54 protein-coding genes (1 of these 54 running past the window's edge) are annotated in these 56,618 nt (G+C 62.0%); 23 read left to right on the top strand and 31 right to left on the bottom strand.

Going from position 1 to position 56,618, the window contains the following annotated elements; translation table 11 throughout:
• The 4 genes in view from DM807_RS03935 to DM807_RS03920 are tightly spaced (at most 9 nt apart) and all read left to right on the top strand, a layout consistent with a single transcriptional unit that may run on beyond the window.
• On the top strand, positions 1-227 hold the 3' end of the coding sequence (locus tag DM807_RS03935; protein WP_012269913.1) for a hypothetical protein. It extends 355 nt beyond the left edge of the window; 227 of the gene's 582 nt are visible here — the last part of the coding sequence; the start codon falls outside the window, past its left edge; the stop codon is at positions 225-227.
• A gap of 9 nt (positions 228-236) precedes the next feature.
• Complete coding sequence (locus DM807_RS03930) at positions 237-1,316, top strand: COX15/CtaA family protein (protein ID WP_012269914.1); 1,080 nt, start codon at positions 237-239, stop codon at positions 1,314-1,316.
• Positions 1,301-2,194 (top strand): heme o synthase, encoded by an 894-nt coding sequence (gene cyoE / locus DM807_RS03925; RefSeq protein WP_012269915.1) that lies wholly within the window; start codon positions 1,301-1,303, stop codon positions 2,192-2,194. Before DM807_RS03930 ends, cyoE begins: the two co-directional genes overlap by 16 nt.
• Entirely contained in the window at positions 2,191-2,823 is a 633-nt protein-coding gene (locus DM807_RS03920) for an SCO family protein (protein WP_012269916.1), read from the top strand. Before cyoE ends, DM807_RS03920 begins: the two co-directional genes overlap by 4 nt.
• Before the next feature lie 123 nt (positions 2,824-2,946).
• On the opposite strand, the gene DM807_RS03915 is transcribed toward DM807_RS03920, so the two are convergent.
• The 3 genes from DM807_RS03915 to DM807_RS03905 form a co-directional block, all read right to left on the bottom strand.
• Positions 2,947-3,717: a MetQ/NlpA family ABC transporter substrate-binding protein gene (locus DM807_RS03915; RefSeq protein ID WP_012269917.1), complete on the bottom strand. Its 771-nt coding sequence runs from the start codon at positions 3,715-3,717 to the stop codon at positions 2,947-2,949.
• A 64-nt stretch (positions 3,718-3,781) separates the two neighbouring features.
• Positions 3,782-4,453 carry a methionine ABC transporter permease gene (locus DM807_RS03910; protein ID WP_012269918.1) on the bottom strand — a complete coding sequence of 224 codons (672 nt, stop codon included), beginning with the start codon at positions 4,451-4,453 and terminating at the stop codon, positions 3,782-3,784.
• Positions 4,453-5,460, bottom strand: coding sequence for a methionine ABC transporter ATP-binding protein (locus DM807_RS03905; protein ID WP_012269919.1), 1,008 nt, complete (start codon positions 5,458-5,460; stop codon positions 4,453-4,455). Before DM807_RS03905 ends, DM807_RS03910 begins: the two co-directional genes overlap by 1 nt.
• Before the next feature lie 227 nt (positions 5,461-5,687).
• On the opposite strand from DM807_RS03905, the gene katE reads away from it, so the two are divergent.
• Complete coding sequence (gene katE, locus DM807_RS03900; RefSeq protein WP_179027067.1) at positions 5,688-7,823, top strand: catalase HPII; 2,136 nt, start codon at positions 5,688-5,690, stop codon at positions 7,821-7,823.
• Between the two features lie 96 nt (positions 7,824-7,919).
• Here the strand turns inward: katE and DM807_RS03895 are convergent, their stop codons facing one another.
• From DM807_RS03895 to zur, 4 genes are all read right to left on the bottom strand, one after another.
• The gene (locus DM807_RS03895; protein ID WP_060494669.1) at positions 7,920-8,627 is read right to left on the bottom strand and encodes a PA5502 family lipoprotein; all 708 of its coding nucleotides are present in this window, start codon (positions 8,625-8,627) and stop codon (positions 7,920-7,922) included.
• Between the two features lie 127 nt (positions 8,628-8,754).
• Positions 8,755-9,537 (bottom strand): zinc ABC transporter permease subunit ZnuB, encoded by a 783-nt coding sequence (znuB, locus tag DM807_RS03890; protein WP_012269922.1) that lies wholly within the window; start codon positions 9,535-9,537, stop codon positions 8,755-8,757.
• Positions 9,530-10,303, bottom strand: a complete 774-nt coding sequence (gene znuC, locus DM807_RS03885) for a zinc ABC transporter ATP-binding protein ZnuC (protein ID WP_012269923.1) — start codon at positions 10,301-10,303, stop codon at positions 9,530-9,532. Before znuC ends, znuB begins: the two co-directional genes overlap by 8 nt.
• The gene (gene zur, locus DM807_RS03880; RefSeq protein ID WP_012269924.1) at positions 10,300-10,785 is read right to left on the bottom strand and encodes a zinc uptake transcriptional repressor Zur; all 486 of its coding nucleotides are present in this window, start codon (positions 10,783-10,785) and stop codon (positions 10,300-10,302) included. Before zur ends, znuC begins: the two co-directional genes overlap by 4 nt.
• An 18-nt stretch (positions 10,786-10,803) precedes the next feature.
• On the opposite strand from zur, the gene DM807_RS03875 reads away from it, so the two are divergent.
• Positions 10,804-11,760, top strand: a complete 957-nt coding sequence (locus DM807_RS03875) for a zinc ABC transporter substrate-binding protein (RefSeq protein ID WP_060514958.1) — start codon at positions 10,804-10,806, stop codon at positions 11,758-11,760.
• Between the two features lie 50 nt (positions 11,761-11,810).
• Here DM807_RS03875 and DM807_RS03870 read toward each other — a convergent pair whose 3' ends face one another.
• Together DM807_RS03870 and DM807_RS03865 are read right to left on the bottom strand one after the other, a co-directional pair.
• Positions 11,811-12,761 carry a homoserine kinase gene (locus tag DM807_RS03870; protein WP_012269926.1) on the bottom strand — a complete coding sequence of 317 codons (951 nt, stop codon included), beginning with the start codon at positions 12,759-12,761 and terminating at the stop codon, positions 11,811-11,813.
• 69 nt (positions 12,762-12,830) lie between these two features.
• Positions 12,831-13,118, bottom strand: coding sequence for a DUF2782 domain-containing protein (locus DM807_RS03865; RefSeq protein WP_010951520.1), 288 nt, complete (start codon positions 13,116-13,118; stop codon positions 12,831-12,833).
• 75 nt (positions 13,119-13,193) lie between these two features.
• On the opposite strand from DM807_RS03865, the gene polA reads away from it, so the two are divergent.
• The gene (gene polA, locus DM807_RS03860) at positions 13,194-15,941 is read left to right on the top strand and encodes a DNA polymerase I (protein WP_179027066.1); all 2,748 of its coding nucleotides are present in this window, start codon (positions 13,194-13,196) and stop codon (positions 15,939-15,941) included.
• A gap of 334 nt (positions 15,942-16,275) precedes the next feature.
• Here polA and yihA read toward each other — a convergent pair whose 3' ends face one another.
• Positions 16,276-16,908, bottom strand: a complete 633-nt coding sequence (gene yihA / locus DM807_RS03855) for a ribosome biogenesis GTP-binding protein YihA/YsxC (RefSeq protein ID WP_012269928.1) — start codon at positions 16,906-16,908, stop codon at positions 16,276-16,278.
• Between the two features lie 201 nt (positions 16,909-17,109).
• On the opposite strand from yihA, the gene DM807_RS03850 reads away from it, so the two are divergent.
• From DM807_RS03850 to DM807_RS03820, 7 genes are all read left to right on the top strand, one after another.
• Complete coding sequence (locus DM807_RS03850) at positions 17,110-17,412, top strand: c-type cytochrome (protein ID WP_012269929.1); 303 nt, start codon at positions 17,110-17,112, stop codon at positions 17,410-17,412.
• 31 nt (positions 17,413-17,443) lie between these two features.
• Positions 17,444-18,061 carry a c-type cytochrome gene (locus tag DM807_RS03845; RefSeq protein WP_012269930.1) on the top strand — a complete coding sequence of 206 codons (618 nt, stop codon included), beginning with the start codon at positions 17,444-17,446 and terminating at the stop codon, positions 18,059-18,061.
• Positions 18,062-18,211: 150 nt separating this feature from the next.
• Positions 18,212-18,844, top strand: a complete 633-nt coding sequence (dsbA, locus tag DM807_RS03840) for a thiol:disulfide interchange protein DsbA (protein WP_012269931.1) — start codon at positions 18,212-18,214, stop codon at positions 18,842-18,844.
• A gap of 12 nt (positions 18,845-18,856) precedes the next feature.
• On the top strand, positions 18,857-19,711 hold the full coding sequence (locus DM807_RS03835; RefSeq protein WP_012269932.1) for an endonuclease/exonuclease/phosphatase family protein: 855 nt from the start codon (positions 18,857-18,859) through the stop codon (positions 19,709-19,711).
• Positions 19,712-19,738: 27 nt separating this feature from the next.
• The gene (locus DM807_RS03830) at positions 19,739-21,667 is read left to right on the top strand and encodes a GGDEF domain-containing protein (RefSeq protein WP_012269933.1); all 1,929 of its coding nucleotides are present in this window, start codon (positions 19,739-19,741) and stop codon (positions 21,665-21,667) included.
• Between the two features lie 78 nt (positions 21,668-21,745).
• Positions 21,746-22,534, top strand: a complete 789-nt coding sequence (locus tag DM807_RS03825; protein ID WP_012269934.1) for an N-acetylmuramoyl-L-alanine amidase — start codon at positions 21,746-21,748, stop codon at positions 22,532-22,534.
• 87 nt (positions 22,535-22,621) lie between these two features.
• Positions 22,622-24,220 (top strand): EAL domain-containing protein, encoded by a 1,599-nt coding sequence (locus tag DM807_RS03820; RefSeq protein ID WP_012269935.1) that lies wholly within the window; start codon positions 22,622-22,624, stop codon positions 24,218-24,220.
• Positions 24,221-24,234: 14 nt separating this feature from the next.
• On the opposite strand, the gene DM807_RS03815 is transcribed toward DM807_RS03820, so the two are convergent.
• Together DM807_RS03815 and algB are read right to left on the bottom strand one after the other, a co-directional pair.
• Positions 24,235-26,001 (bottom strand): KinB sensor domain-containing domain, encoded by a 1,767-nt coding sequence (locus tag DM807_RS03815; protein WP_012269936.1) that lies wholly within the window; start codon positions 25,999-26,001, stop codon positions 24,235-24,237.
• A gap of 11 nt (positions 26,002-26,012) precedes the next feature.
• On the bottom strand, positions 26,013-27,359 hold the full coding sequence (gene algB / locus DM807_RS03810; RefSeq protein ID WP_012269937.1) for a sigma-54-dependent response regulator transcription factor AlgB: 1,347 nt from the start codon (positions 27,357-27,359) through the stop codon (positions 26,013-26,015).
• A gap of 209 nt (positions 27,360-27,568) precedes the next feature.
• Here algB and DM807_RS03805 point away from each other — a divergent pair, with 209 nt between their 5' ends.
• From DM807_RS03805 to DM807_RS03780, 6 genes are all read left to right on the top strand, one after another.
• A complete protein-coding gene (locus DM807_RS03805; RefSeq protein ID WP_060514961.1) occupies positions 27,569-28,390 on the top strand; it encodes a BON domain-containing protein in 822 nt (273 codons plus the stop codon).
• A 174-nt stretch (positions 28,391-28,564) separates the two neighbouring features.
• On the top strand, positions 28,565-28,855 hold the full coding sequence (locus DM807_RS03800; RefSeq protein WP_012269939.1) for a hypothetical protein: 291 nt from the start codon (positions 28,565-28,567) through the stop codon (positions 28,853-28,855).
• Positions 28,856-28,898: 43 nt separating this feature from the next.
• A complete protein-coding gene (locus DM807_RS03795; protein WP_003252966.1) occupies positions 28,899-29,060 on the top strand; it encodes a DUF1328 domain-containing protein in 162 nt (53 codons plus the stop codon).
• 2 nt (positions 29,061-29,062) lie between these two features.
• Complete coding sequence (locus DM807_RS03790; protein WP_012269940.1) at positions 29,063-29,533, top strand: inhibitor of vertebrate lysozyme family protein; 471 nt, start codon at positions 29,063-29,065, stop codon at positions 29,531-29,533.
• Positions 29,534-30,277: 744 nt separating this feature from the next.
• Positions 30,278-31,606, top strand: a complete 1,329-nt coding sequence (gene gltP / locus DM807_RS03785; RefSeq protein ID WP_012269941.1) for a glutamate/aspartate:proton symporter GltP — start codon at positions 30,278-30,280, stop codon at positions 31,604-31,606.
• 143 nt (positions 31,607-31,749) lie between these two features.
• Positions 31,750-32,979: a nucleoside recognition domain-containing protein gene (locus DM807_RS03780; protein ID WP_012269942.1), complete on the top strand. Its 1,230-nt coding sequence runs from the start codon at positions 31,750-31,752 to the stop codon at positions 32,977-32,979.
• On the opposite strand, the gene DM807_RS03775 is transcribed toward DM807_RS03780, so the two are convergent.
• The 9 genes from DM807_RS03775 to DM807_RS03735 form a co-directional block, all read right to left on the bottom strand.
• Positions 32,961-33,596, bottom strand: coding sequence for an ABC-type transport auxiliary lipoprotein family protein (locus tag DM807_RS03775; RefSeq protein ID WP_060514963.1), 636 nt, complete (start codon positions 33,594-33,596; stop codon positions 32,961-32,963). The genes DM807_RS03780 and DM807_RS03775 overlap by 19 nt on opposite strands.
• The gene (locus DM807_RS03770; protein ID WP_060494431.1) at positions 33,593-34,531 is read right to left on the bottom strand and encodes an MlaD family protein; all 939 of its coding nucleotides are present in this window, start codon (positions 34,529-34,531) and stop codon (positions 33,593-33,595) included. The genes DM807_RS03775 and DM807_RS03770 overlap by 4 nt, the downstream gene beginning before the upstream one ends.
• Positions 34,532-34,534: 3 nt before the next feature.
• On the bottom strand, positions 34,535-35,326 hold the full coding sequence (locus DM807_RS03765; protein ID WP_012269945.1) for an ABC transporter ATP-binding protein: 792 nt from the start codon (positions 35,324-35,326) through the stop codon (positions 34,535-34,537).
• The gene (locus DM807_RS03760) at positions 35,323-36,456 is read right to left on the bottom strand and encodes an ABC transporter permease (protein ID WP_012269946.1); all 1,134 of its coding nucleotides are present in this window, start codon (positions 36,454-36,456) and stop codon (positions 35,323-35,325) included. Before DM807_RS03760 ends, DM807_RS03765 begins: the two co-directional genes overlap by 4 nt.
• A gap of 114 nt (positions 36,457-36,570) precedes the next feature.
• A complete protein-coding gene (locus DM807_RS03755; protein WP_179027065.1) occupies positions 36,571-37,593 on the bottom strand; it encodes a DUF5924 family protein in 1,023 nt (340 codons plus the stop codon).
• Between the two features lie 94 nt (positions 37,594-37,687).
• Positions 37,688-39,094, bottom strand: a complete 1,407-nt coding sequence (locus DM807_RS03750) for a M16 family metallopeptidase (protein WP_012269948.1) — start codon at positions 39,092-39,094, stop codon at positions 37,688-37,690.
• A gap of 30 nt (positions 39,095-39,124) precedes the next feature.
• Positions 39,125-40,783, bottom strand: a complete 1,659-nt coding sequence (locus DM807_RS03745) for a Na/Pi cotransporter family protein (protein ID WP_012269949.1) — start codon at positions 40,781-40,783, stop codon at positions 39,125-39,127.
• A 197-nt stretch (positions 40,784-40,980) separates the two neighbouring features.
• The gene (locus DM807_RS03740; protein ID WP_012269950.1) at positions 40,981-41,751 is read right to left on the bottom strand and encodes a TerC family protein; all 771 of its coding nucleotides are present in this window, start codon (positions 41,749-41,751) and stop codon (positions 40,981-40,983) included.
• Between the two features lie 69 nt (positions 41,752-41,820).
• Positions 41,821-43,128: a CitMHS family transporter gene (locus DM807_RS03735; protein ID WP_012269951.1), complete on the bottom strand. Its 1,308-nt coding sequence runs from the start codon at positions 43,126-43,128 to the stop codon at positions 41,821-41,823.
• A gap of 266 nt (positions 43,129-43,394) precedes the next feature.
• On the opposite strand from DM807_RS03735, the gene DM807_RS03730 reads away from it, so the two are divergent.
• On the top strand, positions 43,395-43,796 hold the full coding sequence (locus tag DM807_RS03730; protein WP_012269952.1) for a GFA family protein: 402 nt from the start codon (positions 43,395-43,397) through the stop codon (positions 43,794-43,796).
• Between the two features lie 124 nt (positions 43,797-43,920).
• Here the strand turns inward: DM807_RS03730 and DM807_RS03725 are convergent, their stop codons facing one another.
• From DM807_RS03725 to DM807_RS03680, 10 genes are all read right to left on the bottom strand, one after another.
• The gene (locus DM807_RS03725) at positions 43,921-45,876 is read right to left on the bottom strand and encodes a DUF7844 domain-containing protein (protein ID WP_179027064.1); all 1,956 of its coding nucleotides are present in this window, start codon (positions 45,874-45,876) and stop codon (positions 43,921-43,923) included.
• A complete protein-coding gene (locus DM807_RS03720) occupies positions 45,873-46,193 on the bottom strand; it encodes a DUF2388 domain-containing protein (RefSeq protein ID WP_179027063.1) in 321 nt (106 codons plus the stop codon). The genes DM807_RS03725 and DM807_RS03720 overlap by 4 nt, the downstream gene beginning before the upstream one ends.
• A gap of 35 nt (positions 46,194-46,228) precedes the next feature.
• Positions 46,229-46,522 (bottom strand): DUF2388 domain-containing protein, encoded by a 294-nt coding sequence (locus DM807_RS03715; RefSeq protein WP_012269955.1) that lies wholly within the window; start codon positions 46,520-46,522, stop codon positions 46,229-46,231.
• Positions 46,523-46,611: 89 nt separating this feature from the next.
• A complete protein-coding gene (locus tag DM807_RS03710; RefSeq protein WP_012269956.1) occupies positions 46,612-46,929 on the bottom strand; it encodes a DUF2388 domain-containing protein in 318 nt (105 codons plus the stop codon).
• 308 nt (positions 46,930-47,237) lie between these two features.
• Positions 47,238-47,453 carry a DUF1127 domain-containing protein gene (locus tag DM807_RS03705; protein WP_012269957.1) on the bottom strand — a complete coding sequence of 72 codons (216 nt, stop codon included), beginning with the start codon at positions 47,451-47,453 and terminating at the stop codon, positions 47,238-47,240.
• A 401-nt stretch (positions 47,454-47,854) separates the two neighbouring features.
• A complete protein-coding gene (locus DM807_RS03700) occupies positions 47,855-49,348 on the bottom strand; it encodes a succinyl-CoA:acetate CoA-transferase ScpC (RefSeq protein WP_012269958.1) in 1,494 nt (497 codons plus the stop codon).
• A 186-nt stretch (positions 49,349-49,534) separates the two neighbouring features.
• Positions 49,535-50,971, bottom strand: coding sequence for an NAD(P)(+) transhydrogenase (Re/Si-specific) subunit beta (locus tag DM807_RS03695; protein ID WP_003252919.1), 1,437 nt, complete (start codon positions 50,969-50,971; stop codon positions 49,535-49,537).
• 2 nt (positions 50,972-50,973) lie between these two features.
• Positions 50,974-51,288 carry an NAD(P) transhydrogenase subunit alpha part 2 gene (locus DM807_RS03690; RefSeq protein ID WP_003256966.1) on the bottom strand — a complete coding sequence of 105 codons (315 nt, stop codon included), beginning with the start codon at positions 51,286-51,288 and terminating at the stop codon, positions 50,974-50,976.
• An 11-nt stretch (positions 51,289-51,299) separates the two neighbouring features.
• Positions 51,300-52,421: a Re/Si-specific NAD(P)(+) transhydrogenase subunit alpha gene (locus tag DM807_RS03685; RefSeq protein ID WP_179027062.1), complete on the bottom strand. Its 1,122-nt coding sequence runs from the start codon at positions 52,419-52,421 to the stop codon at positions 51,300-51,302.
• A gap of 418 nt (positions 52,422-52,839) precedes the next feature.
• Positions 52,840-53,757: a LysR family transcriptional regulator gene (locus tag DM807_RS03680; protein ID WP_012269961.1), complete on the bottom strand. Its 918-nt coding sequence runs from the start codon at positions 53,755-53,757 to the stop codon at positions 52,840-52,842.
• A 161-nt stretch (positions 53,758-53,918) separates the two neighbouring features.
• Here DM807_RS03680 and DM807_RS03675 point away from each other — a divergent pair, with 161 nt between their 5' ends.
• Positions 53,919-55,100, top strand: coding sequence for an acyl-CoA dehydrogenase (locus tag DM807_RS03675; protein ID WP_179027061.1), 1,182 nt, complete (start codon positions 53,919-53,921; stop codon positions 55,098-55,100).
• 13 nt (positions 55,101-55,113) lie between these two features.
• Positions 55,114-56,334, top strand: a complete 1,221-nt coding sequence (locus DM807_RS03670) for a CaiB/BaiF CoA transferase family protein (RefSeq protein WP_012269963.1) — start codon at positions 55,114-55,116, stop codon at positions 56,332-56,334.
• Positions 56,335-56,618: the final 284 nt, after the last annotated feature.

Raw genomic sequence — 56,618 nt, 5'->3', positions numbered from 1 at the left:
AGCCGCTGAGCGCCGACTACCAGGCGCTGCTCGGCCGCGAGTACCCGCAGCTGCAGCGCTACCCGCTGGATGCGCAACGTTACCAGCAGAAGGTTGCCGAGCCCGGCCCGCAGCTGTGGATTGTCGACCCGCACGGCAACCTGGTGCTGCGCTACGACGGCAAGGTCAACGGCAAGCATGTGCTGGATGACCTGCGCCACCTGCTCAAGCTGTCCAATATCGGCTAGGAGCCTGCCATGGCCAGACCCGGATTTCGCCTTGCTGTGTTCGCCACCCTGCTGGCACTGCTGGTCGTCCTGCTCGGTGCCTATACCCGGCTGACCCATGCCGGCCTCGGCTGCCCCGACTGGCCGGGTTGCTATGGCTTCATCAGCGTGCCCAAGAGCGAAGCGCAACTGGCCCATGCCGAGCTGCACTTTCCTGAGCACCCGGTGGAAGCTGCCAAGGGCTGGGCCGAGATGGTTCACCGCTACTTTGCCGGGACTCTAGCCGTGGTAATCGCCCTGCTCGCTTTCCAGGCGCTGCGCCGGCATGCCCGCGATGGCCAGCCCTATCGCCTGCCCGTGCTGTTGCTGGGTGTGGTGTTGGCCCAGGCCGCCTTTGGCATGTGGACGGTCACCCTGAAGTTGTGGCCGCAAGTGGTCACGGCGCATTTGTTGGGGGGCTTTACCACGCTGAGCTTGCTGTTCCTGTTGTCACTGCGTCTATCACGGGCCTTTGCACCCTTGCCAAAACTGCCCCTGAGCTTGCGCCGGCTCGCTGCGTTGGCCCTGCTGGTGGTGATCGGCCAGATTGCTCTGGGTGGCTGGGTGAGTGCCAACTACGCAGCCGTCGCCTGCATCGACCTGCCGACCTGCCATGGCCAATGGTGGCCGGCGGCGGACTTCAGCAATGGCTTCCACCTGACCCAGCACGTCGGTCCAAACTACCTTGGCGGGCAACTGGACAGTGATGCCCGCACCGCCATCCACATCAGCCACCGGCTGGGCGCGTTGCTGGTGACCTGCGTGCTGCTGATGCTTAGCTGGAAGTTGCACCGCTGCGGCTTGCCCGGCCTGGCACGGGTGGTGCTGCTGGCGCTGACCCTGCAAGTGGGCCTGGGTATCAGCAACGTGGTGTTCCACCTGCCACTGGCGGTGGCTGTTGCGCACAATGCCGGCGGCGCGATGCTGCTGCTGAGCATGGTGCTGGTGAATTACCGCATTCGCGTGGTCGACAGGGTTCGCGTGGGGGTCGGCAATGGCTGGCGCCTGCGGCCTGTGGCTGGCGTGGGCATATCCCATCACATGAGGAACGATTCGTGGCGACGCTTCTGAGCGCAAGGCGGGCCAGCTGGCGCGATTACCTGGAGCTGACCAAGCCCAAGGTGGTGGTGCTGATGCTGATCACCTCGCTGGCAGGCATGTTCCTGGCCACCCGCGCGGGTGTGAGCTGGAGCGTGTTGCTGTTCGGCAACCTGGGGATCGGCTTGTGCGCGGGTGGCGCTGCGGTGGTCAACCATGTGGTGGACCGACGCATCGATGCACTGATGGCACGTACCCACAAGCGACCGCTGGCCCAGGGTCGGGTCGAGCCGCTGCCGGCATTGCTGTTCGCCCTGGCACTGGCGCTGCTGGGCATGGCTCTGCTGCTGGCGTTCACCAACGCCCTCACGGCCTGGCTTACCCTGGCCTCGCTACTGGGCTATGCGGTGCTCTACACCGGCTTTCTCAAGCGCGCCACGCCACAGAACATCGTCATCGGCGGCCTGGCCGGCGCCGCCCCGCCGTTGCTTGGTTGGGTGGCGGTAAGCGGCCATGTCAGCGCTGAGCCCTTGCTGCTGGTGCTGATCATCTTCGCCTGGACCCCGCCGCACTTCTGGGCGCTGGCCATCCACCGCAAGGAGGAGTACGCCAAGGCCGATATCCCGATGTTGCCGGTGACCCATGGTGAGCGCTACACCAAGCTGCATATCTTGCTGTACACGCTGATTCTGCTGGCGGTAAGCCTGCTGCCGTATGCCATCCACATGAGCGGCCCGCTGTACCTGGCCTGTGCCCTGGTCTTGGGCCTGCGCTTCCTGCAATGGGCCTGGGTGTTGTACCGTGGCAGCCGGCCGCACGCGGCAATCGGCACCTTCAAGTACTCTATCGCCTACTTGTTCGCGCTGTTCATCGCGTTGCTCCTTGACCACTACCTGTTGCTGAACCTATGACCCGAACCCAGAAAACCGTCTTCATCCTCGTTGCCCTGGTCGCGTTGATCCTGGGCCTGACCGTCAACAAGGTGCTCAATGGTCGCGACCAGCCCAACCCCACCGAGCTGATCGACGCCGGCATCATCCTGCTGCCGCAGAGCCGCACTGTGGCCGACGTGACCATGACCAACCAGGACGGCCAGCCCGTGCGGCTGGATGACCTGAAGGGCAAATGGTCGCTGCTGTTCTTTGGTTACACCTACTGCCCGGACATCTGCCCGACCACCCTGGCCCAGTTGCGCCAGGTGAAGAGCGAGTTGCCCAAGGAAGCCGTCGACCGGCTGCAGGTGGTGCTGGTGAGTGTGGACCCGAACCGCGACACGCCGAACCAGCTGAAGCAGTACCTGGGCTATTTCGACAAGGACTTTGTCGGTGTGGCGGGGTCGATCGAAGACACCCAGAAGCTGGCCAATGCCTTGAGCATTCCGTTCATACCGGCGGATACCAGTAAGCCGGGGTACACCGTGGACCACAGCGGCAACCTGGCGGTTGTGGGGCCGGATGGGCGTCAGCGCGGGTTTATTCGTGCGCCGTTCAACAACCAGAAGCTGGTGGCGCAGTTGCCTGGGCTTGTGAAGCGGGATTGAGATTGATGGGCCTGCTGCGCAGGCCTATCGCAACACAAGGCCGCTCCTACAGGGGTACGCGGTCTCTTGTAGGAGCGGCCTTGTGTCGCGAAAGGGCCGCAAAGCGGCCCCAGGGGTGTCGGATCAGAACGCTGGAACCACAGCGCCCTTGTACTTCTCGATGATGAATTGCTTCACCTCTGGCGAGTGCAGTGCAGCTGCCAGTTTCTTCATGTCTTCCGAGTCCTTGTTGTCCGGGCGGGCAACCAGGATGTTCACGTAAGGCGAGTCGCTGCCTTCGATGGCCAGCGCGTCTTTTTCCGGGTTCAGCTTGGCTTCCAGCGCGTAGTTGGTGTTGATCAGGGCGGCATCGACCTGGGTCAGCACACGCGGGATGGTGGCCGCTTCCAGCTCACGGAACTTGATGCTTTTCGGGTTCTCGGCAACATCCTTCACGGTGGACAGGATGTTCTTGTTGTCCTTGAGCTTGATCACACCGGCCTTGTCCAGCAGCAGCAAGGCGCGGCCGCCGTTGGTGGCGTCGTTGGGGATGACCACGGTAGCGCCGGAGGACAGCTCGTCCAGCTTCTTGATCTTGGTCGAATACACGCCCAGCGGCTCGATGTGCACGCCCGCCACGCTCACCAGGTTGGTGCCCTTGGCCTTGTTGAACTCATCCAGGTATGGCTGGTGCTGGAAGAAGTTGGCGTCCAGGCGCTTTTCGGCCACCTGCACGTTCGGCTGAATGTAATCGGTGAATTCCTTGACCTTCAGCTCCACGCCTTCTTTGGCCAACTGCGGTTTGACGAAGTTGAGGATCTCGGCGTGCGGCACCGGGGTGGCGGCAACGGTCAGGGTATCGGCGTGGGCCGAGAAGGCCGCGACAGCGGCAGCGACAGCAAGCAGCTTCTTCATTGATCACTCCTTGTGAGGGCCGCGACGGCCCCCGAACGGGTCGGCCGGGCCGACCCTATTGGGGTTACTTACGGGAAAAATGTACGACCAGTTTGTCGCCCACGCTTTGCAGGACTTGAACCAGTACCAGCAGCAGAACCACGGTCACTACCATCACATCGGTCTGGAAACGCTGGTAACCGAAGCGGATAGCCAGATCGCCCAGGCCGCCCGCACCCACCACACCGGCCATGGCGGTGTACGAAACCAGGGTGATGGCGGTGACGGTAATGGCTGCGAAGATACCCGGGCGGGCCTCCGGCAGCAGTGCGCTGGTGATGATCTGGCGGGTGGTGGCGCCCATCGACTGGGTGGCTTCGATGATGCCGCGGTCCACTTCACGCAGAGCGGTTTCAACCAGGCGGGCAAAGAACGGCGTGGCACCCACTACCAGTGGTGGGATGGCGCCGGCAACGCCCAGCGAGGTGCCGGTGATCAGCACGGTGAATGGGATCATCACGATCAGCAGGATGATGAACGGCAGCGAGCGCAGGATGTTGACCACCAGCGACAGCAGCGCGTACACGCCCTTCTGTTCGAACATCTGCTTCGGCCCGCAGAGGAACAGCAGCACACCCAGCGGCAGGCCCAGCAGCACGGTGAAGAACAGCGAGCCGAACAGCATGATCATGGTGTCGATGGTGGCCAGCCAGATTTCGGCCCAGTCGACGTTGGCGAAGAAATTCAGGGCGTCCATCAACGCAGTACCTCCATATGTACGTCAGCTGCCTTGAAGCGGGCAAACGCCGCTTCCATGTCTCCGCCGATCAGGGCGAGGGTGAGCTGGCCATAGGGGACATCCTTGATGCGGTCGATACGCCCGGCGAGGATGCTGTAGTCCACACCGGTTTCGCGGGCCACGGTGCCCAGCAGCGGCGCGTAGGTAGCGTCGCCCTGGAAGGTCAGGCGCACGATGCGGCCCGGTACGTGGGCAAAGTCGTCGCGCTGCTCGCCTTCGTCGACCTGCTCGTCTTCTTGGACGAAGCGCTTGGTGGTGGGGTGCTGCGGGTGCAGGAACACCTCGGCCACCGAGCCTTGCTCGACAATCTGGCCGGCGTCCATCACCGCCACGCGGTCGCAGACCCGGCGGATCACGTCCATCTCGTGGGTGATCAGCACGATGGTCAGCTTCAGCTCACGGTTGATTTCGGCCAGCAGTTGCAGGACCGAGGCCGTGGTTTGCGGGTCGAGGGCACTGGTGGCCTCGTCGCACAGCAGGATCTTCGGGTTGGTGGACAGGGCGCGGGCGATACCGACGCGCTGCTTCTGGCCGCCGGACAGCTGCGCCGGGTACTTCTTGGCGTGGTCTGACAGGCCCACGCGGGCCAGCAACTCGGTGACGCGCGTGTCGATCTCGCTGCGCGACAGCTCGCCGGCCAGGGTCAATGGCAGGGCGACGTTGTCGGCGACGGTCTTGGAGGCCAGCAGGTTGAAGTGCTGGAAAATCATCCCGACCTGCTGGCGGAAGCCGCGCAGCTGGCTGGCGTTGAACGCGGTGACGTCTTCGCCGTCGACGATGATCTTGCCACCGGAAGGTTCTTCCAGACGGTTGATCAGGCGCAGCATGGTGCTTTTGCCGGCGCCGGAATGGCCGATCAGGCCGAACACCTGGCCATCTTCGATGGTCAGGCTGGTCGGATTCAGTGCGGGGATTTCCCTACCGGCAACGCGGTAGGTTTTATGTACCTGTTGGAACTCGATCACGTAGCGAACCTTGTGGGGCGCATTGAAATTTGAATCAGCGGTTAGCTGGGGTCGCGCATTTTAGCCTTTTCCCATAGCTGTTCTTAGCATTTATTTCGTAATGCACCAATCCATCGGGCATATCGCGACAACCGGTAATCCTGATTGAACGCTCGGCAATGCCTCCCAGTCACTACTTGAACAAGCCCGAAACGGGCACGCCTGAAGACTGACGAGGAGAGCCGACCATGCCCAGCAAGAAAACGGACGCGCCCAAGCACAGCGAGGCCGCCGGCACCCAGACCCCTGATCGGGCCAACACCAACGCCAAGCTGCAGAGCCTGGAGGCCTTCCGCAGCGATGCCACGGGCCAGGCCTTGCGCACCAACCAAGGGGTGAAGATCGCCGATAACCAGAACAGCCTCAAGGCGGGTGTTCGAGGGCCGTCGTTGCTTGAAGATTTCATCATGCGCGAGAAGATCACCCACTTTGACCATGAGCGCATCCCTGAGCGCATCGTCCATGCCCGGGGTACCGGGGCGCACGGCTACTTTCAGAGCTATGGCTGCCATGCCGAGCTGACCAAGGCCGGTTTCCTGCAGGACCCGGAAAAGATCACCCCGGTATTCGTGCGCTTTTCCACCGTACAAGGGCCGCGCGGCTCGGGTGACACGGTGCGTGATGTGCGCGGTTTTGCCGTCAAGTTCTACACCGATGAAGGCAACTTCGATCTGGTTGGCAACAACATGCCGGTATTTTTCATTCAAGATGCCATCAAGTTCCCGGACTTCGTGCATGCGGTGAAGCCAGAGCCACAGAATGAAATGCCCACCGGCGGCTCTGCCCACGACACGTTCTGGGACTTCGTTTCGCTGGTGCCGGAGTCGGCGCATATGGTGATCTGGGCCATGTCCGACCGCGCCATCCCGCGCAGCTTGCGAATGATGGAAGGCTTTGGCGTGCACACCTTCCGCCTGATCAACGCCGAGGGTGTGGCCAGTTTCGTCAAGTTCCACTGGAAGCCCCGTCAGGGCGTGCACTCGGTGTTGTGGGACGAAGCGCAGAAGCTGGCAGGCAAGGACACCGACTACCACCGCCGTGACCTGTGGGAAGCCATCGAGACCGGGGACTACCCGGAATGGGAGCTGGGCGTGCAGGTGGTACCCGAGGCCGACGAGCACAAGTACGACTTCGACCTGCTCGACCCGACCAAGCTCATTCCTGAAGAGCTGGTGCCGGTGAAGCTGCTGGGCAAGATGGTGCTCAACCGCAACCCGGACAACTTCTTCGCAGAAACCGAGCAGGTGGCGTTCTGCCCAGGGCATATCGTGCCGGGCATCGACTTTACCAACGACCCCCTGCTGCAGGGGCGATTGTTCTCGTACACCGATACGCAGATCAGCCGGCTGGGCGGGCCGAACTTCCATGAAATCCCGATCAACCGCCCGGTGGCGCCGAACCACAGCAGCCAGCGCGATGCCATGCACCGCATGACCATCGACAAGGGCCGGGCTTCGTACGAACCCAACTCCATCGACGGCGGCTGGCCGAAGGAAACACCCCCTGCTGCACAGGACGGTGGCTTCGAGAGTTATCAGGAGCGGATCGATGCACACAAGATCCGCCAGCGTAGCGAATCGTTCGGCGATCACTTCTCTCAGGCGCGGCTGTTCTTCCAGAGCATGAGCCCGACCGAGCAGCAGCACATCATCAAGGCTTACAGTTTCGAGCTGGGCAAGGTGGAGCGTGAAGCCATCCGTGCCCGGGAGGTTAACGAGATTCTGGCCAATATCGACCTGAAGCTGGCGGCGGCGGTGGCGGCCAACCTGGGGCTGCCTGCGCCCAAGCAGGGAACGGTCAAGGTGAAAGGCAGCAAGCTCGCGCAGTCCAAGGCGTTGAGCCAGATGAACCACCCCGGTGACGTGGGCATCAAGGGGCGCAAAATTGCGCTGCTGGTGGCGGATGGCGTGGACGGTGCTAGCGTCGACAAGCTGGTGAAGGCGCTGGAAGCACACAGTACACGGCCGATGCTGTTAGGGCCGACATCGGCGCCGGTAAAGACTGCGGACGGTAAGCAGCTGCCGGTGGATGCGTCGATGGAAGGGATGCCTTCGATCATGTTCGACGGGATTGTCGTGCCAGGAGGCAAGGCTTCGGCGGACGCCTTGGTGGCCAGCGGGCTGGCCAAGCACTTCTTGCTGGAGGGCTACAAGCACCTGAAGGCGATGGTGTTGACCAAGGAGCTGGCGTCCGGCCTTGGGCTGAAGGAGGACAAGGGATTGCTGCTGGGGGATGACCAGAAGACCGTGGATGCCTTTGTCAAAGCGGTTGAAGGGCACCGGGTTTGGGAGCGGGAAGCAGCTGCGGAGGCTGTGCCGGCCTGATAGGTCCTATTCGCGGGTAAACCCGCTCCCACAGGTACAGCACCGACCTCGAAACCTGTGCTATCCCTGTGGGAGCGGGTTTACCCGCGAAGCTTTTTACTGCTGATGCGGTACCAGAACCACCTGCGCCGGCAGCGAGCGCTGGATCTCATGGGTCTGCTTCAGATCGAAACCACTGTCGATCTTGCGCACCCGCTTTTCCAGCAAAGTCTTAAGCCAAGGTGCGTCGTCAGTGCGCGGCACCTGGAGCACCACCTCGCAGTCATAGCTCACCACATCGGCGGCAATATCATCGAGCTGACGGCGCATGGCGCGGCTGTCAGTGGTCTTCAAGGCCACCACAGTGCTTGGCGCTGTCGGGTCGATGATACGTGCCTTGGGTTTGGCTTCAGCGGCTTTCAAGGCGGCCTCTGCCTTCTCCAGCTCGGCCTTGCGTGCCTGGCTCAGGGGATCGCCACCGGTCACTGCCGGGGCTTGCGGCATCAGTGCGCGAGCACGGGCCAACGCGGTAGCGGCCGCGTTCACATCGCCCTTCTGCAGGACGATCTGGCTGCGCTGCAGGTAGGCTTCGGCCAGCTGGCGCTGGTATTGCTCCAGGCGTGGGTCATCCGGCGACTGGGCCTGCAGGGCTGCAAGCTGGTCTTCGGCGGTGGCCAGCTCGTTGCTGGCGATATTTTGTTGCAACTGCTGCCAGGCATCGGCTTGGGCAGGTGCGGTGGCCTGCTCGACCGGCGCGCTGGAACAGGCAGCCAGGAACAGGGAAAACGCGGCAACAAGCAGATAACGGGAGGCGAACGGCTTCATTCCTGCGACTCTCTATTTGCGCAAAAAGCGAGCAAGTCTACACCCAGGTGCGCACGCTCGAAAACAGGTCTTACAGACCCTTTACCCGGCAAAAGGTTGCAAGGCGTGCCTGCACACGCCCTGCTTCTCAGCGTTTTGGCAGGGCCAGGCTCAGCAAGAATAGCACCGCCGCGCAGACCACGATCGACGGGCCGGCGGGGGTGTCCTTGAACCAGGACATGGCCAGGCCACCGCACACAGCGGTAACGCCCAGCAGGCTGGCGCCCAGGGCCATCTGCTCTGGCGAGCGGGCGTGACGCTGTGCCGCAGCCGCAGGGATGATCAGCAGCGAGGTGATCAGCAGCACACCGACGATCTTCATGGCCACGGCAATTACCACCGCAATCAACAGCATGAGCGCCAGGCGCAGGCCGGCCACAGGCAGGCCTTCGACCATGGCCAGCTCTTCGTGCACGGTAACCGCCAGCAGCGGCCGCCACAGCACGGCGAGCAACAGCAGCACCAGCGCACTGCCGCCGAGGATCCAGGCCAGGTCGGTGGTGCTGATGGCCAGCAGGTCGCCGAACAGGTACGCCATCAGGTCGATGCGCACATCGTGCATGAAGCTCAGTACCACCAGGCCCAGCGACAGGGTGCTGGGGGCGAGGATGCCGAGCAGGGTGTCGGAGGCCAGCGGCTGGCGTTGCTGCAAGGTCACCAGCAGGATTGCCAGCAACAGGCAGCCCACGGTTACCGCCAGCGCTGGGCTGACGTCCAGGGCGAAGCCCAAGGCCACACCGAGCAAGGCGGCATGGGACAAGGTGTCGCCAAAGTAGGCCATGCGCCGCCACACCACGAAGGAGCCCAGCGGGCCGGCGACCAGCGCCAGGGACAAACCGGCAAGCAGGGCGTAGAGAAGAAAATCAGCCATGCTTGCAGTGCTCTCCGTGAACATGGGTGCCAGGGGCGACCACCGAGCCGTGCAGGTCGTGGCTGTGGTCGTGATGGTGGTGGTAGATGGCCAGGCTAGGTGCGGTCTGGCCAAACAGCTCGACGAACGCCGGGTCGCCGCTGACTTGCTCGGGGTGGCCCGAGCAGCATACGTGGCGGTTCAGGCACACCACCTGGTCGGTGGCGCTCATCACCAGGTGCAGGTCGTGGGACACCATCAGCACGCCGCAGCCGTGGCGGTCGCGCAGGCGGGTGATGAGGTTGTACAGCTCGGTCTGGCCGACCACGTCCACACCTTGTACCGGTTCGTCGAGCACCAGCAACTGGGGCTCGCGCAACAGGGCGCGGGCCAGCAGTACGCGTTGCATCTCGCCGCCGGAAATGGTCTGGATAGGGCTGTCGATGACCTGCTCGGCGCCCACTTCCTGCAGCGCGGACAAGGCTGCCGCGCGGTCTACGCCGGGCACCAGGCGCAAGAAGCGCAGCACCGACAGCGGCAGCGTGGCATCGACCTGGATCTTTTGTGGCATGTAGCCAATGCGCAGCTTGGGCTTGCGCCATACCTTGCCGCGGTGTGGCTTGAGCAGACCGAGTACGGCGCGCACCAGGGTGGTCTTGCCGGCACCGTTGGGGCCGATCAGGGTGACGATCTGACCGGGGGCGACCGACAGGTCGATGCTGTCGAGTACCGCCTCGCCGCCAAAAGTGACGCCGACCTGTTCCAGGCGGATCAAGGCATCGCTCATGCCGCGCTCCGGCAGCTGCCGCACAGCCCGACCACTTCCACGGTCTGGGTCTCGACCGTGAAGCCCACGCCTTTGGCGCTGTCGATGATGGCATCGCTGATGCTGCTCTGCTCCAGCTCGATGGCCACATGGCAGGCGCGGCAAATCAGGAACTGGCCTTGATGCACATGCTCGGGGTGGCTGCAGCCGATGAAGGCGTTGAGCGAGGCGATGCGGTGCACCAGGCCGTTTTCCAGCAGGAAGTCCAGCGCGCGGTACACCGTGGGCGGGGCGGCGCGGCGGCCGTCCTGCTCGCTGAGCACGGCAAGGATGTCGTAGGCGCCCAGTGGCTTGTGGCTTTGCCACACCAGCTCCAGCACTCGGCGGCGCAGCGCGGTCAGGCGCAGGCCCAGGCGGGTGCACAAGGCGTCGGCTTCAGCCAGTGCGCTGTGTACGCAATGGGAGTGATCGTGAGGACGGTTGGCCAGCGGCGTGATGGACATGGGCAGCGACGGTTCTGGATGGAGACGTTATTATGTTACCTGTTTCTGACGACTCGAGTATCCACCGTGTCCCGATTCCTAGCTCTGTTTGTCGCTTTCATCGCATTTTCCGCCCAGGCCGATGTGCGCGTGCTCACCAGTATCAAGCCCCTGCAGCAGATTGCCGCTGCCGTGCAGGATGGCATTGGCAGCCCTGACGTCTTGCTGCCACCAGGCGCTTCGCCGCACCACTACGCGCTGCGCCCGTCCGATGTACGGCGGGTGGGTGATGCCGACCTGCTGTACTGGATCGGCCCGGACATGGAGAACTTCCTGCCGCGTGTCTTGGCTAGCCGCAGCAAGGCCACCGTGGCCGTGCAGTCGCTGACGGGCATGAAGCTGCGTCACTTTGGCGAGGACAGCCACTCCCATGAGGAAGAAAGCCACGACGACCATGACCATGATCACCGGCCGGGCAGCCTGGATGCGCACTTGTGGCTATCGTCGGTCAATGCGCGAGTAATCGCGGCAAAAATGGCGGCTGATCTGGCCCAGGTCGACCCGGCCAATGCGGCTCGCTACCAGAGCAACCTGAAGGCCTTCGACGAGCGTCTGGATGCACTGGATGCGCGTATCAAGACGCGGGTGGACGGTATTGCCGGCAAACCTTATTTCGTGTTCCACGAAGCGTTCGATTACTTCGAGGCTGAATATGGTTTGAAGCACACCGGCGTATTCAGCGTGGCGTCCGAGGTGCAGCCTGGGGCGCAACATGTGGCGGCCATGCGCAAGCGCCTGCAGGAAGTGGGCAAGACCTGTGTGTTCAGCGAGCCGCCACTGCGACCGCGCTTGGCCGAGACCTTGACCGCCGGGCTGCCGGTGCGCCTGGCCGAGCTGGATGCGCTGGGCGGAACAGACCCGGTGGATGGCAAGGGCTATGAGCGCTTGCTGGAAAAGCTGGGCGGCGACTTGGCTGGGTGCCTGGAACAGCTCTAAGCCTGTGCCGGCCTCGTCGCGGGCATGCCCGCGAAGAGGCCGAATAGAAACTAGAGGGCGAATGGCAGGTGCAAAGCCACCTGCTGGCGCTGCGCCAGACGCACTTCGAACTCGCTCGGGTCATGGATCATCACATCCATTCCGGCAAACGACTCCGCTGCAATCAGGCGCGACAACCAGAAGCGCACGCAGCCTACCCGCAGCATTTCCGGCCACAGCTCGGCCTCGGCAGCCGTGAATGGCCGCAGCGCCGCATAGGCAGCCAGCAGCGCCTGTGCACGCGGCACATCCACCGCACCCTGCTCGTCCAGGCACCAGTCGTTCACGGTAATGGCGATGTCATACAGCATCGGCCCGGAACAGGCGTTGTAGAAGTCGATCACCCCGGTCAGGTGGGTGCCTTCGAACATCACGTTGTCGCGGAACAGGTCGGCATGCAGGTTGGCCCGTGGCAAGGCCAGGATCTGCGCTTTGTGCGCGGTGATTTCGTCCAGTGCCGGTTGCAGCAGCTTGGCTTGCTCGGCGGTCAGGCGTGGCAACAGTTCGGCACCCGAGGCCAGCATCCAGTCCAGGCCACGGTCGGTCTTGCGTTCGATGATGTGCGCGCGGGTGGCCAGGTGAATGTGCGCCAGCAACTCGCCGACCTGGGCGCAGTGCTGGTTGTTCGGTGCCTTGATGTGCTTGCCCGACAGCCTTGGCTGCAGCAGCGCAGGCTTGCCGCACAGCTCGCGCAGGCCGTTGCCGTCGCGGTCACGAATGGCATAGGGCACCGGCATGTCGGCGGCGTGCAGGGTGTCGAGCAGCTCGATAAAGAACGGCATGTCCTCGCTTGGCCCGCGCTCGATCAGCGTCAGGACGAACTCCCCCTGTTCGAGGCTGACGAAGAAATTGCTGTTTTCGGTGCCGGCGGCAATGCCCTGGAAGTCGAGCAGACGGCCCAGCTGGTACGGCGCCAGAAAGGTTTCCAGCTCAGGCCGGGTCACGGGGGTGAAGACTGACATGATGAAAAAATGCCCATACGGGCACTTCCGCCGGGAAGTGCCGGGTTGATGTGAACGGTGCGCGTCAGATTACCACTCGAAGATCTTCCAGGACGGAATCAGCATGTCCGGCTGGTCGGATCGAATGAAATTGGCATCAGTGCCATCGGCGCGTACCAGAAAATAAGGCTTGCCGTTTTTCGGCGTGATCTTGATCGCATACAGGAAGCCGTTTTGCCGGTACTCCTGGATGGTTTTGTCGCCTTCCGTGCGAATGGTCACCTCGGGATCGGCCGAGGGGGCGTCGTCCGCCGCCAGGGTAACGACAGGCATGGTTGCCAACAGGCCGAGCAGTAACAGGCGATTGAGTGTACGCATGATAACCTAGTCCCTTTGTCGTCAATGATTCTGGCTATTCTAGCGCCGGACCCGTCGAAAAGGTTGATTCTGCTCATGAGCCAAGCGCCCCTCGTCCTGGTGGACGGTTCCTCCTACCTGTACCGCGCCTTTCACGCGCTGCCGCCGCTGACCACGTCCAAGGGCATGCCGACCGGTGCGGTGAAGGGTGTGCTGAACATGCTCAAGAGCCTGCGCAAGCAATACCCCGACAGCCTGTTCGCCGTGGTGTTCGACGCCAAGGGCGGCACTTTCCGCGATGCCATGTTCGCCGAATACAAGGCCAACCGCCCCAGCATGCCGGACGACCTGCGGGTGCAGGTCGAGCCGCTGCATGCCAGCGTGAAGGCGCTGGGCTATCCGTTACTGTGCGTCGAGGGTGTAGAGGCCGACGACGTCATCGGCACCCTGGCGCGCAGTGCTGCCGCGAAGGGTCGCCCGGTGATCATTTCGACCGGTGACAAGGACATGGCTCAGCTGGTGGACGGGCACATTACCTTGGTCAACACCATGACCGGAAGCGTGCTGGACGTGGCTGGCGTGCACGAGAAATTTGGCGTCGGCCCGGAACATATCATCGACTTCCTGGCCCTGATGGGTGACAAGGTCGACAACATTCCCGGCGTACCGGGCGTGGGCGAAAAAACCGCCGTGGGCCTGCTGACCGGTATCGGCGGCGGCCTCAGCGATTTGTACGCGAACCTGGACAAGGTACCGGCACTGGCCATTCGTGGCGCCAAGACCTTGCCGGCCAAGCTTGAAGAGCACCGGGACGCAGCGTTCCTGTCCTACGAGCTGGCCACCATCAAGGTCGATGTGCCGCTGGATGTCGAAGTGGATGCGCTGGTGTGCGGTGAGCCTGATCGCGAAGCGTTGCAGGCGCTGTACACCGAGATGGAGTTCAAGAGCTGGGTTGCCGAAGTGCAGCGTGAGGCCGCAAGGGCGGGTAATGAGGTTGCGCCGGTCGAAGTGCCGGCGGCCAAGGTTGAGCCGACGTACGAAACCATTCTTGACCAGGCCCGTTTCGAGGCCTGGCTGGACAAGCTGCGTCAGGCGCCGCTGTTCGCCTTCGATACCGAAACAACCGGCCTGGATGCCCAGAAGGCGCAGCTGGTTGGCCTGTCTTTCGCTGTTGCGCCCCATGAGGCGGCTTATGTGCCGCTGGCCCACGATTACGAAGGCGCGCCAGCCCAACTGGACCGCGACGCCGTGCTGCTGGCGCTGAAACCACTGCTGGAAGACCCGGCCAAGGCCAAGGTCGGGCAGAACGCGAAGTATGACATCAACATCCTCGCCAATGGCTCGCCCGCCATCGAGATGCGTGGCGTGGCCTACGACACCATGCTCGAGTCGTATGTGCTGAACTCCACCGCCACCCGTCATGACATGGACAGCCTGGCGCAGAAGTACCTCGACCACACCACCATCGCCTTCGAGGATATCGCCGGCAAGGGCGCGAAGCAGCTCACTTTCAACCAGATCAACCTGGACAAGGCCGGCCCCTACGCGGCCGAAGACGCCGACATCACCCTGCGCCTGCACCAGGCGCTGCAGGCACGCCTGGCACAGACGCCAAGCGTGCAGCCGGTGCTGATGGACATCGAGATGCCGCTGGTGCCAGTGCTGGCCAAGATCGAGCGCCAGGGCGCGCTGGTCGATGCCGCGCTGTTGCACGTCCAAAGCGGCGAACTGGGCGTGAAGATGGGCGAACTGGAGCAACGTGCCTACGAGCTGGCCGGCGAGGAATTCAACCTCGGCTCGCCCAAGCAGTTGGGCGCGATCCTTTACGACAAGCTTGGCATGCCGGTGCTGAGCAAGACCGCCAAGGGCCAGCCCTCCACCGCCGAAGCGGTGCTCGATGAGCTGGCCTTGCTCGGTTACCCACTGCCTGAGGTACTGATGCAGTACCGCAGCCTGAGCAAGCTCAAAAGCACCTACACAGACAAGCTGCCGGGCCAGATCAACCCCCGCACCGGGCGTATCCACACCTCCTACCAGCAGGCTGTGGCGGCCACTGGCCGGCTGTCGTCGAGCGACCCTAACCTGCAGAACATCCCGATCCGTACCGCCGAAGGCCGGCGCATCCGCCAGGCGTTCATCGCCAGCCCAGGATACAAACTGCTGGCGGCGGACTACTCGCAGATCGAGTTGCGCATCATGGCCCACCTGGCCAAGGACGAAGGCTTGCTGCACGCTTTCCGCAACGACCTCGACGTGCACCGCGCCACGGCGGCGGAAGTGTTCGGTGTGGCCTTGCAAGACGTCACCACCGACCAACGTCGCAAGGCCAAGGCCATCAACTTCGGCCTGATCTACGGCATGAGCGCCTTTGGTTTGGCCAAGCAGATCGGCGTCGACCGCAAGCAGTCGCAGGATTACATCGACCGCTACTTCGCCCGCTACCCAGGCGTGCTGGCCTACATGGAACGCACCCGCGCTCAGGCGGCCGAGCAAGGTTTTGTCGAAACCCTGTTCGGCCGTCGTCTGTACCTGCCGGACATCAACGCCAAGAACCCCGCCCTGCGCAAAGGCGCCGAGCGTACGGCGATCAACGCGCCGATGCAGGGCACCGCGGCCGACATCATCAAGCGGGCCATGGTCAATGTGGATAACTGGCTGAGCGAGAGCGGGCTGGATGCCCGAGTGATCCTGCAGGTACACGACGAACTGGTACTCGAGGTACGCGAGGACCTGGTTCAGCAGGTGAAAGATGAAATTCGCCAGCACATGAGCCAGGCAGCGCAGCTGGATGTACCGCTACTGGTGGAGGCAGGAATTGGTGCGAATTGGGACGAAGCTCACTGATTGAGCAGGGAAAGCTGTGTAGGATCTGCGACGTAGCGACGCGGATCCTGGCACCGCTCAGTGCCATTGGTGCTGAAGTTTCATGAAACTATCGCAAATAGTTTTCAGGGCTTCGGAACTAAACCGGTGAAGCGGAACTCAGAGTAACTGAATGGCTGGTGAAGCCCTTCGATGCTCCTATGTTGTGTTAAGTGTTGGCAGATATCTGGACCCCGCCCTAGCGGTCCGGACTTGGACCCCGAACTTCCCCCTCCCCATACGAAGTCCGGGGTTTTTTTTGCCCGGAATTTGCCACCAAGGTGCCCCGCTCCCACAAGAGCGGGGCAGTGCAGCTTCAGGCGACTGGCTTGTCTTCCAGCTCCATCCAGCCCGCCAGCACCCGGTAGGCGTCTTCCACGCCCAGGCGCTTGGGTGCCGAGAACAGCTGGATGGTCACGCCATCGCCCCAGCCCTTGCGGATTTCCGACTGCACCTTGAGCAAGGTGTTCTTGCCCGCGCCGTGGGTCAGCTTGTCGGCCTTGGTCAGCAGGATGTGCATCGGCATGCCGCTGGCCTTGGCCCAGTCGAGCATCATCTTGTCGAAGTCGGTCATCGGGTGGCGCACGTCCATCATCAGGATCACGCCACGCAGGCACTCCCGGCTGCCCAGGTAGGCTTCCAGGTGTTTCTGCCAGTGCTGCTTGAGCGGAATCGGGACTTTTGCATAACCGTAGCCCGGCAGGTCGACCAAACGCCGTTCATCGTCCAGACTGAAGAAATTCAACAGCTGGGTGCGCCCTGGAGTTTTCGAGGTACGCGCCAGGCTGGCATGAGTCAGGGTGTTGAGGGCGCTGGATTTGCCGGCGTTTGAACGGCCGGCAAAAGCCACCTCGTAACCCTGGTCGTCCGGGCATTGTTCGACCTTGGCTGCGCTAAGGGCGAATGTGGCTTTCTGGCAGAGGCCGAGGATGGGGTTCTTGACTTGCATGGGATATCCGATGTGGGTGTTGCCTGACTCTGTAGGCCCGAGCCTGGCAAGCGGTGTCGTTTCCGTTTGGATGGCGGAAGTATATAATGCCCCAGTTTTTGTGTGCTCATTCTCCCAGCGAAGGAGAACGGGCATGGGGTGTCGAACAATAGCTCGCGCAACAGAACGCAGCGCGGCCCCCAACCCTGAAGGTCGTTCCGCATGGCGAAATGGCTGCTTGCTGTCGGTATGTTCCTGCCGGTTTTCAGCGCACAGGCTACACAGGATCCCGAGGTGTTGTACAACCGCACGTGTGCGGCCTGTCACACCGGGCAGTTGCCACAGGCACCCAGACAGGGTGACCGGGCGGCTTGGGAGCCAAGGCTGGCGCAAGGCATGGAGGTACTGGTGAAGCACGTGACCCAGGGTTTCAAGGCTATGCCGCCGCGTGGATTGTGCATGGACTGCAGTGCCGAGGACTACCGTTTGGTCATCCTTTGGATGAGCGGCAGTCCCGATACATAACATTTCACCCTTAGCCGTGTTGGATTAGCTGATGAACAAACTAGTCGTGAGTCTGCTGTTGACCCTGGGTGTCGCAGGTGCGGCCACTGCTGCGCAACCTATCAAAGGCGATGCCGCCGCTGGCCAGGCCAAGACTGCCGTCTGTGGCGCCTGCCACAACCCCGACGGCAACAGCCTGGCACCGAACTTCCCGAAACTGGCCGGCCAAGGCCAGCGCTACCTCGAAAAACAACTGCACGATATCAAGTCGGGCAAGCGTACCGTGTTGGAGATGACCGGCATGCTGACCGCCTTCAGCGACCAGGACCTGGCCGACATCGCCGCCTACTTCTCCAGCCAGAAAGGTAGCGTGGGCGCTGCCGATCCCAAGCTGGTCGAGCGCGGCCGTTCGCTGTTCAATGGCGGCGACCTGGAGAAAGGCATGCCTGCCTGCACCGGCTGCCACTCGCCCAACGGTGCAGGCATCGCTTTGGCCGGCTTCCCGCACCTGGGCGGTCAGCACTCTCAGTACGTGACCAAGCAGCTCACGGACTTCCGCGAAGGCAACCGCACCAACGATGGCGATGCCATGACCATGCGCACCATTGCCGGCAAGCTGAGCAACCACGACATCGAGGCGTTGGCCAGCTATATCCAGGGCCTGCATTAACTTTCAGTTAATGTTGTAGGCCAATGATGAAAGGGCGGCCGGGCCGCCCTTTTTTCAGTCCGCAGCCGTTACACTACAGAACTCGGCCCTTCCCGGCCTGTCTCAGTGCAGGTCGCGTCGTGGCGACCCATGACTGCTCAGGAGTAAAGCATGCGTAAACTGATTCTCAGCGCTGCGCTGGTCGCCGCCAGCGTATTCGGTATGACTGCCGTCCAGGCCGCGGAGCCTGTTGCCGGCAAGGAATACATCGAGCTGAGCAACCCTGTTCAGGTTTCCGTGCCTGGCAAGATCGAAGTGGTCGAGCTGTTCTGGTACGGCTGCCCTCACTGCTACCACTTCGAGCCGGTCATCAACCCGTGGGTCGACAAGCTGCCCAAGGACGTCAACTTCAAACGCGTACCGGCCATGTTCGGTGGCCCTTGGGATGCACACGGCCAGATGTTCCTCACCCTCGAAGCCATGGGCGTCGAGCACAAGGTGCACGCGGCGGTGTTCGATGCCATCCAGAACCAGCGCAAGCATTTGACCAAACCAGAAGAGATGGCCGACTTCCTCGCCACTCAGGGCGTGGACAAGGACAAGTTCCTCGCCACCTTCAATTCGTTCGCCATCAAGGGCCAGGTCAACCAGGCCAAGGAACTGGCGAAGAAGTATGAAATTACCGGCGTACCGAGCATGGTGGTCAACGGCAAGTATCGCTTCGACCTGGGTACCGCTGGCGGGCCGGAAGGTGTACTGAACGTCGCCGACCAGCTGATCGAGAAGGAGCGCGCCGCTAAGTAAGCGGCGTAACCCATGCCCCGCCTCAGAGCTACGCGTGGCATTGGCCTGCACCAGCCGCAGGTCAACGAGCACCACCTGCAGGCCCCAGGCCTGCCCGAGGATGGTCGGCTGCGGCTGCTCAGTTTCAACATCCAGGTGGGCATCAGCACCGAGCGCTACCGGCATTACCTGACCCGTAGCTGGCAGCACTTGCTGCCGCACAACGGGCGGGCCGGCAACCTGCAGAAGATCGGCAAGCTGCTGGGTGACTTCGACCTGGTGGCCCTGCAGGAAGCCGACGGCGGTAGCCTGCGCTCGGGCTACGTCAACCAGGTGGAACACTTGGCCCATCTGGGTGCCTTCCCCTATTGGTACCAGCAGCTCAACCGTAACCTCGGGCGTTTTGCCCAGCACAGCAACGGCGTGCTCAGCCGCCTGAAACCGCAACTGCTCGAAGACCACCCGTTGCCAGGGCCGGCCGGGCGTGGTGCGATCCTGGTGCGTTTTGGCGAGGGCAAAGATGCGCTGATCGTGGTGATGATGCACCTGGCATTGGGGGCCAAGACCCGCGCCCTGCAGCTGGGCTACATTCGCGAGCTGATTGGCGGTTACCGTCACCAGGTACTGATGGGCGACATGAACACCCATGCCACCGACCTGCTGGAGCATTCGCCGTTGCGCGACCTTGGCCTGGTTGCCCCGCAAGTCGAAGCCACTTTCCCCAGCTGGCGACCGCAACGTTGCCTGGACCATATCCTGCTCAGCCCAAGCCTCACTTTGGAGCGGGTCGAGGTGCTGGCGCAGCCAATTTCCGACCACCTTCCCGTTGCTGTCGAGATTCGATTGCCTGATGCATTGACTGTGGATACGCTGCCGGTTTTGAGCTAATTGCCATCACCGTTTGCGGACCTGGGCATGACTGAAGACGCAGAGCGCTGGAAAGAAAAATACCTGAAAAGCATCGAGCAGCAAGAAAGGCTCGAACGCCGTTGGGATGCCCGTCTTGACTTGCTGCGTCGCGGCCTGGTGCGTAGCACCCTGGCTGCCGAAGGCAGTGACAAGATCGTCGATGAGTGCATGAAGGAAATGCGCGATGTCATCCGCAGCGACAATATGGACGCCGGCCTTGCCGGGTTGATTCCGCGCCTTGAAAAAGCGGTGTTGGACTCCGAACAGCGTCGCGAAACCCGCATGAACCAAGTCAGCGATGCGCTGACCGCACTGGTTGGCCAACTGCAAGGCTTACCGCTGCCCAGCGATATCTCGCGGCCATTGAAAAAACTGGCGAAGAAGCTCGACGGCGGGGTTGCCCAGTCACGCGAGCTGCCGCCGCTGCTGGGCGAGTTGAGCGGCCTGCAGGGGCGCGCGCTGTCGGCCTTGGGCAAACCCGGCGAAGACGCCCGGCCAGGTTTTCTGCAGCGTTTGTTCGGCAGCCGCGAAGAAGAAACACTGGCGGAGGCAGAGCATGCGCCGGTGGCCGAAGCCCAGCCCCAGGCAGCGGGCAGCATCGCACTCTTGCCGCCCGATGACGTCGATGCGCTACAACCGTTGCCGGGCCCTGCTGCCTCCTGCGCCGAAGTGACTGACGCACCCGAGGCTGAGCTGGAAGTTTCTGGCCCGGCGCTGATCGAGTCGGTCGAAACGCAGCCCGCCTCGTTGCCACAGATGCCACAGGATGAAGCACCAGTGGCAGAAGCTGCCGCCAGCGAGCCGTTGGCTGAGGCAGAGCCGCTACCGACACTGGAAGAAACCTTCGGCGAAGACGGCCCCTATGCCCTGCCCTACGCGGTGGAGCCGCCTTACAGCCAGGTTGCCGCGCACATCGAGCAAACCTTGATCGGCCTGCTCGATGACCTCAGCCTGCCCGAGCGGCACAAGGCCCAGGCGTTGGAAATGCGCGAGCGGGTTGCCCGCGGCTTGAACTGGTATGAGCTGATCCCGGTGCTGGATGATCTGGCGGTACTCATGCTGGCGATTACCGACAGCGGCCAGCACGAATTTGAAACCTACCTGCAGCAGCTCAACGAACGCCTGGAAGGTTTCCAAAGCCACTTGCATGAGGCCAGCGCCGGCCATGCCGACAACAGCAGTGCGGCCCGCGAGCTGGATAGCCAACTGCGCGAGCACGTCGATGGCCTGCAGAGCAGCGTGCAAGGCGCCGCCGACGTAGACAGCCTCAAGCACATCCTGGAAAACCGCCTGGAAGGCTTGCTGGTGACCATGGACGAGCACAAGCATGAGCGTGATCGCCGTGAGCAAGAGCTGGCTGGCCGTCTGCAAGGCCTGTCGGAGCGGGTGGCGAACATGGAGCACGAGGCGCTTGGCTATCGCGAGCATCTGGAGGAGCAGCGCCAGAAAGCCCTGCTCGACCCGCTCACTGGCCTGCCCAACCGTGCCGCCTGGAGCGAGCGAGTCGAACGCGAAATGCTCGACTGGCAAGAAAACGGTGGCCATCTGGCGATGGCGATTCTCGACCTTGACCATTTCAAACGCATCAATGACAGCTATGGGCACCTGGCTGGAGACAAGGTCCTCAAGATCGTTGCCGACCAGTTGCGCAAGCGCCTGCGTGGTCGTGATTTCATCGCCCGTTTTGGCGGCGAAGAGTTCGTCTTGCTGCTACCGCAGACCCCGCCGGCGGCCGCCGCACAGGTGGCCGAGCTGCTGCGTGCCACCGTCGAGGCCTGCCCATTTCACTTCAAGGGTGAACGGGTGGTGATCACTACCTCCATCGGTCTGGGCGCATTCCGTCCTGGGGAGCGCAGCGACCAAGTGCTCAAGCGCGCCGATGCCGCGTTGTACCGGGCCAAGGAGCATGGGCGCAATCGCGTCGAACAAGGTTAGCCAGTCACGTCGATCCACGGCAGGCGCAGCTGTGGGGAGCACGTTATACTGTAGCGCTCATACGCTGAGGCCACTGACGTGCTTTCCACGCTTAAAAAAACCCTGATTTCCTTTTTGTTGTTGTCTGTCGCCGGTTGCTCGACGGGCCTGCGCATCGACCGCAGCCACCCTTCAGCCAATCAGGACAACCGCATCCAGTTCGTTGTCCTGCACTACACCAATGCTTCGCTGGAGCGTTCTCTGGCGTTGCTTACCCACGGTGAGGTCAGCAGCCATTATTTGATCGGCGATGGCCCGGCGACGGTGTATCAACTGGTGGATGAAAACCGTCGTGCCTGGCATGCCGGTGATAGCCAGTGGCAGGGGCGCACCTGGCTGAATTCCTCGTCCATCGGTATCGAGATCGTCAACCCGGGCTTCACCGACACCCCGAACGGCCGTGTCTGGCACCCTTACAGCGAGGCGCAGGTCCAGTCGTTGATCGCGCTGCTCAAGGACATCGTCAAACGCAATAACATCGAACCCCGCCATATCATCGGCCACAGCGACATCGCCCCGCTGCGCAAGCTGGACCCAGGGCCATTGTTCCCGTGGAAGCGCCTGGCCGACGCCGGGCTGGGTATCTGGCCGGATGCCAACGCGGTTGCACGGCAGCAGGCCTACTTCAGTGTCAACCCGCCAAGCGTTGGCTGGTACCAGCAGGAACTGGCACGTTTTGGCTATCAAGTCGAACAGACCGGCGTGCTGGATGTCGCTACACGCCATGTGATCGCTGCCTTCCAGATGCGCTTCCGCCCGCAGCGCTTCGACGGCATGCCGGATGCGCAGACAGCCGCGATGCTGCAGGTGCTCAACCGGATGCGCTAAGCCTGTGTCGCCCGCAGCGAAGCGCCAAACGGTGCGGGTGATTCTCGATTCAGTTGCTATACCTTAGTTATCAACTGGATGCCTTTGATGTCAGCACTCATCGCCTTGCTGCGCCAAATTTTTTACCGCCCCTGGATGCTGGCCACCTTGGCAGCGTTGGCCAGCGCTGCGTTATTGCTCTCTGCCAGCATCGGCATTGCCCTGCAACAAATGAAGCAAAGCGAAAGCGAACAGATGAACGCCCAGGGCGAGCGTTTTCTGGATCGCCTCGAACAGGTGTTCGGCCAGTTGCGCGAAGGGGTCGACCTGCTGCAGGCCCAGCCATTGCGCGGCTGCAGCCCGGCGATGCTGGCAGCCTTGCAGCAGGTTGGCCTGAGCTCGCGGTTCATCTATGAAGCGGCCTATGTGGATGGCGACGTTGCCTGCTCCAACCGCGGTGACGAGCGCGCGTTCGTTCCCTTGCGAGCGCCGGATATCCAAGGCCCGACGTACAGCTACTGGCTTAACACCACCACCGAGCCGAACGAGAACCTGGCAGCGCTGATGCTGGGCCGTGGCAAGTTTCTGGTTTCCACCTCGCGTGGTCACTTGACCGATGTAGTCGACCTGCCCCCAGGCGGCAGCCTGGTGGTGGTGCTGGACAATGGCGCGCGGGCCATCCCCGTGCTCGGCCCGCCACAGGTATGGCCACCACCCTCGGCCTGGTCGACCAGCCACAAGTCGCTGCTGGAACTCAGTGATCGGCTGATCTACCGAATGCCAACCAAGTCACCGGATTACCAGCTTGTACTGATCGCGCCGCGGGCCAGCCTGCCGCTGAGGATGAACGGCATGCTCTGGTTGCTGTTCCCCGGTAGCGTGCTGGCGGCCTGCTGCATCGGTTGGCTGGTATTGCAGTTGATCCTGCAACGGCGGTCGATGAGTTCGGAGTTGCAGAATGCCTTGCGCCGTGGAGAGTTGCAGGTGCTGTACCAGCCAATCATCGAGCTCGACAGCCGGCGTTGCGTTGGGGCCGAAGCCTTGGTGCGCTGGCGCCGTCCGGACGGCACGCTGACCAGCCCGGACCTGTTCATTCCGTTGGCGGAGAATACCGGGCAGATTCGCCAGATCACCGACTTTGTCCTGCAACGTGTACTTGAACAATTAGGGCAGTTGCTGCGCTCGCACCCCAAGCTGTACATATCGGTAAACCTGGCGGCCTGCGATGTGATGGTGCCTCGTATCGGCCGGGTGGCGGCGCGCTTGCTGGCGTTGCATCGCGTGGCACCCAGCCAGATCGCCTTCGAGGTAACCGAGCGCGGCCTGATCGACGTGGTGGTGGCCCGCGACAACCTGCAGGCGCTGCGCGCCGTGGGGCATCAAGTGCTGATCGACGATTTTGGTACCGGCTATTGCAGCCTTGCCTACCTGCAGACCCTGCCAGTGGACTGCCTGAAAATCGACAAGGCGTTCATTGATGCCCTGGGCCATGATGCCGCCAGTAGCGGCGTGGCTCCGCATATCATCCGCATGGCCCATGACCTGCACCTGCGGGTGATTGCCGAAGGCATCGAGTTCGAGGACCAGGCGGTGCTACTGAACAGTGAGGGAGTCAATTACGGGCAAGGTTGGTTGTTTGCCCGGCCACTGAACGCTCGTCAATTTGCCGAGCTGGTGACCCGCGGGCACCTGCCACGTCGGGTGTAGGTGCATTACAGCATTCATACCGGCAATGCCATGTAGAACTGGGTCCCTTGCCCTGGCCGTGAAAATACGCCCATGCGCCCGCCGTGCAGTTGCACGATCTCTTTGCACAACGCCAGCCCCAGCCCTGCGCCACCTTTCTTGCGGCCTACCTGCACGAAAGGCTCGAAGATGCGCCCTTGCTGCCCATAGGCAATGCCCTCACCGTTGTCCTCGATGCTGATGATCACCCGCTCCGCATGTCGCCTGGCATGCAGGCGGATGCGCCCGCCGTTGGCGGTATGGCGGATGGCATTGTGCAGCAGGTTGTCCAGCACCCGGTCCAGCTGGGCGACGTCGGCCTGAATGCGCGGTAGTGGCGCTTCCAGCTCCTTGAGCAACTCGATCTGCTTTTGCTGCGCCTGCTCGGCAAAGCGCAGCTGCGCACGCTCCAGCAGTTCGTCGAGGGCGCAGGGGGCCAGCTCGAGCTTTTGCAGCCCGCTCTGGTATCGGGAGAAGTTGAGCAGGTCGTTGATCAACTGGGTCAGGCGCTGCATTTCTTCGCCGATGGTTTCCAGCAGGTCGTTCTCGCGTGCATCGGGTGGGAACTTGACCCGCTCGCGCAGCAGGCCGAAGGCCATGTGCATGCCGGTCACTGGGGTACGCAGTTCGTGGGAGGCGCGCAGCACGAACTCGCTGCGCACGCGCTCGAAGGCTCGTTGCTCGGTCACATCGTGCAGCACCATCACCGCGCCGAGGATGGGCCCCTGCGGGTGACTGACGGGGGTCAAGCTGTAGGTGAGCAGGCGTGTTTCTTCATCGACTTCGATGTTCAGGTCGTCCGGTTGGCGGTCTAGGCTACCTCCGCGCAGTACCTGGCGCAGCTGTTGCTCAAGCTCTGGTCGCTGCAGGGCGTTGGCCAGGCCGCTGCCCACGCGGCTGTCGCTCCAGCCCAGCTGGCGTTGCGCCACGGGGTTGAGGTGCTCAAGGCGACCCTGGCGGTCGATGATCAGCAGGCCATCGTCGATGCTGTCGAGCACAGCCTGCAAGCGCTGCTGACCGGCCAGCAGCTCGTCAACGTTGGTGGCCTGGTGTTTGCGCAAGGCATCGGCCATCAGGCCAAAGCGGCGAGTCAGCTGGTTCAGCTCGGTCGCCTGGGTGACCGGCAAGGTGACGTCGAAATTGCCTTTGCCCAGTTGGTCGGCCGCTTTGGCCAAGGCTTCGATAGGCTGGCCAAAACGCCGGGCGATGTTGTGTGCGGTGATGAAGCCGAGCACCAGTACCACCAGGCCCATCAGGCCGAGTACACCACTGACCAGCAGGGCGCGGTCACGGGTGTGCTCCTCGCTGCGGGTGATCAGGTCCAAGGCCTGCTTGTGGGCATCGATCAGGTCGGTTCGCACCTGGTTGAACGCGGCGCCCAGCGGTTGATCGACTCCCATGCTGCGGGCGGGTGCGGCGCTATCGCGATAGGCCTGGAGAAAGGCTTGGTAATTGCTGCTGGCCTTGCTGAAACCGGTGCGCTCACCGCCTTGTTCCAGCCCTTGGTTGAGCAGGGCCTGGAAGTTGTCCTGCAGCAGCCGCAGGTTATCCGGGGCGGTTTCTTCATCAAGAATGAGGGTCAGCTGTTCGCCCAGGTTCTGGCGCAATTTCAGCCCCACTTCCAGGGCATGGGTGGTTTCGCGCACCAACTGCTGTTGCACGGCGGCCATCTGCAGCACGCTGACCAGGCCCAGCAGCAGGCCCAGCAACGCCACGGTCACCAGCGCCGAGATGCTGAGGAAAAGCCGCGTGCGCAGCTTCATGGGCGGCCACTTCACAGGTTGTACTGCTTGCGCTTGCGGTACAGGGTGGAGGCATCGATGCCCAAGGTCTTGGCCGCTTGGTCGAGGGTATCGCTGGCGGCCAGCACGGCACCGATATGCGCGCGCTCCAGCTCATCCAGGCTAAGCGCGGCACCCACGCGTGGCGCATTGCCGGTGGGTTGCTCACCCATGCCCAGGTGGCTGATTTCCACACGCTCCTGTGGGCAGATGATGCTGGCCCGTTCCACGACGTTGCGCAGTTCGCGAATGTTGCCGGGCCAGCGATAGTTGAGCAGCGCAGCGCGCGCCTCGTCACTGAAACCGCGGGCGGGGCGAGAGTATTCCTTGACGAAGCGGGCGAGAAAGCGGTCGGCCAGGGTGAGGATGTCTTCACTGCGTTCGCGCAGCGGCGGCAGGTGCAGGGTGATGACGTTCAGGCGATACAGCAGGTCTTCGCGGAAGCGGCTTTCGCGCACCATCTCTTCGAGGTTGAGGTTGGTGGCGGCCAGAATGCGCACATCGGCACGTCGGGTAACCGGGTCGCCGACGCGTTCGTATTCCTTGTCCTGGATGAAGCGCAGCAGTTTGGGCTGCAAGGTCAACGGGAAATCGCCGATTTCGTCGAGGAACAGCGTGCCGCCGTCCGCTTGGCTGACCCGCCCAAGGGTGCTTTCGCTGGCTCCGGTGAAGGCGCCACGGGTATGGCCGAACAGCTCGCTTTCCATCAGCTCGGCGTTGAGCGACGGGCAGTTGATGGTCACGCAGGCTTTGCGCGCGCGCTTGCTCCAGCCATGGATGGCCCGTGCCAGCTCGCCCTTGCCGGTACCGGACTCGCCAAGGATGAGGATGTTGGCGTCGGTGGTGGCGACCTGGCGGGCGGTTTCCAGCACCGCCATCATGGCCGGGCTGTGAGAGTCGAGGCCGTCCTTGGGTTTGCGAATTTCACCTTCCAACGCCTCCAGGCGGGCAGAAAGCTGGCGCACTTCCAGTTGCTTGGCGGTGGCCAGGCGCAACTGGTCGGGGCTGCACGGCTTGACCAGGTAGTCGGCCGCGCCGGCCTGGATGGCGTCTACCGCTGTATCGATCGCCGAGTGTGCGGTAACGATCACCACTCGCATCCACGGGGCCTGGATACGCATCTGCGCCAGCACGTCCAGGCCATTGTCTTCACCCAGGCGCAAATCGAGGAAGCACAGGTCGAACACCTGGCGCTGCAGCAGGCTTTCGGCCTGGGCCGCGCTGTTGGCCGTGGCCACGCTGTAGCCCTCGTCCTCCAGGCAGTAGCGGAAGGTGCGCAGGATCGCGGACTCGTCATCCACCAGCAGAATGCGGCCTTGGTTGTCCTGGGCTGATTCCATTTCCTGCGCTCCTTTGGGATAGATCGTTATTTAGTGTGGGAAAAATCGGGCAAGTTGCATGGTCAATTCTGAAGGATTCTGTCCTTTGCATGCTAGCCAATGGCCAAAGGATGCCTGCAACCCGTGATTTTCCAATGCTTTGCTTAGAGGCACGCGCTGGCACATTGGTTGCGAAGTTTTTTAGATTTTGCCAAGAAGGAGGCACTGCCATGCCCTTTTCCCTGCGTACAGCCGTGTTGGCAGCCACCCTGCTGCCAGCCTTTACCCCTGCATTCGCCGACCCTGTGCAGGACGCGCGCCTGGAAGGCGCCCTGCAAACCGCCCTGTCACTCAATCGCATGCTCGACCCGTTCCGTATCACGGTTGAAGTGGACGGCAAGCAGGCGCGTCTTTCCGGTGAAGTGGAGAACGAGGTCGAGCGGCAGCTGGCCGAGGATGTGGCACGGGCCACTCGGGGTATTGAACAGGTGGAGAACCAGCTGCGAGTCAATCCCCAACTGGTGGAGCGCCCGCTTGAATTGCGTGCCTACGCCCAGCGCCTGGAGGACGCCACCCTGGCTGCGGTGATACGTGCCCGTCTGCTGTGGAGCCGCACCACTGAGAAGGCGCCTATAGAAGTACAAAGCAGTGAAGGCGTGGTGACCTTGCGCGGCAAGGTCGACAGTGCCGAAGCCAAGGAGTTGGCGGGCGTGGTGGCGCGTACCACCGACGGCGTGCACCTGGTCAACAACCTGGTCAGCCTGGATACCGCCGCCATGGCCAAGGCCCGGGAAACACCGGTGGGGGCGCCAACTGGGCCGCAGCCGAGTGACAGCTGGATCATCGACAAGATCCAGAACAGCTATCGCTTCAGTCGCAACCTCGACGGCCTGAACCTGAAAGTGGCTAGCGAGGCAGGCATGGTAAGGCTGTCGGGCGAGGTGGTCAGCGCCGAGCAAAAAACCATCGCTGTGGAGATCGCCCGGCAGATCATCGGTGTGCGTGGGGTGGATGCTGACCTGCTCAAGGTGGCGATCAAGGTCGAAGGCTGATCGTGCAATTCGCACGACTGCACGGGCGGCATCGTGCAGGATACGTCCTTACTGCTTGCCTTGTTGTTATCTAACTAGTTGATTTAAAAGGATTTAATTTAATTTCGAAGGCTGGCATGCAGGCTGCAATTACCTGTTCAGGTTTGAACAAAAATTACAGCAGGAGGAGCCGGCATGAACCGCCAATCCGTCAACCGCTCGCAGATCGCCGCACTGCCCTTGCGCCAGATGCTGACACTCGGCATGGCGTTGCTGCTGACCTTGGCCGCCGGCCTCTTCTATTACAGTTGGCAAACGGCGCGTCTGGCCGAGCAAGTGGCGGCGCAGACTGCCCTGTTGACGCAGATCCAGGCAACCCGTGCCAACACCTTGGTCAAGGCGGCTGAGCCGCTGCCTACCGGCCAGGCCACTGCCTCACCGGCCACCCTGGAAACTGTCGTGCCTCAGGACCGCTGGGTCTTCTGACCTGCCGGCCGGATCTATTCCGCAAAAAGAAAGGAGAACCACCATGCTGAGCTGGGCTATCACTTTCCTCATCATTGCCATTGTCGCCGCTGTACTGGGCTTCGGTGGTATCGCGGGCGCTGCGACGGGTATCGCCAAGATCCTGTTCATCGTCTTCCTGGTGTTGTTCGTAGCCTCCTTCTTCTTTGGACGTGGACGAGGTTGAAGATGAGCAGGAAGCTTTGTTCAGCCCTGGCTGCCGCCCTGTTGCTGGGTGGCAGTACGGCGGCGATGGCGGCCAATGACGGCCAGGTCCGGGTCGATCAGTTGCTCGGCTCGGACCCGGAGTACCGGGAAACCTGGCAGGACACTCTCAAAGGCGAGGAACGCCTGCCCGATTGGGTGGTCAATCTGACCGGCAGTGCTCAGCAGCAGATGTCTGCCGTTACCGAAGACGGCGACAAGTACTTGGTCGGGCCGCTGTGCGAGGCCAAGGATAATTGCACTTACAAACGCCTGATCGTGGCGTTCAGCTGGGACAAGGATGACGCCTACGGGATGCTCGTGGAGGTGCCCGAAGGCTTGCCGAGCGACAAGTCGCCCACCCGTCATGCGCAGTATCGTTGGTTAGGCGAACCGGACGATGGCATGAAGGCGATGCTGCAGGAGCAGCTCAAGCGTGACCCGAACTGGTACTGAGCATTTATTGCCGGTACGGATGAACGGTCACCACTGTCACGTAATAGAAGCTGAACCTTTCTATAGTTCAGCCTTCTATGATGCGCCGCCCCGAGGAGGGGCAGCACATGACCAAGGGGCCGGGCTGTTCTGATTGTTGCAGGATCGGAGTGGCCTAGGGGTACAGGGAGTGCCTCCAGTAATGGGCCGGGTCAGGAAAGGCGGAATCGGAAGTATCAGGCCGGCGGTATCACAGGGATACCTTGTCAGGCCTGACTTCCGAGGAGCCCTGTATGAAGCGTCGCTTCTCTTGCGCGTTTTTTCTCCCGAGACACATTTTGTCTCGACCGTACATCAAATTTTTTTCGACCTTCTTGTTGCTGGTACAAGCGGCATTTCCGCCATTCGGATTGTCGAACAAGCCATCTTCCTTGCCCTTTGTGTACCGTCAAATCTGCCGAAATATGGCGGTTTGGTCTTGTTCGGGATTCCGAACGTTATAAATCAATCACTTGCGAAGCTGCCGAATGGGTCGAAAACCGTATGCCAAAACGGCATGGGGTATGCGTTTCCGGCATTAGCTTTCGCCCCTTCCCGTCGCAATAGTTGCCGCCTTTTTCGCTGGCCAGAGCGCCCTGTCGCTCGCCTGCGGTGTCCTTACATGACGTCGCCGGACGGAAGCTTGCACGGCTCGTGACTTTGCCAATGGCTCTGTTACACGTGTTTCCGCCAGGTGCCATGACCACTAGAACAAAGGGTAAAGACATGAAGAAGGCAAAACTGAGCCTCGCCTGGCAGATCGTCATCGGTCTGGTCCTGGGTGTTGCAATCGGCGCGCTACTGAACCACTTCAGTGCAGAAAAGGCCTGGTGGATCAGCAACGTCCTCCAGCCCGCTGGTGACATCTTCATTCGCCTGATCAAGATGATCGTCGTCCCGATCGTGATCTCGTCGCTGATCGTGGGCATCGCCGGGGTTGGCGACGCGAAGAAACTGGGCAGCATTGGCCTGAAGACCATCATCTACTTCGAAGTAGTGACCACCATTGCCATCGTCGTGGGCCTGGTGCTGGCCAACCTGTTCCACCCGGGCGCCGGCATCGACATGAGCACCCTGGGTACCGTGGACATCTCCAAGTACCAGGCCACTGCGGCCGAGGTGCAGCATGAGCACGCGTTCATCGAAACCCTGCTGAACCTGATCCCGTCGAACATCTTCGCAGCGCTCATGCGTGGCGAAATGCTGCCGATCATCTTCTTCTCGGTCATGTTCGGCCTGGGCCTGTCGAGCCTCCAGGCAGAACTGCGCGACCCACTGGTGCGTACCTTCCAGGCTGTTTCGGAAACCATGTTCAAGGTCACCCACATGATCATGAACTACGCCCCTATCGGCGTGTTCGCCCTGATCGCCGTGACCGTGGCCAACTTCGGCTTCAGTTCGTTGCTGCCGCTGGCCAAGCTGGTGCTGCTGGTGTACTTCGCCATCGCCTTCTTCGCCTTCATGGTGCTGGGCCTGGTTGCCCGCGTGTTCGGCTTCTCGGTAATCAAGATCATGCGCATCATGAAAGATGAGCTGATTCTGGCTTACTCCACTTCCAGCTCGGAAACCGTGCTGCCGCGCGTGATCGAGAAAATGGAGAAGTACGGCGCGCCGAAGTCGATCTGCTCGTTCGTGGTGCCGACCGGCTACTCCTTCAACCTTGACGGTTCGACCCTGTACCAGAGCATCGCGGCCATCTTCATTGCCCAGCTGTACGGCATCGACCTGTCGTGGAGCCAGCAGCTGCTGCTGGTGCTGACACTGATGGTCACCTCCAAAGGTATCGCTGGTGTGCCGGGTGTGTCGTTCGTGGTGCTGCTGGCCACCCTGGGCAGCGTGGGCATCCCGCTGGAAGGCCTGGCCTTCATCGCCGGTGTCGACCGCATCATGGACATGGCCCGCACCGCGCTGAACGTTGTCGGCAACGCCCTGGCTGCGCTGGTCATCGCTCGTTGGGAAGGCATGTACGACGCCGCCAAGGGCGAGAAGTACTACGCTTCGCTGATGGCCGACAAGCAGGAAGCTGCGGTGGTTGGCGAAACCGCCAAGCGCTGAGCCTTATGGCTGTTTGACCCAAAGCCCCGACTTGTCGGGGCTTTTTGTTTTCCGGGTCATTCGCGGACCATTGTAGGCGCGCGATCGCCAGCCCCAGGCTTCGATACGCTATCATTCGGGCATTTTTCAGGGGGTACACACGGATGCTCAACGGCCTTTGGCTCGGCTTTTTCCTGGTGGCGGCGGTGTCCGCCCTGGCCCAATGGCTGGTGGCCGGCAACGCGGGCATCTTCGCCGCAATGGTCGAAAGCATCTTCGCCATGGCCAAGCTGTCGGTGGAGGTGATGGTGCTGCTGTTCGGCACGCTGACCCTGTGGCTGGGCTTTCTCAAGATCGCCGAAAAGGCCGGTATCGTCGAATGGCTGGCCAAGGTGCTGGGCCCGCTGTTCGCCCGCCTGATGCCGGAAGTGCCGCCTGGTCACCCGGCCCTGGGCCTTATCACCATGAATTTTGCCGCCAACGGCCTGGGCCTGGACAACGCCGCGACGCCGATTGGCCTGAAGGCCATGCGCGCGCTGCAGGAGCTGAACCCCAGCAGCACCACGGCGAGCAACGCGCAAATCCTGTTCCTGGTACTCAACGCCTCTTCGCTGACGCTGCTGCCGGTCACCATCTTCATGTACCGGGCCCAGCAGGGCGCGCCGGACCCAACCATGGTGTTCCTGCCGATCCTGCTGGCGACCAGCGTCTCGACCTTGGTCGGCCTGCTGTCGGTGGCAGTGATGCAGCGCTTGCGACTGTGGGACCCGGTGGTGCTTGCCTACTTCATCCCCGGCGCTTTGCTGCTGGGAGGTTTCATGGCGTTCCTCGGCACCCTGTCGGCCGCTGCACTGGCAAGCCTGTCGTCCATCTTGGGCAACCTCACGTTGTTTGGCGTGATCATGCTGTTCCTGGTGATCGGTGCCTTGAAGCGGGTGAAGGTGTATGAAGCCTTCGTCGAAGGTGCCAAGGAAGGTTTCGATGTGGCCAAGAACCTGCTGCCCTACCTGGTGGCGATGCTGGTGGCGGTGGGTGTGCTGCGCGCATCAGGTGCCTTGGAGCTGGCCTTGGACGGCATTCGCCATGCGGTGAACTGGATGGGCCTGGACACACGCTTCGTCGAGGGTTTGCCGACGGCGCTGGTCAAGCCGTTTTCCGGTAGCGCAGCACGGGCCATGCTGATCGAAACCATGCAGACCCAAGGCGTGGACAGTTTCCCGGCCTTGGTCGCGGCGACGATTCAAGGCAGTACCGAAACCACCTTCTATGTACTGGCCGTGTACTTTGGCGCCGTCGGCATCCAACGTGTGCGCCATGCAGTCGGTTGCGCACTGCTGGCCGAGTTGTCCGGGGTGATCGCGGCGATCTTCATCTGCTACTGGTTCTTCGCCTGAACCCTCGGTTGAGCCTGGTTTGCCTGGGCAATGGTCCAGCTCACCACCTGCCCCACCAGTTGGTCGCTGGCTTGGCCAAAGCCGGTAACCACGGCTGACACCTGTTTGTCGGTCAGTGGTTGGCGGATCTCAAAGCGCTTGCTGGCCAGGATGCGCTGGTTGCGCCCCTGGACCAGGCGTGCGTCGTAGCGGATCACCACCTCTACCGCCCCGCCTGGGCGGTATTCACTCTGAAACGCCTGCAGCTCGCCAGCCAGCTCGTAGTCAGCCTGCAGGTTGCTGTCGTCGGCGCTCAGGCGCTGCACCTGGCCGTCACGCTGGAAGCCATCGAGCAAGCGGTTGCGCAGCAGCACCGGGGCCGCATCGCTCCAACGTGCGCCCTTGTAGCTGCTGACCATATCGCCTTGGGGAATCACGGCAATCCGTGGCCCGGCCAGCACTTCGCTGGCCAGTGGCTTGTTCAGGCGCAATGACCAGTCCAGTGCCGGTGCCGTGCGGCTGGGTTGATTCACTGGCAGGCGGTAAAGGTCCACGGGTTCGCTTTTGGGCAGGATCGAGCAGGCACTGGCCAGGCTCAGCGCGGCCGCCAGGGCCAGCAGGCGCAGCGACGGTTTCATGGCTGGAACTCCTTGTTGTTGTCGCGGCCAAGCAGGTAGCCGCTCGGGTCGGCCTCCAGTTGCCGGGAAATGCCTTTGAGTGCGTTAAGGGTTTCGCGCAGTTCACGAATGGCCGGGGTGAGCTGGTTCAGGCCCTGGGCGCCGTCGCCGATGGCCTCGCTGTTGTTCTTCAGCAGGTTGTTGATGGTTGCCGTGCTTTCAGCCAGTGACTGCATGGCCTGCTCGGCGCTGCCGATCGCCTGTTTGCCTTCGCTGCCCAGCAGGCCGTTGGCATTGCGCATCAGCGTCTGTGTTTCGGCCAGGGTGGCGCTGGCCTGCTTGCCCACCTGCACCAGCTGTTCGATGGCCTCGGCGATGCTGCCATGCTGGCCGGCAAAGGCGCCGGTGGTCTTGTCGAGGTTGGCCAGGGTGTTGCTGAGGTGGCCGATGTTGTCCTCGGAGAACATCTGGTTGGCGTTGTGCAGCAGCAGGTTGATGTTGGTCACCAGGTCGCTGCTGTCATTGAGCAGGCGCGAGATGGGCGATGGCGAGGCGATGATCACCGGCAGCTTGCCATCTTTGCCCTTCAGTTCTGGGCTTTGCGGGGTGCCGCCGCTGAGCTGGATGAACGAGTTGCCAGTGACCCCGGCCAGGGTCAGCTTGGCCTGGGTGTCTTCCTTTACCGGTGTGTCACCGCTCAGACGTACCCGTGCCAGTACCCGGCGTGGGTCTTTGGGGTCCAGGCGCAGGGTGGACACATCGCCCACCTTGATGCCGTTGTACTGCACCGGGCTGCCACGGGACAGGCCCGAGACGGCTTCGTTGAACACCACTTCGTAATCCTTGAAGGCGTCGTCGACACTGGACTTGGCCAGCCACAGGCCGAACAGCATGGCGCCGGCTACCACCAGGACGGTGACCAGGCCGATAAGAACGTGATGGGCTCGGGTTTCCATTGCTCAGCGCTCCTGCCCGGCACGGGTGGCAGCCTGTTCGGCTGCGCGCCCGCGTGGGCCGTGAAAGTATTCTTGGATCCAGGCGTCGTTGGTCTGCTCGACCTCGGCCAGCGGGCCGGCCACCAGGACTTTTTTCTGCGACAGCACCGCAATGCGGTCGGTGATGGTGTACAGGGTGTCGAGGTCGTGGGTGATGAGGAACACCGACAGGCCCAGGGCATCGCGCAGGGTGAGGATCAACTGGTCGAACGCGGCGGCACCGATCGGGTCCAGGCCAGCGGTGGGTTCGTCGAGGAACAGGATGTCCGGGTCCAGGGCCAGTGCGCGGGCCAGCGCCGCACGCTTGATCATGCCCCCCGACAACGAGGCCGGGTACTTGTCGGCGGCCGAGATCGGCAACCCGGCCAGGGCCAGCTTCACGCCGGCCAGGTGCTCGGCATCGGCCCGGGACAGCCCGGCGTGCTCGATCAGGGGCAAGGCCACGTTCTCGGTCACCGTCAGCGAAGAGAACAGCGCGCCCTTCTGAAACAACACGCCAAAGCGCCGCTCGACCAGCGAGCGCTGTTCTTCATGCAGGCCGGCCAAGTCCTGGCCGAACACCTTGATCTGCCCTTCATTGGGCCGGCGCAAGCCGATGATGCTGCGTAGCAGCACCGATTTGCCGCTACCTGAGCCACCGACCACGGCGAGGATTTCGCCACGGTACAGGTCAAGGTCGAGGTTTTCATGCACCACCTGGCGGCCGAAGCGGTTGCAGATGCCACGGGCTTCGATGACGCGATCCTGATCACTCACCAGCCCATCTCCATGAAGAACAGCGCGGCTACCGCATCCAGCACGATGACCACGAAAATCGACTGCACCACCGCCGAGGTGGTGTGTGCCCCTACCGATTCGGCGCTGCCGCTGACCTTGAAGCCTTCCAGGCAGCCGATGGCGGCGATCAGGAAGGCGAAGAAGGGTGCCTTGGCCAGGCCTACCAGAAAGTGCTGCACGCCGATGTCGCTTTGCAGCAGCGACAGGAACATGGCCGGCGAGATATCCAGCGTCAGGGCGCAGACCACCGCGCCACCAATCATGCCGCAGATCATCGCGACAAAGGTGAGCAACGGCAGCGAAATCAGCAAGGCCAGCACCCGTGGCACCACCAGTAGCTCCATGGGGTTCAGGCCCAGGGTGCGGATGGCGTCGATTTCTTCATTGGCCTTCATCGAGCCTATTTGTGCGGTGAACGCGCTGGCCGTGCGCCCGGCCATGAGGATGGCGGTCAGCAGCACGGCGAATTCGCGCAGGAACGAGAACGCCACCAGGTCGACGGTGAAAATGGTCGCGCCGAAGTCGGCCAGCACCGTGGCACCGAGGAAGGCCACTACCGCACCCACCAGGAAGGTCAGCAAGGCGACGATGGGCGCGGCATCCAGCCCGGTCTGTTCGATATGTGCCACGACCGGTGTGAAGCGCCAGCGATGCGGTTGCAGGGCGCGACGCAGCAAGGTTTCGAGGATGACGCCGACGAAACCGAGCAACTGCATGGAGTCTTGCCACAGTGTGCCGACGGCGCGGCCGATGCGTTCCAGCAGCATCAGCAGTACGTTCCGCTCGGGCTCCTTGACCGGGATGCAGTAGTCCTGGACCGAGCAGTAGACGTTCTTGAGCAGTGCGCGGCTGGCTTCGGGCAGGTCTTGGGTACAGCGCGACAGGCGCTCGGAACCTAGCAGCTCGGCCAGCAGCGACGCGCCGGCGGTGTCCAGGCGGCCTAGCTGGCTGAGGTCGGCGACGGTGTCGGCAGCGTATTGCGTGCGCAGTTGCTCGCTTTCGCGCTTGAGGTTGGCGTAATGCGCCAGGGTCCAATCACCGGTAATGCGCAGGCAGGGCGGCTGGCTGCTGGTGTCCAGAATGGCGCTGGGGGTGGTCATAGGCTCCATGCAATTGACTCGGCGCTAAGGCTTAGGGGCTGATCATAGCGCAGCGGGCATGGGCTGTTTGTTGATTATGTGCTGTGTTGGGGGCTACGAGGCTGCAACGCAGCCCCTTTTCACTTACTGCGCCGGTGCGTCGTCGGCCACCTTGAAGCGCAGCACGCCGATCACCTGCCCATCTTCGGTCAGCACCCTTACCTGCCACTTGCCTACCGGGTTGGGCGGGAAGTTCTGCTTGTGGGTCCAGGCCCGGTAGCCTTCCTTGCGCCCGCCGTGGATGTCCAGGGCTATGCGGTCGACCTCCTGGCCGTCCTTTTGCCACACATGGTAGATCCGCTCATTCAGGCCGCGTGGCGCGTTGATGGCGGTATAGGCGTACAGGCCGCTGCTGCGTATGCGACTGGCGGCAATCTCGTCCAGCGATTCGCCTGGCTGGCGGTTGAGTACTTCGGTGCTCACCGCCACCTCGGTCATCCACAGGGTTGCTGGCGGCACCCAGGAGCGCAACAGCCAGCCGCCGGCACCGACCGACAGGGTAACCACCACCAGCGCCACGGCGCGGCGCCAGTTGTTGATCGGGAAGCTACTGGCCAGGCTTGGGAACGACAGGGCCATGGCTGCGATCAGGGCCAGCTTGAAGCTTTGCGCGGTGGTCAGGTGCAGGATGATCGGCAACGCAGTCAACAGGGCGGCGAACAGCGTCAGGGTGTGCAGTGCCAGGAACAGCCAGCGCCGGGGTGCCAGCCACTTGTAGTACAGGGGGTCGGTGATCGAAATCAGGCCGGCGGCGCCAAGCAAGCCAGTGAAGACCAATTGGCCGCTGTTCCAGGTGGTGGTGATGAAGAAGAACGGCAGCACGAAGAACAGTGTTTCCTGGTGGATCATCTGCGTCGCGTAGCGCAATAGTGGCTGCGGGATCTCGCGGTTGAAGGTGCGTGCGAACAAGCCGGTGAGGGTGTTTTCCAGCATCAGCCAGACCCAGCTGACCAGCATGAGTATGGCGACCCAGCTGGCCAGGCCGGCTTGGCGATCGACCAGGATGAAGCTGCCGATACCGGAGAGGAAACCGCCGAGCGCGATGATGCCGGGGTAGCGTTTGAGCAGTTCGATGATGCGCTGGACGATATGGGGGATTTGGGGCATTGGGGGCTACGACAGAAAGGATGAGTTGGCGGTACCGGCCCCTTCGCGGGCACGCCCGCGAAGGGGCCGGTACTGGCAAAAGGATACCGCCGATTCACCGCTGCCGTGTAGCACCACTCGGCCGTTGCGGGCCTTGCCGCCGCCAGCGCAGCAGCCCGGCCGCCAGTATCAGGCCCACTATCAGCGCGACCAGCCCGTATAGTTCGTCATAGCCAAGCAACGGCTTTTCGATGCGCAGGTAGCCGTCCTCCTTGAGCAGTGCCTTCAGCGCCTCGTTGGCCTGGGCCAGGCTGACCTGGCGCAGCTTGCGCACCGGGTTGGCGAAGCGCCCGTCGGTATAGTCGTTCAGCGCACCCCAGTAGTAGTCGGCCAAGGCACTGTTACCCTGGGTACTCCAGCTTTCCTTGGCGACGCTGGCGTCCTTGATGCGGGCAAAGGTGTCTGGGTCGAGGCCTTCCTTGCGCAGGTGGTCGAACAGCGCCTGCATCACCTTCACCGCCTTGTCGATGTCATCGCGCTCAAGGTCGGCATTGAGGCTGAGCAGGCCGGTGTCGCCGAAGCTTTCTCGTTGCACCGAAGGGCCATAGGACAGCCCATTGCGCAGGCGCAGCTGGTCGTACAGCGCCCAGTCCAGGTAACGCGACAGCAGGTCGAGGGTGGCCTGGTGGTCGTTGTCCAGCACGGGCTCGATGAACAGCCAGTGCAGTTTGACGCTGTCGCCCAGCCAGCCACGGGTCAGGTCGCGGCGCTGCTCGGCCTGCTGGGTAATGCTTTCCAGGTTTCGGCGTTCTTCTGGTTCAGTTGCTGGCAGTTCGCCAAAGGTGCGCTCCAGATACGCCGGCAGCAGACGGTCGAGGCCGCCGACCACGATCAGGGTCATGTTGTTGGCCGCGTACCAGCGGTCACGCAAGGCCTGTACTTGCTCCAGGGTCATGTCGTCGAGGTTGGAGCGCTCCGGGCATTTCAGCCCCAGCTCGGTGGCCAACTGGTCGCTGGCCGGGTGGCCGATATCCTGGCGGTCGAGCCAGCGCTGCAAGTGGCCGTAGTGGCCGCCATCTTCGCGTTCGATGATGCGCTTGGCGGTGGCCAGGGCCTTGGCGTCGATGCGGGTATCGCGGATCACCGCCAGCAGCAGGTCGAGGACCTTGCGCTGATTACGCGCAGGGGCTTCGATGACAAAAGTCGTGTCGGCGCTGCTGGTGTAGGCGTTCCACTCGCCGCCAAGCGCCTGCAGGCGCTCTTCCAGGCCGCCCTCGCCCATTTCGTCGATGCCGCTGAACAACAGGTGCTCAAGCAGGTGCGGCAGTTCTTTCTGCTCGCAATCGAAGTCATCCAGGCCCACCCCGACCACCAGGCGAATTGCCACATGATCACGTTCGTAGCCGTTTTTCAGGATGACCTGCAGGCCATTGGGCAACAGGTAGCCTTCGACCCGCGAGCGGTCGAGGGCGATCGAGGGCAGGCTGCAGATCAGCAGGCAAACGAACATCAGGCAACGCATGGGCGAGCGAGGGTCCTTAGCTATAAGAATTCACGGCTGGCGGGCTTCGTCCGGCACACTGTCGAGCATCAGCCCACCGGTGTCCGAGCCGCCCAGTACCACATAGGCACTGCTACAGAACAAAGAGTTCAACCGCTTCATGTCGGCGATCAGCTCCAAGTGTAGCGAACTGGTCTCGATGCTTTGCACGACCTTGCGCTGCAGGCGGCTGACATGGGCGTGGGCGAGGCGCCGTTCCTGGGCACGGAACCTGCGTTTCTCCCGCAGCAGCAAGCGGGCGCTTTCCGGGTCGGCACTGAGGAACACCGACAGGCCCAGGCGCAGGTTGGCCAGCAATTGTTCCTGCAGGCCGGTCAGTTCCTCCAGGCCGACCTGGGAAAACTCCCGGCGCTGGCTGGTTTTCTGCTGCTGGACCTTGCGCAGCATGCGTTCGATCAGGTCGCAGGCGAGCTTGAGGTTGATGGCCAGCTCGATGATTTCGGCCCAACGGCGATTGTCCTGTTCGCTGAGGTCCTCGCGCGACATCTGCGCCAGGTACAGCTTGATCGCGCTGTACAGGGCTTCGGCATCTTCGCCCAAGGCGCGGACCTGCTGTGGCAAGGCCGCCTGGGTACCGCGCAACGCGCCGAGCATGGCTTCGAGCAGGCTGTCGACGATATCGCCCAGGCGCAGGGTTTCTCGGCATGCATTGGCCAGGGCCAGGCTGGGCGTTTCGAGTGCCGAGGCGTCGAGGTGGCGTGGGCGCACTTGCCCGTTGCCTGTTTCCCGTTCGGGCAACAGGGCGTTGCACAGCCGGCCCATGGGTTTGACCGTGGGTAACATGAGCAGGCAGCGCAGCGTGTTGTAGAGCAGGTGGAAGCCGATGACCAGCTCTTGCGGGCTGAAGCTCAACGAGTCCATCCATTCCACCAGCGGGTGCAGCACCGGGATGATCAGCACCAGGCCGATCAACTTGTACAGCAGGCTGCCCAGGGCCACCCGGCGCCCGGCGGCGTTCTGCATGCTGGTGCCGATGAACGCCAGCAGCCCACTGCCGATGTTGGCGCCAACTACCAGGCCGATGGCGACCGGCAGGCTGATCACTTCGGCGCCGGCCAGTGTGGCGGTGAGCAGCACGGCGGCCAGGCTTGAATAGGAAATCATGGCGAACATCGCCCCGACCAGGGCGTCGAGCATGATGTCGCCGGTCAGCGAGGCAAACAGCACTTTCACGCCCTGGGCATGAGTGATCGGCGCAGCTGCCTGCACGATAAGCTCAAGTGCCAGGATGATCAGCCCAAGGCCGATGCCTACACGGCCCAATTGGCCGGCCCGCGTCTGCTTGCGCGAAAGGAAGAAGATCACCCCGAGGAAGATCAGCAGTGGCGACAGCCATGACAGGTCGAAGGTCAGTACCCGGGCCATCAGTGCGGTACCCACGTCGGCACCGAGCATGATCGCCAAGGCCGGGGTCATGGCCATCAGGCCTTGGCCGACGAAGGAGGTGACCAGCATGGCCGTGGCGTTGCTGCTTTGCACCATGGCGGTGACCAGAATGCCGGCGATGAAGGCCAGCGGCCGCTTGTCCATGTTCTGGCTGATGATGCGCCGCAGGTTCGAGCCGAATACCCGGAGGATGCCGGTACGCACGATGTGGGTGCCCCAGACCAGAAGCGTCACGGCCGAGAGCAGGTTGAGCAGGGTCAGCATGGCGAAGGCCCCCTGTTGCGATGGCCTAGTGGGCCAAGAAAAGAAACATGAGCATTGGAATAATTTTCGGTGCTCACTCAAAGCTTTAGTTGTTTTGCGCAGCTGTCGCCAGCTTCGCATGGCTGGCACGGGTTTGAAACCGACCAGAAATGAAAAAAGGGCCACGAAGGGCCCTTTCTGTGCTGCACTTCCTGATCTTATTGACCCGGAATGTCCTTGCGCAGTTTCACTGGGTCATGCTCTTTGCCTGCCTTGCGGGCGGCGGCGGTGCGCATGCGAATGTTGATCGCTTCCACTGCCAGCGAGAACGCCATGGCAAAGTAGACGTAGCCTTTGGGCACATGCACGTCGAACGCTTCGGCGATCAGCACGGTACCGACCACGATCAGGAACGACAGCGCGAGCATCTTCAGCGACGGGTGCTTGTCGATGAAGTCGCTGATGGCGCCAGCGCACAGCATCATCACCAGCACGGCAACCACGATGGCCGCGATCATGACCGGAACGTGGGAAACCATGCCCACTGCGGTGATCACCGAGTCCAGCGAGAACACGATGTCGATGATGGCGATCTGGATGATGGTATAGAAGAACTTGCCACCCGCGCCTTTTGGCTCGTCCGGGTTTTCGTCTTCGCCTTCCAGGCCGTGGTAGATCTCTTGCGAGCTTTTCCACAACAGGAACAGACCACCGAAGAACAGAATCAGGTCGCGCCCGGAGATGCCTTGGCCGAACACCACGAACAGGTCGGCGGTAAGGCGCATGACCCAAGTGATCGACAGCAACAGCATGATGCGGGTGACCATGGCCAGGGCCAGGCCGAAGATCCGGGTGCGCGGCTGCATGTGCTTGGGCATGCGGCTGACCAGGATCGAGATCATGATGATGTTGTCGATACCGAGGACGATCTCAAGCGCGGTAAGGGTGAAAAAGGCAACCCAGATTTCCGGGCTGGTCAGCCATTCCATGTATTTTCCTTCGAGCGGTAATGGCGACGCGCCCCGGTCAGGGCGCGTCGCGTAGGTGATACGTGTGTATTAAAGACTACTGAACAGCGGGAAAATGCCCATCAGCAGTGCGGCGAGCATTATGCACAGGCACACCAACACTGCCCACTTGAGTGTAAAGCGCTGATGGTCGCCAAATTCGATACCGGCCAGGGCCACCAGCAGGTAGGTGGAGGGTACCAGCGGGCTGAGCAGGTGTACTGGCTGCCCGACGATCGACGCACGGGCCATCTCTACCGGGGTGATGCCGTAATGGCTGGCGGCTTCGGCCAGCACTGGCAGCACGCCGTAGTAGAACGCGTCGTTGGACATGAAGAAGGTGAACGGCATGCTCACGATCGCGGTGATCACCGCCAGGTAAGGGCCCAGCGCTTCGGGGATGACCGCCAGCAGGCTCTTGGACATGGCGTCGACCATGCCGGTACCGGACAGGATGCCGGTAAAGATGCCTGCGGCGAAGATCAGCCCGGTCACGGCCAGTACGCTGCCTGCGTGGGCAGCGATGCGGTCCTTCTGCTGCTGCAGGCATGGGTAGTTGACGATCATCGCGATGCTGAAGGCGATCATGAACAGCACCGGCAGCGGCAGTACACCAGCGATCAGTGCGACCATCAGGGCAGCGGTCAGTGCACCGTTGAAGTACAGCAGCTTGGGCCGGCGTGCGTCAGGGTATTGCGAGACAGTGATTTCACTGTGGTCGATGTCGTCGGTCGGCAGGTGCAGTTCGCCCAGGCGAGCACGTTCACGCTTGCCGTACATGTAGGCGATGGCCAGGATCGCCAGCACACCGAACAGCATGGCCGGGATCATCGGCACGAAGATGTCCGATGGGTCTACGTGCAGGGCGCTGGCAGCGCGGGCGGTCGGGCCACCCCACGGGGTCATGTTCATCACCCCGCCGGCGAGGATGATCAGGCCGGCCATGATCCGCGGGCTCATGCCCAGGCGGCTGTACATCGGCAGCATGGCGGCACAGCAGATCATGTAAGTGGTGGCGCCGTCACCATCGAGCGAGACCACCAGGGCCAGTACAGCGGTGCCGACCGAGACCTTCAGCGGGTCGCCCTTGACCAGTTTGAGGATCTTGCGCACGGCCGGGTCGAACAGGCCGGAGTCGATCATCAGGGCGAAGTAGAGAATGGCGAACATCAGCATCACGCCGGTTGGCGCGAGCTTGCTGATGCCTTCGAGCATCATGGGGCCGATCTTGGCGGAAAAACCACCGAACAGGGCGAACAGGATCGGTACCAGGATCAGCGCGATCAAGGCCGACAGGCGCTTGGTCATGATCAGGTACATGAAGGTGATGACCATGGCAAAGCCGAGGAAGGTCAGCATGGCAATACTCCAGGCGTGGCGCTACGAAAGGAACGTCGATTCGGGCGGATCAGCGCGTTGGGCGCTGCGCGGGGAGCATGCGAAGGGGGACTGCGAAAAGGCGGGCACAGGAATACATCAGAATCACCATTGTTGTTGTTGATTGGGCCGGGCGCGGTTTTACCGGGTGCCCTGGCTGACCGGTCTCGTGCCGGTAGTGGGCGCTATCCTATGAGGGCAAGCTTTCAGCCAGCTTTCGCCGAAGCAAAGGCGACGAGAGGTAGGTGATGCAGAATGTGACCGAAGGGGGCTGCCATTGCGGCGCCTTGCGTTACCGGTTGGAGGGCGACCTGACGGACATCGCCCATTGCCATTGTTCGATATGCCGCCGGGTAAGCGGCGGGCTGGTGGTGACCTGGCTCACCCTGCCTCGTTCGGGGTTTCAGTGGCTGGCGGGCGAACCCAACTGCTATGTGGCACCGGCCAGTTGCAGCCGGTACTTCTGTGGGCATTGCGGGGCGCATGTGGCATTGGTGACCACGCACAGCCCGGAAACGGTGGATGTGACGGTGGCGACGCTGGATCACCCGGAACTGGTCAGGGCCAACCGGCATATCTGGGTGGGCAGTCGGCTACCTTGGCTTCATCTGGATGAACAATTGCCTTCCGAGGCTGAGGAGAAGCTTTAGGCCTGTGTTGTCTGTACCGGCCTCTTCGCGGGTAAACCCGCTCCCACAGGATCACCGCAGCCTCAAGGCCTGTGCAGTCCCTGTGGGAGCGGGTTTACCCGCGAAGAGGCCGGCACAGGCAACATCACAATTGCAGGCCACCCGCAGCCTTGTGCAGCGCCCGCAAGTGCTCGCCGATCTGCTTCACATTGGCTTCGATCGCGGCAATTTCCTTGGCCCGTGATGGCTCCAGCAGCGCCCTCACCTCTTTGTCCAGGCTGGTGCTCAAGCGCAACAGCTGTGCCTGGCGTTCGCTGCTCACCTGCTCAAGGTGCTTGCGCTCTTCGGGTTGCGGCAGCCCGTAGCCCTTGGCATCCAGCAACTCTGCCGGACGGCTGAGGAAACCGCTGTTGGCGAGCATCTGCTTGAGGGTTGCGTCAGCTTTGTTGACGCTGCCATCTTTCAGCGCCGCAGCATTCAGGTAGCGCTGCTTGACCTCGTCTTGAGCCAGCAGAAGCTGCCGGCGAAGGCTGGCTTGTTCGAGCAGCAGCAACGCGGCGCTGGTGCGCAGGTCAGCCTTGGCGAACCAGCTGCGACGTTGATCGGCCTCCAGGGCCAACCAGTCTTCAACCAGGGCTTGCTTGATCGGTAGCTGTTTCCTGAGCACTTCGAACATGGCCTGGTAGCGGTCGCGGTAAGAATCGAAGCGGTAGCCCAGGCGCAACGCCTCGCGCGGGTCATCAAGCACGCTGGTGTCGGCCAGCCCCCTGCCCTTTAGCACGGCCAGCAAACCGTTGGGCATGATGCTGTCCAGGTCATTTATGCGCGGGTTGGCTGTGCCGCTGCGCAGCAGTTTCAACGACTCCACTGCACAGTTGTTGGACAGGAACCAGTAGTTGCCGTCATAGCTCCAGTGCATCTCGGCGGCCTGGCGCACCAGGTTCTCGATTTCTTCGCGGTTGAGCTTCAAGGGCACCGAGGCCAGGCTGCGCAGTTCGGTCTTGGTGTATTCGTCGATCACTTGGCCCAGTGGCAATACGAATAGTCGTGACGGGTAGTTACCGACCAGGCCGTCCCAGCTGGACAGCTGCACGTCGTTGACGAAGGCGCGGTACGACAGCACCAGGCTTTGGTCTAGGTCCAGGCGGCAGTCTGGACCGCGTGGGCGGCCCGGTTTGCAGATCACCAGGCGCAGCATGCTGTGACCCCAGCGGCTGACCAGGTTCTGGTTGGCTTCGGCCAGCAGGTAGTCCACTTCATAGACCCGCTCGGGGTCGATCTCACCCAGTGGCTGGCGAGCGAAGTCACTGCCAGCGTTGATGAACGGCAGGCCCTTGGCGCAGGTGTCCTGTTGCGGTGCCCAGCCGAAATGCTGGCGCAAGTACTGGTTCAGCGCCGGACGGCGGCAGCCGTAGCTTGGGTCGAGGAGGAAGTACTCCATGTTGACCGCGATGTATTCCTTGGGGCTGCTTAGTTCATAGCTGTCGGGGCTACGCACGAACTGGCCATTGTGTTGCTCGCGCTCGCCGCGTCGGCCCACGTATTGTGGCCAGCCGGCCAGGTCGAGCAGGCGCGGGTCGTCGCTGAGGGTGAATCGACGTTCAGCCTGGCCTCGACATTCTTCAGGCAGGCCGATCTTGCCCAGCGTGCCCTGCTGGCGCTTGCAGCGGGCGATCAGCGAACGCTCGGCACCGGGCCACAGGCGGGCACGGTCGTAGATATGGGTGAGCTCGTGCAACACGGTGGCCAGCAGCTCTTCACGCACCGTGCCATGGGGGCGGTTGGTGCGCTCGGTGGCGGCGCTGCCGTCGGTGAGGCTGGGCAGCAAGCGGCGGTTGAGCTCGAGGGTGGATACCAGTGATGCCTGCCCATAGGCGTCGGCAGGCATGTTGTCGCTCCAGCTGACCCGCACGCGGCGGTCCAACTGTTGCTTGAAGCGCGGCGGCAGCCTGCCCATGGCCTCGTCAAGCAGGGCCTGTGAGGCTTGGGTTTGCTGCGGGTCCAGGCCGGACGCCTGCAGCTCTAGCTGCAGGTCGGCCAAGGCGGGCGTGCCGAGCAGCGTCAGGGCGCAGCCGAGCAGCCAGGCGCGCGCGCGAATCACAGTGCGAGGATGGCTTCGGCCAGTACCTGGTCGCTGGCGCCGCGCGCTTCCGGTAAGCGCTCGCGCAGGGTGTTGAAGGCTGCCTCGAGTTGGACGCCGCGGATGTCACCGTTGCTGGCGACGAAGCTGGCAGCGTCGTCGTGGGCTTCGCGCACCACTTTGGAGTCACGGATAGACGTGGTGGTATCCGAGGTGAAGTCGATCGAACGGCCGAAGGCACGCACGATGATGTTGCTGGTAGCCACCAGGGTCTGTGCCTGGGCCAGGTCGGCCAGCAGCAGCATGCCGAGGGAAGCGGCAATCAGCGGTTTACGCATGGAGCATCTCCGAAAAATACAGGGAGTCAGGTGAGTTATTGGACGAGAATTGCCTGCGCCAGTTCCAGATCGCCGACAGTGTGCCGTGCACAATTGTGGCGTAATGATTCCAGCGCGGCTTCCAGGCGTGCACCACGGATCACGCCATCGCTGGCAACGAATGCGGCGGCATCATCACGGGCCTGCCTGATCAGTTTGCGATCGAAGGGCGCGGTAGTGACCTGGCTGGTGGCATAGCCCGAGATGACCAGGCCTTGCGTGGTGGTATCCATGGCATGGGCGCTGGCCATGCCGACAACGGAGAACAGCAGCGGCAACAGATAACGCATGGGCTTTCTTGAAGGCTGGAAAAATGGACGACGAAGGCTACCCCAGGTGCGAGGGCTCTAGCCAACGCACCTGTTTTGCCTAGGGTGTATCAGAGCGCCAGGATGGCCTGGGCCAGCTGTGCATCGCTGGCTTGCAGGGCCGGCATGTTCGAACGGATGTGCACGAAGGCGCTTTCCAGGCGGGCACCGCGGATATCGCCTTGAGTGCCGACGAACGTGGCGGCGTCATCCCGGGCCGCCTGCACGATCTTGTCGTCGCGGAACGACGAGGAAAGGTCGGATGTGGCGTCAGTGGAAGCGGCAACGGCGCGTACTACCGTGTCGGTGGTGACAACGAAGCTGGTGGCGTGGGCAGTGCCAGCCAGGCCGAGTAACAGGGCGGCGCCAAGCAGGTGTTTACGGGACATGATCGTGGACTCCTGGGTAGGGTCAGGTTGGTTCTGCTCTATCGGACGTTTGCAGGGCTCGTCACGGTACGTTTCAACAACTGGTTCTAGCAGACGGTTAAGCCAAGCGTATCACGCGGTGCTGCGTTGGGAGGTCAACGCGTGTTGTGCGTGATAACTGTAATGGTGATTATTGGTTTTTACAAAACTGTACTGGTAATGACCTTGAGCGCTCTGCAACGCGCCTTTCGGGCAATAAAAAACCCGTTGCAGTGACCTGCAACGGGTTTGGGAATTCGCGGTGCCGGCCGCAGCCGGCAAGCCGGTGCTTAGCGCCAGAAAGGCTTGCTCAGCTCTTCGTAACGCTGCGACTCGCTGATACCGGCGTCGGCCAGCAGGCGGCTGTCCAGGCGAGCCAGTTGACGGCGGCTGGCCATACGGCGCTGCCACAGCAGCAGGGTGGACAGTGCGCGCAGCGGCATCGATGCGTTGGATTGCTGGGCGTTGCTTTCAAAAACCAGACCGGAACTGAGGGTACGTTCCATGATGCTTCATCCTTCCGCTTATGGCGGGATTAGGTAGTGATTTAACTGATGCCAATGATCCTCCTCTGCTGTCCATAACAGTAGATACAGTTCAGTTGAAAGACGATGGCTCAGTTAACTGTGTAACCCTACTGTTGCACTCGAAAATGGCGCAACTGTACTGGTCTGCACGAATATGGTGCGATTTAAGAGATGGAGATGGTTTTAAGCGGCGAGGATTGGTTGAAAACCGGTACAGTAGAACAGTTTTATAAAGAAGGAAGGCCGGACTGTGCAGCACAGTCGTAATGGTGCGGCCTTGTGTCGCGACAAGGCCGCAGACCGGCCCAGGATTGCGGCGTTACAGCTGAAAAAGAAGGGGCTGCTGTGCAGCCCCATCGCGACACAAGGCCGCTTCTCCATCAGCTAGCCAGCATGCGCCCGGTTTCTTCCAGGTTCTCGTGCCAGCTCAACGCTTCACGCAGGATGTGCGGGGTATGGCCGCCACGCTGGCAGGCGCGATCGAAGTAATCGTTCAGCGCAGCGCGGTAGTCTGGGTGCACACAGTTGTCGATGATCGCCCGTGCCCGTTCGCGCGGCGCCAGACCACGCAGGTCGGCCAGGCCCTGCTCGGTGACCAGGATGTCCACGTCGTGCTCGGTGTGATCGACATGGCTGACCATTGGCACCACGCTGGAAATCGCGCCACCTTTGGCAATCGACTTGGTGACGAATACGGCCAGGTGGGCGTTACGAGCGAAATCGCCCGAACCGCCAATGCCGTTCATCATCCGGGTACCGCAGACGTGGGTGGAGTTGACGTTGCCGTAGATATCGAACTCCAGTGCGGTGTTGATACCAATAATGCCCAGGCGACGTACCACTTCCGGGTGGTTGGAGATTTCCTGCGGGCGCAGCACCAGCTTGTCCTTGTAGCGCTCCAGGTTGCCGAACACGTCGGCGTTGCGGCGGCTGGACAAGGTGATCGAGCTACCCGAGGCGAAGCTCAGCTTGCCGGCGTCGATCAGGTCGAAGGTGGAGTCCTGCAGTACTTCGGAGTACATGGTCAGGTCTTCGAACGGCGATTCGATCAGGCCGCACATCACCGCGTTGGCGATGCTGCCGATACCGGCTTGCAGCGGGCCGAGCTTGTTGGTCATGCGGCCAGCGTCCACTTCCTTTTTGAGGAAGTTGATCAGGTGGTCGGCGATGCCTTGGGTTTCATCATCTGGCGGCAGCACAGTGGACGGCGAGTCTGGCTGGTCGCTGATGACGATACCGACGATCTTGGCCGGGTCGATCGGGATGGCGGTGCTGCCGATACGGTCGTCTACCTTGACCAGCGGGATGGGGGTGCGGGTCGGGCGGTAGGTCGGGATGTAGATGTCATGCAGGCCTTCGAGGTTGGTGTTGTGCGAGAGGTTGATCTCGACAATCACCTGCTTGGCGAAGATCGCGAAGCTGGCCGAGTTGCCCACCGAGGTGGTCGGCACGATGTGGCCTTGCTCGGTGATGGCCACGGCTTCGATGACTGCGATGTCCGGCAGCTTCAGCTGCTGGTTGCGCAATTGCTCGACGGTTTCCGATAGGTGCTGGTCGATGAACATCACCTGGCCATCGTTAATGGCCTTGCGCAGGGTGCTGTCGACCTGGAACGGCATGCGGCGAGCCAGCACGCCGGCCTCGGTCAGTTGCTTGTCCAGGTCGTTGCCCAGGCTGGCGCCGGTCATCAGGCTGATTTTCAGTGGCGACTGCTTGGCACGTTCGGCCAGTGCATGCGGTACGGCCTTGGCTTCGCCGGCGCGGGTGAAACCGCTCATGCCGACGGTCATGCCGTCCTCGATCAGACCAGCGGCATCAGCCGCACTCATTACCTTGCTGTGCAGGGAGGACAAGCGGATACGATCACGGTACATGGATTGTTATCTCGGGCTACTGAAACTACTGCAGCGCAGTCTAGAGATTTCGCCCATTGCCGTCCCACGACCATGGTCGTATGAGAAGCCTTGAAGTAGAGCCGTTGATCCGGATCAATAAAAGGAAAGCCCCGACAGATTCTGACCGGGGCTTCCTTTATATCAGCTGGTTTGCAGCGGCCGTTGTCACTCCACTGCTTTGACCATGTCCTCGATGACCTTCTTGGCGTCACCGAACACCATCATGGTCTTGTCCAAGTAGAACAGTTCGTTGTCCAGGCCAGCATAGCCGCTGGCCATGGAGCGCTTGTTGACGATGATGGTCTTGGCCTTGAACGCTTCGAGGATCGGCATGCCGGCGATTGGCGATTTGGGGTCGTTCTTCGCCGCCGGGTTGACCACATCGTTGGCGCCCAGCACCAGCACCACGTCGGCCTGTCCGAACTCGGCGTTGATGTCCTCCATCTCGAACACCTGGTCGTATGGCACTTCGGCTTCGGCCAGCAGGACGTTCATATGCCCGGGCATGCGGCCCGCCACTGGGTGAATCGCATACTTCACGGTTACGCCGTTGTGGGTCAGCTTCTCGGTAAGCTCCTTCAATGCGTGCTGGGCACGGGCCACCGCCAGGCCGTAGCCTGGGACGATGATTACGCTGTCGGCATTGCTGAGCAGGAAGGTGGCATCGTCAGCCGAACCAGATTTCACCGGGCGCTGTTCTTGCGAACCTTGCGCCGCGCCAGTGTCGGTATCGCCACCGAAGCCGCCGAGGATGACGTTGAAGAACGAACGGTTCATCGCCTTGCACATGATGTACGAGAGGATGGCACCGGACGAGCCCACCAAGGAGCCTGCGATGATCAGCATCGAGTTGTTCAGGGAGAAGCCGATACCGGCCGCTGCCCAGCCCGAATAGCTGTTAAGCATCGACACCACCACCGGCATGTCGGCGCCGCCGATCGGAATAATGATCAGCACGCCCATGATGAAGGCCAGGACCAGCATCAGGGTGAAGGCACTGTAATGACCGGTGAAAGTGAACAGCAGGCCCAGGGCGATGGTGGTCAGGCCGAGGATCAGGTTCAGCTTGTGCTGGCCCGCGAACTGTACAGGAGCGCCTTGGAACAGGCGGAACTTGTACTTGCCCGACAGCTTGCCGAAGGCGATCACCGAACCGGAGAAGGTAATGGCACCGATGGCAGCACCGAGGAACAGCTCCAGGCGGTTGCCGGTAGGGATCGGGTCACTGATGGCGGCAACGATGCCCATCGACTGCGGCTCGAGTACGGCGGCGATGGCGATGAACACCGCCGCCAGGCCGATCATGCTGTGCATGAAAGCGACCAGCTCCGGCATCTTGGTCATCTCGACGCGCTTGGCCATGATCGAGCCGGCGGTGCCACCGACCAGCAGGCCGACGATGACATAGCCGATGCCGGCGGTGGCCAGTTCTGCACCTAGCTTATAAATGAGGCCAACCGTGGTAAGGATGGCGAGCCCCATGCCAATCATGCCAAACAGGTTGCCGCGCCGCGAGGTAGTCGGGTGCGACAGGCCCTTGAGCGCCTGGATGAAGCACACCGAGGCGACGAGGTAGAGGAGCGTTACCAGATTCATGCTCATGCTTACTTCTGCGCCTCGTTCTTGGTTTTCTTCTTGAACATTTCAAGCATGCGGCGGGTGACCAGGAAGCCACCGAACACATTGACTGCAGCCAGGGCCACGGCAAGCGTGCCCATCAGCTTGCCAGCCGGGGTCACGGTCAGCGCGGCAGCCAGCATGGCACCGACGATGACGATCGCCGAAATGGCGTTGGTAACCGCCATCAGCGGGGTGTGCAGCGCCGGGGTGACGTTCCACACCACGTGGTAGCCCACATAGATGGCCAGCACGAAGATGATCAGGTTGTAGATGCCGTGGGAAATCAGCATGTCTTCCATTGTCGTGCTCCTTAGCCGTTCTTGCGGACGACCTGACCATCACGGCACATCAGGCAGGCCGCGACGATGTCGTCTTCGAGGTTGATGTCCAGCGCGCCGTCCTTGTCGAACAGCAGCTTCATGAAGTCCAGCAGGTTGCGCGCGTACAGCGCCGAGGCATCGGCACCCACCTGCGCCGGCAGGTTGGTCGGGCCGACGATGGTCACGCCGTTTTCCTGCACCACCTGGTCGGCAACGGTCAGTGGGCAGTTGCCGCCCTGGGCCGCAGCCAGGTCGATGACCACCGAGCCGGGCTTCATCTGCGCCACGGTTTCGGCACTGAGCAAGGTCGGTGCCTTGCGCCCGGGGATCAGCGCGGTGGTAATGACGATATCGGCCTGCTTGGCGCGTTCGTGCACGGCCTGGGCCTGGCGTTGCATCCAGCTGGCCGGCATGGGTCGGGCGTAGCCGCCGACGCCTTCGGCGCACTCGCGCTCTTCGTCGGTCTCATAGGGCACGTCGATGAATTTGGCGCCCAGCGACTCGATCTGCTCCTTCACGGCTGGGCGTACATCGGATGCTTCGATCACCGCACCCAGGCGCTTGGCCGTGGCAATGGCCTGCAGGCCGGCAACGCCCGCGCCGAGGATCAGCACGCGTGCGGCCTTAACGGTACCGGCAGCGGTCATCAGCATGGGCATGAAGCGTGGGTAGTGATGGGCTGCCAGCAACACGGCCTTGTAACCGGCGATGTTGGCTTGCGACGACAGCACATCCAGGCTTTGCGCCCGAGAGGTACGCGGCGCGGCCTCCAGGGCGAAAGCGGTGATGCCGCGTTCGGCCATCTTGCCGATCAGTTCGCTGTTGAACGGGTTGAGCATGCCCACCAGCAGGCTGCCACTGTTGATCAGGGCCAATTCCTGGTCGTTGGGGGCGACCACTTTGAGTACCAATTGGGCGCCGTAGGCGTCGGCTGCGCTCCCCAGGGAAGCACCCACGGCCTCATAGGCACTGTCCGGAATGGCGGCGTTGAGCCCTGCACCCCGTTGGACGGTGACCTGATGGCCCTGGCCAATCAGTTTCTTGATGGTTTCGGGGGTCGCAGCGACCCTTGTCTCACCGGTCTGCGTCTCGAGAGGAACACCAATGTGCACGACTATTTCTCCTGCGGTGACCTTTTGTCTTTGTAAAAGCCAGCACACTTCGGATGGTGAGCTGGGGCGGCTGTGGAGCGCCGGCCCGCCGGATACCGGGCGGGCGAAGCATTTTGCAGACGAACCCAGAGGCCTTCAACCGGTTCTGGAGCGAAACGAAGTTAAAACTACAAGTCACCCTGTGACCGCTTGTCGCAGCGATAAGGCTGCAGCCCGTCAAGCATGGGCTATTTGCAGATTAGGAGAAAAAAACAAAAAAAATGCGAAGAATTCGCTTACGGATTGGTGGATGTCGCAAAATAACCCGCAAAGCCGCGTGTTAAGCAGGGTTAAAGGGTATTTTTATGCCTGCATTACAGTTTTCGAAAAAGCGACAAATACATATATCTGTAGGTGTTTAAAATAATTGACTACAGAGTCAATTTGTCGCACTTGTTCTTGTTTTGCCTGTGTATGCCTGGGCCTGGCTCACCAGCCAGTCGCGAAACGCACGTAGCGATGCTGACTCTACCTTGCGTTCGGGAATCATCAGATAGTAAGCCTTGTCGCTACTCAGGGCATGCCTGTTAGCGACCACCAGCCTACCCTCCTCCAGCTCTCGCTGGATCAGGAACGGCGGTATCAGGGCAATGCCCATTTCGTGCATGGCCGCCTGGGCGAGCATCGAGAATAGTTCATAGCGCGGGCCTGTCATGTCGCGTTCAACATTCATACCTACGCTGCCGAACCATTGCCGCCAGGCATAGGGGCGCGTGCTTTGCTGCAGCAGGGGAAGCTGCGCGATGTGGCGTGCCTCGAGCTTGCCCTGCCCATCCAGCAGTACCGGGCTGCACACCGGTACTGGGTTTTCCCCCATCAGCCTGTGCGACTGGGTGCCAGACCAATCGGCATCACCAAAATAGATGGCGGCATCGAAGGTTGTGTCCGCAAACAGGAATGGCCGGGTGCGGTTGGTGAGATTGACCGTGACCTCTGGGTGGCGCTGCTGGAAGTCCTTGAGCCGTGGTAGCAGCCATTGAGTGCCAAACGTCGGCACCACCGCCAGCTCGATCACATTGGCGCCCTGCAGGCGCATCACCGACAAGGTATCGCGTTCCACGGCGTCCAGCTGGGTGGCCACCTGGCGACTGTAGGACAGGCCGGCTTCGGTAAGCTTTACGCCCCTGCGCGAGCGGCGGAACAGTTCCACATTAAGGAAGGCTTCTAGCCCACCGATCTGCCGACAGACGGCGCTTTGGGTCAGGGCGAGTTCCTGGGCAGCCTTGGTAAAGCTTTCGTTACGTGCCGCCGCTTCGAAGCAAACCAGAGCGGCGGTACTGGGGATCTTGCGGCGCATGTACGTCAACCTCACTTGTAAGGCTGTCAATATGGCGTTTTGCCGATTTACGAAGTGACAAATTATCACTAATTGGTGCGCAATCCTCGTTTGTCCCGGCGGCTGATCAAGCCTAGGCTCAAAGGCACAAGAAACTGCCCCCTATTACGAGGATTTCGCTCATGGCCGGTAAAGCAAGCTTCAACTGGATCGACCCGCTGCTGCTGGATCAGCAGCTCACTGAAGAAGAGCGCATGGTGCGTGACAGCGCTTATCAGTTCGCCCAGGTCAAGCTGGCCCCACGTGTGCTCGAGGCTTTCCGTCATGAGCAGACCGACCCGGCGATCTTCCGCGAGATGGGTGAAATCGGCCTGCTGGGTGCAACCATTCCCGAGCAGTACGGTGGCAGCGGTTTGAATTACGTGTGCTATGGCCTGATTGCCCGCGAAGTGGAACGCATCGACTCAGGTTACCGCTCGATGATGAGTGTGCAGTCGTCGCTGGTGATGGTGCCGATCAACGAATTTGGCACCGAGGCACAAAAACAGAAGTACCTGCCCAAGTTGGCGAGTGGCGAGTGGATCGGTTGCTTCGGCCTGACCGAACCTAACCATGGCTCCGACCCGGGCTCGATGATTACCCGGGCCAGGAAGGTGGACGGTGGCTACCGTCTTACCGGCAGCAAGATGTGGATCACCAACAGCCCCATCGCCGACGTGTTCGTGGTCTGGGCCAAGGACGATGAGGGCGATATCCGTGGCTTCGTGCTGGAGAAAGGCTGGCAGGGCCTCAGTGCTCCGGCGATCCATGGCAAGGTCGGCCTGCGCGCCTCGATCACTGGCGAAATCGTCATGGACAATGTGTTCGTGCCGGACGAGAACATTTTCCCGGATGTACGTGGCCTCAAAGGCCCGTTCACCTGCCTGAACTCGGCTCGCTACGGTATTTCCTGGGGGGCGCTGGGTGCCGCTGAAGCTTGCTGGCACACCGCCCGCCAATACACCCTGGACCGCCAGCAGTTCGGACGCCCGTTGGCCGCCAACCAATTGATCCAGAAAAAGCTGGCCGACATGCAGACGGAAATCACGCTGGCGCTGCAAGGCTGCCTGCGCCTGGGGCGCATGAAGGACGAAGGAACGGCTGCAGTGGAGATTACCTCGATCATGAAGCGCAACTCCTGCGGCAAGGCGCTGGATATCGCCCGTATGGCGCGCGACATGCTCGGTGGCAACGGCATCTCCGACGAGTTTGGTGTGGCCCGCCACCTGGTCAACCTGGAGGTGGTCAACACCTACGAAGGTACTCATGACGTGCATGCGCTGATTCTGGGGCGTGCGCAAACCGGTATCCAGGCCTTCTATTAATAAGGAGCAGTCCATGGGCGCGCTATCACACCTGCGGGTGCTGGACCTTTCGCGCGTGTTGGCCGGCCCGTGGTCTGGCCAGATTCTCGCTGACCTTGGCGCTGACGTGATCAAGGTCGAGCGCCCTGGCAGTGGCGACGATACCCGCTCATGGGGGCCACCCTTCCTCAAGGATGTCGAGGGTGAGAACACCGGCGAGGCGGCCTACTACCTGTCGGCCAATCGCAACAAGCGTTCGGTGACCATCGACTTTACCCAGCCCGAGGGGCAGCGCCTGGTGCGTGAGTTGGCGGCTAAGTGCGATATCGTCATCGAGAACTTCAAGGTGGGTGGGCTGGCTGCCTATGGCCTGGACTACCAGAGCCTGAAGGCAGTCAACCCACAGCTTATCTATTGCTCCATTACGGGCTTCGGCCAGACCGGCCCATATGCCAAGCGCGCTGGCTATGACTTCATGATCCAGGGGCTGGGTGGGCTGATGAGCCTGACCGGTCGCCCGGAAGGTGAGGCAGGTGCAGGGCCGGTGAAGGTGGGTGTAGCGCTTACCGACATTCTGACCGGGCTGTATTCCACGGTTGCCATGCTTGCTGCCCTCGCCCACCGGGATCAGACCGGGGTCGGCCAGCATGTCGATATGGCATTGCTCGATGTGCAGGTGGCCTGCCTGGCGAATCAGGCAATGAACTATCTGACCACAGGCACCTCGCCTCGCCGGCTGGGTAATGCGCATCCCAACATAGTGCCTTATCAGGATTTCCCGACGGCGGATGGCGACTTCATTCTTACCGTGGGTAATGACAGCCAGTTCCGCAAGTTCGCCGAAGTGGCCGGGCAGCCGCAATGGGCGGATGACCCGCGCTTTGTGACCAATAAACTGCGGGTGGCGAACAGGGCCGAGCTGATTCCACTGATACGCCAAGCCACGGTGTTCAAGACCACGGCTGAATGGGTGCGCCAGCTGGAAGCTGCAGGGGTGCCGTGTGGGCCAATCAATGACCTGGCGCAGATGTTCCAGGACCCCCAGGTGCTGGCGCGAGGGCTGGCGGTAAGTATGGCGCATCCGTTGGCGGGTAGCGTACCGCAGGTCGCGAGCCCGATACGCTTGTCGGAGACGCCGGTGGAGTATCGCCGGGCGCCGCCACTGTTGGGCGAGCATACCGACGTGGTGCTGGGGGAAGTGTTGGGGTTGGGTGCCGGCGAGCTGCAGCGACTACGCGGCGCTGGTGTACTTTAGAAGCCGCGGGTTGCACTGAAAAGCGGGGAGGCCGTCAGGCCTCCCCGCTTTGCTTTTCAGCGATATGAAGGTTTCTTGAAATTAAAGGTTGACGGGGTTTCGAATCCCCTTATAATGCGCCCCACTTCCAGCGACATCGGAACGACAAACTCCTTGAGATTCAATGAGTTAAGTAGTTAAGGTGGTGTTGGAAGGGCTACGATCGAATGATCGCAAGCGGTTGAAATGGTGGTTGACAGCGCTTCTTGGTGCTGTATGATTCGCCTCCCGCTACGAGAGATCGC

The sequence above is a fragment of the Pseudomonas hunanensis genome (assembly GCF_013393325.1).
Lineage (GTDB): Bacteria > Pseudomonadota > Gammaproteobacteria > Pseudomonadales > Pseudomonadaceae > Aquipseudomonas > Aquipseudomonas putida_P.
Note: the sequence above shows the minus strand (reverse complement) of the source record. Positions and strands in the feature narration are given on the sequence as shown.

Bases quoted from the DNA above. Each gene is read 5' to 3' on its own strand.
- DM807_RS03930 (WP_012269914.1), top strand. From the start codon at position 237: ATGGCCAGACCCGGATTTCGCCTTGCTGTGTTCGCCACCCTGCTGGCA.
- DM807_RS03920 (WP_012269916.1), top strand. From the start codon at position 2,191: ATGACCCGAACCCAGAAAACCGTCTTCATCCTCGTTGCCCTGGTCGCG.
- DM807_RS03915 (WP_012269917.1), bottom strand. From the start codon at position 3,717: ATGAAGAAGCTGCTTGCTGTCGCTGCCGCTGTCGCGGCCTTCTCGGCC.
- DM807_RS03910 (WP_012269918.1), bottom strand. From the start codon at position 4,453: ATGGACGCCCTGAATTTCTTCGCCAACGTCGACTGGGCCGAAATCTGG.
- katE (WP_179027067.1), top strand. From the start codon at position 5,688: ATGCCCAGCAAGAAAACGGACGCGCCCAAGCACAGCGAGGCCGCCGGC.
- DM807_RS03895 (WP_060494669.1), bottom strand. From the start codon at position 8,627: ATGAAGCCGTTCGCCTCCCGTTATCTGCTTGTTGCCGCGTTTTCCCTG.
- znuB (WP_012269922.1), bottom strand. From the start codon at position 9,537: ATGGCTGATTTTCTTCTCTACGCCCTGCTTGCCGGTTTGTCCCTGGCG.
- znuC (WP_012269923.1), bottom strand. From the start codon at position 10,303: ATGAGCGATGCCTTGATCCGCCTGGAACAGGTCGGCGTCACTTTTGGC.
- zur (WP_012269924.1), bottom strand. From the start codon at position 10,785: ATGTCCATCACGCCGCTGGCCAACCGTCCTCACGATCACTCCCATTGC.
- DM807_RS03875 (WP_060514958.1), top strand. From the start codon at position 10,804: ATGGAGACGTTATTATGTTACCTGTTTCTGACGACTCGAGTATCCACC.
- DM807_RS03870 (WP_012269926.1), bottom strand. From the start codon at position 12,761: ATGTCAGTCTTCACCCCCGTGACCCGGCCTGAGCTGGAAACCTTTCTG.
- DM807_RS03865 (WP_010951520.1), bottom strand. From the start codon at position 13,118: ATGCGTACACTCAATCGCCTGTTACTGCTCGGCCTGTTGGCAACCATG.
- polA (WP_179027066.1), top strand. From the start codon at position 13,194: ATGAGCCAAGCGCCCCTCGTCCTGGTGGACGGTTCCTCCTACCTGTAC.
- yihA (WP_012269928.1), bottom strand. From the start codon at position 16,908: ATGCAAGTCAAGAACCCCATCCTCGGCCTCTGCCAGAAAGCCACATTC.
- DM807_RS03850 (WP_012269929.1), top strand. From the start codon at position 17,110: ATGGCGAAATGGCTGCTTGCTGTCGGTATGTTCCTGCCGGTTTTCAGC.
- DM807_RS03845 (WP_012269930.1), top strand. From the start codon at position 17,444: ATGAACAAACTAGTCGTGAGTCTGCTGTTGACCCTGGGTGTCGCAGGT.
- dsbA (WP_012269931.1), top strand. From the start codon at position 18,212: ATGCGTAAACTGATTCTCAGCGCTGCGCTGGTCGCCGCCAGCGTATTC.
- DM807_RS03835 (WP_012269932.1), top strand. From the start codon at position 18,857: ATGCCCCGCCTCAGAGCTACGCGTGGCATTGGCCTGCACCAGCCGCAG.
- DM807_RS03830 (WP_012269933.1), top strand. From the start codon at position 19,739: ATGACTGAAGACGCAGAGCGCTGGAAAGAAAAATACCTGAAAAGCATC.
- DM807_RS03820 (WP_012269935.1), top strand. From the start codon at position 22,622: ATGTCAGCACTCATCGCCTTGCTGCGCCAAATTTTTTACCGCCCCTGG.
- DM807_RS03815 (WP_012269936.1), bottom strand. From the start codon at position 26,001: ATGAAGCTGCGCACGCGGCTTTTCCTCAGCATCTCGGCGCTGGTGACC.
- algB (WP_012269937.1), bottom strand. From the start codon at position 27,359: ATGGAATCAGCCCAGGACAACCAAGGCCGCATTCTGCTGGTGGATGAC.
- DM807_RS03805 (WP_060514961.1), top strand. From the start codon at position 27,569: ATGCCCTTTTCCCTGCGTACAGCCGTGTTGGCAGCCACCCTGCTGCCA.
- DM807_RS03800 (WP_012269939.1), top strand. From the start codon at position 28,565: ATGAACCGCCAATCCGTCAACCGCTCGCAGATCGCCGCACTGCCCTTG.
- DM807_RS03795 (WP_003252966.1), top strand. From the start codon at position 28,899: ATGCTGAGCTGGGCTATCACTTTCCTCATCATTGCCATTGTCGCCGCT.
- DM807_RS03790 (WP_012269940.1), top strand. From the start codon at position 29,063: ATGAGCAGGAAGCTTTGTTCAGCCCTGGCTGCCGCCCTGTTGCTGGGT.
- gltP (WP_012269941.1), top strand. From the start codon at position 30,278: ATGAAGAAGGCAAAACTGAGCCTCGCCTGGCAGATCGTCATCGGTCTG.
- DM807_RS03780 (WP_012269942.1), top strand. From the start codon at position 31,750: ATGCTCAACGGCCTTTGGCTCGGCTTTTTCCTGGTGGCGGCGGTGTCC.
- DM807_RS03775 (WP_060514963.1), bottom strand. From the start codon at position 33,596: ATGAAACCGTCGCTGCGCCTGCTGGCCCTGGCGGCCGCGCTGAGCCTG.
- DM807_RS03770 (WP_060494431.1), bottom strand. From the start codon at position 34,531: ATGGAAACCCGAGCCCATCACGTTCTTATCGGCCTGGTCACCGTCCTG.
- DM807_RS03760 (WP_012269946.1), bottom strand. From the start codon at position 36,456: ATGGAGCCTATGACCACCCCCAGCGCCATTCTGGACACCAGCAGCCAG.
- DM807_RS03755 (WP_179027065.1), bottom strand. From the start codon at position 37,593: ATGCCCCAAATCCCCCATATCGTCCAGCGCATCATCGAACTGCTCAAA.
- DM807_RS03750 (WP_012269948.1), bottom strand. From the start codon at position 39,094: ATGCGTTGCCTGATGTTCGTTTGCCTGCTGATCTGCAGCCTGCCCTCG.
- DM807_RS03745 (WP_012269949.1), bottom strand. From the start codon at position 40,783: ATGCTGACCCTGCTCAACCTGCTCTCGGCCGTGACGCTTCTGGTCTGG.
- DM807_RS03740 (WP_012269950.1), bottom strand. From the start codon at position 41,751: ATGGAATGGCTGACCAGCCCGGAAATCTGGGTTGCCTTTTTCACCCTT.
- DM807_RS03735 (WP_012269951.1), bottom strand. From the start codon at position 43,128: ATGCTGACCTTCCTCGGCTTTGCCATGGTCATCACCTTCATGTACCTG.
- DM807_RS03730 (WP_012269952.1), top strand. From the start codon at position 43,395: ATGCAGAATGTGACCGAAGGGGGCTGCCATTGCGGCGCCTTGCGTTAC.
- DM807_RS03720 (WP_179027063.1), bottom strand. From the start codon at position 46,193: ATGCGTAAACCGCTGATTGCCGCTTCCCTCGGCATGCTGCTGCTGGCC.
- DM807_RS03715 (WP_012269955.1), bottom strand. From the start codon at position 46,522: ATGCGTTATCTGTTGCCGCTGCTGTTCTCCGTTGTCGGCATGGCCAGC.
- DM807_RS03710 (WP_012269956.1), bottom strand. From the start codon at position 46,929: ATGTCCCGTAAACACCTGCTTGGCGCCGCCCTGTTACTCGGCCTGGCT.
- DM807_RS03705 (WP_012269957.1), bottom strand. From the start codon at position 47,453: ATGGAACGTACCCTCAGTTCCGGTCTGGTTTTTGAAAGCAACGCCCAG.
- DM807_RS03700 (WP_012269958.1), bottom strand. From the start codon at position 49,348: ATGTACCGTGATCGTATCCGCTTGTCCTCCCTGCACAGCAAGGTAATG.
- DM807_RS03695 (WP_003252919.1), bottom strand. From the start codon at position 50,971: ATGAGCATGAATCTGGTAACGCTCCTCTACCTCGTCGCCTCGGTGTGC.
- DM807_RS03690 (WP_003256966.1), bottom strand. From the start codon at position 51,288: ATGGAAGACATGCTGATTTCCCACGGCATCTACAACCTGATCATCTTC.
- DM807_RS03680 (WP_012269961.1), bottom strand. From the start codon at position 53,757: ATGCGCCGCAAGATCCCCAGTACCGCCGCTCTGGTTTGCTTCGAAGCG.
- DM807_RS03675 (WP_179027061.1), top strand. From the start codon at position 53,919: ATGGCCGGTAAAGCAAGCTTCAACTGGATCGACCCGCTGCTGCTGGAT.
- DM807_RS03670 (WP_012269963.1), top strand. From the start codon at position 55,114: ATGGGCGCGCTATCACACCTGCGGGTGCTGGACCTTTCGCGCGTGTTG.